The following is a 57,671-nucleotide window of genomic DNA, read 5'->3' on the forward strand; positions in this document are numbered from 1 at the left end:
TCGCTCATCGCCTTTCAACAATTAAGAGCGCTGATCAAATTATTGTGCTTGATAGAGGAACGATTTTGGAAAAAGGTTCCCATGATGAATTAATGAAAAAGCGCGGGCGTTATTACGATATGTACAAAACGCAAATGGAAGGAAACCAGAGCGCTTAATTTTTAGAAGAACTTGCGATTTTCGCAAGTTCTTTTTTGATCGTATTGTCCGCTCAGAAGTTAATATATTTCATCGGTAGAAAAACCTATAAATAAGTAAGTATTGTTTTACCTTTTTCTTTATAAATGCTATATTAAAAAATGTTACTTATTTTTTGTATGTAGCGGTATTTTTCCATTTTGTTTGATTATGAAGAAAAAGGATAAACTAAATAAGAACATTTTCATTGAAAAATTGTTCGAAATTGCATACAATCAATATAGTTTTTAAATTCCTATCAGAATACTTGGAGGACTACTATCATGAAAAAATTATTTTCAGTGCTTGCAGTAACTACATTAGCGATTGGGATTGTAGCGGGCTGCGGCAAAGAAGAGAAAAAAGATACAGCTAGTCAAGATGCATTACAAAAGATAAAACAAAGTGGTGAACTTGTAATTGGAACAGAAGGTACATACCCACCGTTCACATTTCACGATTCAAGCAATAAATTAACTGGATTTGATGTTGAGCTATCAGAAGAAGTTGCAAAACGTTTAGGTGTAAAGCCTGTATTTAAAGAAACACAATGGGATAGCTTACTTGCAGGAGTAGATGCAAAACGTTTCGACATGGTTGCTAACGAAGTTGGTATTCGTGAAGATCGTCAAAAGAAATATGACTTCTCTAAACCATACGTTTCATCTTCAGCAGCGTTAGTTATCGCAAAAGATAAAGATAAGCCTGCTACATTTGCTGATGTAAAAGGGTTAAAAGGAGCACAATCTTTAACGAGTAACTATGCAGATATCGCTAAGAAAAATGGTGCGGAAATCGTTGGTGTAGAAGGATTTAGCCAAGCGGCAGAATTATTAAGTTCTGGACGCGTTGATTTCACAATCAATGATAAATTATCAGTGTTAAACTATTTAGAAACGAAAAAAGATGCAAAAATTAAAATTGTAGATACAGAAAAAGAAGCATCACAAAGTGGATTCTTATTCCGTAAAGGTAGCGACAAACTTGTACAAGAAGTAAATAAAGCGTTAGAAGATATGAAAAAAGATGGTACGTACGATAAAATAACGAAAAAATGGTTCGGTGAAAATGTTTCTAAGTAGTATAGTGGTCTCAGATCGACTGTCTACTTGGATAGATATTATGCAGACTTCCTTCACGCCTATGCTGAAGGAAGCTGTCTTTACGACAATTCCGTTAACGCTTATTACATTTATTATCGGTATTATACTTGCGACGTTAACAGCGCTCGCGCGTATTTCAGGTAGTCGTATTTTACAATGGATTGCTCGTATCTATGTATCTATCATTCGCGGAACGCCACTTCTTGTACAGTTATTTATTATTTTCTATGGTCTTCCAACTCTTAATATTGAGGTTGAGCCATATACAGCAGCAATTGTTGGTTTTTCATTAAATGTCGGTGCATATGCATCTGAAATTATTCGTGCTTCTATTCTTTCTATTCCGAAAGGACAGTGGGAAGCAGCTTATACAATTGGGATGACATATCCGCAAGCATTAAAACGTGTTATTTTACCGCAAGCAACGCGTGTATCTATTCCGCCGCTTTCGAATACATTTATTAGTTTATTGAAGGATACGTCATTAGCGTCTTTAATTTTAGTAACAGAAATGTTCCGAAAAGCGCAGGAAATTGCGGCAATGAACTATGAGTTTTTAATTGTTTATTTTGAAGCAGGTCTAATTTATTGGGTAATTTGCTTCTTATTATCTATCGTGCAACAAATATTAGAAAAACGTTCAGAACGTTATACTCTAAAATAACCCTTTCATAAAAGGAGTTTTTGTTTTTATGATTTCAATTCAACATTTACAAAAAAGTTTCGGAGATAATACCGTACTAAAACATATAGACTTATCAGTTGAGAAGGGCGAAGTGGTTGTTATTATCGGGCCATCTGGATCTGGTAAAACGACATTCTTACGTTGCCTCAACGTGTTAGAAACGCCGAACGCTGGTAACATTCGCATCGGCAATAAAGAGCTTAATTTCTCTCAAAAAGTATCGAAGAAAGATATTGTAAATCTTCGTACGCAAACAGGTATGGTATTCCAGCACCATAATCTATTTCCTCATTTAACAGCACTTCAAAATGTAATGGAAGGGCTCGTTACAGTGAAAAAGATGGGGAAAGAAGAAGCCAAGAAAAAAGCAAACTATTTCCTTGAAAAAGTTGGCCTTGCGGATAAAGTAGACTTATATCCGTTCCAATTATCAGGCGGACAACAACAGCGCGTTGGAATTGCTCGCGCGCTTGCGATGGAGCCAGAAGTATTACTATTTGATGAACCGACGTCAGCACTTGATCCTGAGCTAGTTCAAGAAGTTTTAAAGGTTATGAAAGAACTTGCTAAAGAAGGAATGACGATGGTCATTGTAACGCATGAAATGCGCTTTGCTCATCAAATTGCGAACCGTGTTATTTTCATGGATGGCGGTGTCGTTGTCGAACAAGGTACACCGGAAGATGTATTTACAAATCCAAAAGAAGAACGAACGAAGAAGTTTTTACAAATGTTGCAATAAATTAAGGAAGGTCTCAAGGCATATGCCTTGAGACCTTTTTGCCATATATATTTATTTTTGGAATCCGCCAAGGCTTTGTTCAGCCATTGCAACTAAACGTTTTGTAATTTCTCCACCAACAGAACCGTTAGCACGAGCCGTAGAATCTGCTCCTAATTGTACACCAAATTCTTGAGCGATTTCGTACTTCATTTGATCGATTGCTGCTGTTGCACCTGGTACTACTAATTGATTGTAAGAACTTTGGTTTGCCATAGGAATATATCCTCCTTAGAGTTATAAAAGTTTTTTTGGTTGGACTAGCTGGAGTTGAACCAGATTGCCGCCCCGTTTGGCGCTAATCCATCGGTAATTAAGTTTGTACTCATAGTATGGATGTTACCTAGAAAGATATACAAAATAATAATTTGTAAATTTTGTAAAAAATATTTCATCATTTCGTAAATTATGAAATAAGAGTAATCGTTGTATTTTTAAGAAAGAAGGCTAAACTAAGAGCAATATCAAATGCGGTTTTCTCTTTGTATCCCGCTATTTGCGGGCAATAACTCCCACCTTAAAATACGGCGTAAGCAAAGAGGTTAGGTGGGGGCTAATAATCAGCTTCTCTTACTTATGATTTATTAAAGTGAGACAAATTACAGCTTAGTAAAATAAAAATTAAACGGCAACAACTGCATAGTTCTGTTTTAACCCGGGATGAGGCAGAAAAAGGAACTGACCGCGTCTATGCACGGCTAGATGCTCTCTTCCATCTAAAAAAGAGGCTTTTTAATTGTTTTTAAACGATAACGTATGGAGGAATCATGATGGGAATTTGTCCGCTTTGCAACGCACTAGAATCACAAACATATTCTTGTCAAAATTGCCAAGGTGTACTCCAAGATTATGGGAAAACTGTAGATTACATAGACGATTACAGTGCATATATGGATCAGGAATTATTAAGTGCAGTAGACGGTTTAACACATAATAATTCACAGGAGTATTGCAATCATGTTTTTTATTGCGGAGTATGTAATGTGGAAACAGAAGTTGTAGTGAAACTCGTTTAAATAGAAAACTTCCACCTTATGAGTGAGGTGGAAGTTTTTGTTTTTGTATTTGTGAGTTAATCATAGGGGAAGGGATGTTTTCGGTATTTGACGAAGGATCTGATTTTATTTGCGACATTTTTTCTTTCGTGTCGCGCAAAGAGTGTTCAGTTAAATAGATAGCATATTCATAAAATAATTGGCGCGTAAGTTCACTTTGTTCTTTTAACTTTTCATCTTGGAATACAGTTCGCCCCGGTTTAGAATTTGCTTCAAATAGCCACGGATTTTCCGCGGTATCTAAACCAATATCAAAACCAATTTCTCCAATGTTCCCAGTTACTTGTTGGTCGAGTGCATAACTGATTTGTAAGGCTGTTTGTTTTAGTTTATTTTCAATTTGAACTTGCTTTGTTGAATCAGGAAATAGTTCCTGAAGTAATTTCGTATCACCACCGCTATTTACATGAGTTGTTAAGCTACCTTTGCCGGCGATTTTTGCGACGATTGCACTGACGACCCAATTACCAAAATGGTTTTTATTTGTATGAATGCGAAAATCGACGGGTTGCCCTTCGAAGCGGAGTAGTGAGATACCTTGTTGTACGATAAACTTTTTTAAATCATGTCCTTTTAACACATGGTTAAGAAGTGCTTCTAATGATTGATACTTTCTTAGTTTATTTTGGTCATTTTCACGATAACGACAATAGTAGCGATTATCAGTTTGCGAATAGAGTATTTGATGAATGTTTCTTCCGAAGCTACCGTGTATTGGTTTCATATAAATATACTTATACGTACCGAGAAGTCGTTCTACTTGTTCAAAATGCTGAAATGCCTCTGTCTTTGGTAAGAATGGTTTAATCGAATCCTCTTTCATTAAAAGTTCATGAACTTCCCATTTGTTGAAAAATCCTGGATTAAACCACGGAATCGCATAGTCGCTTTCTAATCGTTTCTTTGCTCTTACGATAGGTTTGTAATTTTCTGATTGGCGATTTGGTAATCGGTCGTAAATGACATTTGGTAAAGGGACTTTGTTTTTTACCCATTTTCTTTCTTGAAAGAAGTACCCTTCAATTGTTTCCTCTGCCCAGTTTATATGTTGAAGGCCAAAGACAAATACAAATGGCTGCAATGTGAATGGTGGTGTTAGTAAATCAGCGAGAGAGATGGAACGATTTCCTAAAGGAGAATTAGAATCATCGTTAAAGCCAGTTGTGAAAATCCCGATTAATGGACCGAAAACAATGGTTTGATTTTGTATGAAGGCATGGATTGTTGCTGAATGTGGTAGTAAAAGTTTAGCTGCAATTTGTTCTCCAATAATGATTTCTCGAGTGAATGAATAATGAATTTTAATATTCTCACATGTAATATAACGTAAGCCAAAGGAAAGGGATGTAATTGGTGGTGTAATAGAAAAAACGTAAGGTAAAGTAATACTATTTGGATTCTCATCTGAAATACTTAATGTATATATGTGCTCTTTCAACGGGGATTTCCTCCTTTCGTTATGGTGTAAATCGGCTAAACTTTAATGGACCATGAAAAATTTGTTCAGCCAGTTCGTCGTTGTACCTAGTATAAACTTCGTAAGACGGCATCGTATTGACGTACATAAGCCAAATGGCACCTTTTTGATCCATAATGGTAGAAAGCTCTAATTCAAATAATGACGAATAGGACTGATCGAGTGTTTTAAACACTTCATTTACAACATCATGTAAAGCATCTTTCAATAATTGAACGCCAGTTGGAGAAAGTAAATATTTAATTTTGGAAAATGGATGTAACATGGACCGCTCTGTTACTGAAAGTAAAAATTGCGCTGGGAATGAAGACTTTTGTATGAATTGACCGAGTACCTCCCAATTCTGTTCTTTGTTTTTTTGCATAATGGTTCGAATATGAATTGGATATGATAGTTGATTTGGAGGTTGTAACATTGGATGGATCATATAATGGGATGAGTGCACGTTCGATTTGCACCATGATATAAATTCATCCGTTCGTTTGAATTGAGTAGAAGTATGCTGCTGTTCATTTACTGTATCGATATGAAATGTTTTATTTTTGTAAGTGGCCCGATATAAATTTTCATTGGAATGTATATTGATTGGTCTTATAATAATATCTCTTGTTTCTAGTAGTAATTTAAAAATTCCTTGTACTGTTCCTTTTTTTATTTTTGGTACGTAAGGGGAAAGACGTTTATTAGTAAGAAAAAGATTGTGCAAATCGCTTGGATTAATAAGCGTGTTGTTTAAAAAAGTAGTGGAAGAACGTTTGTGTAATGAATGAATAATCGCAGTTGCTTGTTGGAATTCCTCATCCTCTTTGAAATGACAACGATCATATATATATGAAGGAATGGGAAAGGTTTGATTTATCCAATTTCCTGTATCTGTATCGTAAATAAGACCGGAAACAAGATCTGTCTTTGAATCAATGCTAAACGGTGTGAATTGGGCGACGACGTTATGATAGAGACGAGCGCGCTTAGCGATTTCGGTGTAATACGTTTGCTCGTGATGGAGTTGAGAAGTTAAAAGACCAAGAACCAACGAAATCACTCCTTTAGTAATAAGATGTTTGCATAATAGGCGAAGCTATATATTGCAAATACGTTTTTATACCATTATACTTTTGTCCGTATGATGATATGCTATAGTTTTGGAGAAGTGAAAGGTTGATTGTGATGAATATATGGTTGAATATGTTAACAACGACAGGACTCGGGGCAATTATTGGAGGATACACAAATCATTTAGCAATAAAAATGTTATTCCGTCCACATCGTCCTATTTATATTGGGAAGTTTCAAGTTCCATTTACGCCAGGGTTAATTCCGAAGCGCCGCGATGAGCTTGCTGTTCAATTAGGTAAAATGGTTGTAGAACACTTGTTAACACCAGAAGGAATCGGAAAAAAATTAACAAATGAAGAGTTTCAAGCCAGTTTAATTCGCTGGGCACAAGTGGAAGTTGATAAAGTAATTACGAATGAACAGTCGTTACGGGATATGTTAGAAAAATGGAATTTAACACATGTAGAAGAAGAGGCGACTCAAAAAATCGAACATGTTATTACAGAAAAAATTCATGCATTTTTAGCAGAGTATTATACATATACATGGGAACAAGCTTTACCTCATTCTGTTCATGAAAAAGTAGAGAATGCGATTCCACATGTCTCGGCTTTTATTTTGAAAAGAGGAATTAGCTTTTTTGAAAGTGAAGAAGGAAAGGCACGCCTTTCAAAAATGATTGATGACTTTTTCGCTTCTCGCGGGACGATGCTTAATTTAGTCGGTATGTTTTTAGGGAATGTAAGTTTAGTGGATCGTGTGCAGCCGGAAGTAATTAAGTTTTTAGGACAAGACGAAACAGAGCGGCTGTTAACTGACGTACTGCAAAAAGAGTGGGAAAAGTTAAAAGTAAGAGACGTACAAGAATTAGAAACGTTTGTAGAGAAAGAAATGATTGTGAGCTCTATAATGTCAGCTGTTAAAGTAGAGGAAGCAGTGAGAAAATTTTTAAATCAGTCTGTTCAGCAAGTATGTGATCCAGTTCGAGAAACGGTTATTGAAAAAGTAGTTCCAAGCGCAGTAACGAAAGGCTTGAAGTGGGGAACAGAAAATGTAGAGAGCATATTGAAAAATCTACAGCTTGCGGAAATTGTGCAGCAAGAAGTATCTACATTTTCAACAGAGAGACTAGAAGATCTTGTATTGTCCATTACAAAAAATGAGTTGAAAATGATTACTTATTTAGGGGCGTTACTAGGAGGAACAATTGGATTTATTCAAGGATTGCTACTCTTGTTCCTTAAGTAATAGAGATGGGTACATAGAAATAAAAGCGAAAATTCTTCACATCTCTTGCATAGTTTGATATGGTAAGAAGAGGTGCGGATGTAAATGCACTTAAAAGGCAGTGCGCATGAAAAGCGCTAGCCTTCTAAAGGAGGAAAATAAAATGACAAAAAACATTCATGATGTTGCATATGAATTACAAAAAGCAATCGCTGAAAACGAAGATTTCCAAACACTAAAAGCAAGCTACGCAGCAGTACAAGGAGATGCAGAGTCAAAGAACTTATTCGAAGAGTTCCGCGCGATGCAACTTGGCTTACAACAAAAAATGATGCAAGGCCAAGAAATCACTGAAGAAGATAACCAAAAAGCACAAGAAGTTGTAGCTCGTATTCAACAAGATGCTAAAATCACAAAGTTAATGGAAACTGAGCAACGTTTAAACATCGTTATCACTGACGTTAACAAAATCATTATGCAGCCACTTGAAGAATTATATAGCGCGCAACAACAAGCGTAATGATAGAAGACGCTCCTACTATAGGGGCGTTTTTTGTGTAGGAAATTTGATAGTCCTTCCACAAAAAAAACCTTCAAAATAGCCATGTGTTAGTGAATATTTTGAAGGGAGTATATGATGTATCTTTCAATTTCTCTTTTACATATATCATTACTTGTTGAAATACTCAGTTCTAATATTTTTTTCTTTCAAAAACTTTTCAATTTCTTTTTGCTTTCTACCATTAACTTTCTCAAAGCGCTTTGTAAAAGAAAAATCGGCCTTGAACAAGTTACCATCTTGAGCGATTTTTTCTATTTCTTGATCTAGCTCTATTGAAAGTGCGGTAGACGATGAAATAAATTCATAGATTTCTTTCGAAGGCTTTTTGTAATCATCAGGTATAGTATTGTTACTAATAAAATCATGGAAATTTGCATCATTTTGTTTTGCTAAATCTATTAGTTTTTTTAATTTCTCTCGGTCGGATTCAGTGATATTCTCGTCAGACATGGCTGATGAAAGGGGAACGATGTTTTCAAATAACTCTCCGCTATAATCTAAATAATTTTTTATATTTTGTTTCATTTCGTCTTCATTAATATTTTCGTTCTTTTTTTGAGAGTTAAATATATTTTCTGGAATTTTAATAGTAACATCTTTAATAGATTGTACATCGTCTAATTTATCGGATTGTGTATTGTTCGTATCATTAGCTTGTGCACTGTGTGAACAAGCTGATATAAATAAAAGAGTAAGCAGTATGAGTGGATATAAAGTATATTTCTTCATTTTAATCTCCTTTTTCATTCATTAGTATCTTTGTAAAACGGCTAAATTCCATTTTAAATACTTTACTAAAAGTGAGTATACATGTTTTATCATTTGGTAAGATATTACGGATATTAGTAAGCCGATGCAAAAAGCTATGAATACATTATAGACATTGGAATAACTGATTTGATGAAACCCGTTAAAAAATCCTAACCCTATTAATAAAATAGGTGAAATGATTAATAATGGAGTGGCAATTATAAGTGCTAGAAGAATCGGTAATAAGAAGAGTAATAAGAAAAAGGCGATAATGATAAATATAAAGTTTAAAAAACTTAAGCTCATAACAGAAAATATTGCTGTTATGATATTTTTAAGGCTTCGCTTATGATCAGCGTTGCTTATTGCATATGTAACATTAAGTTCTTTAGCGATAGTTTTAGGGTTTCCTAGCTTTTTAGAAATTTCTTCTTCAGATTTTCCGTCCTGTTTACCACTAATAAAATGAGTTTCGTACTCCGAGATAATATCTTTCTTTTCTAAATTAGGCATATTTCGTAGGGAGGAACTAAGTTGTTCTAAAAATTCACTTTTGTTCATTACAATCACTTTCCTTTATAAAATGATTAATCACATCTGGGAATCTTATCTGTTTTTGAGTAAATAGCATAACCTTTCTGCACCTTTTGAAGTGTATATATTTACGGGATATATACTAATCTAAACTTACATTCCAATTATTGGGTATTCAATTATTTACAAATATACCACTTACTAGTATTCTTTGCGAGGTACTGTAATATTGTTAATACCATGAATAGGTGAAAGTCTTTTTATATATTTCTAGAGGAGGATATCAGAATGGTATTTTAAGATAAATAAAAGATTGTAAGCGTATTCTTTAATGATTGTCAAAATACTGTCAAATTCATATCATTGGAAAAATAATGCATTTGTAATATAATGATAAACAATACTTCACTACATTAATTAATATTGTGAAATTAAAAATCTTTATTACACACATTATGAAATAAAGGGATGATTAGTTTGAGTACAGGTGTAAAAGCAAACGACGTGAAGACAAAAACAAAAGGAGCAGATCTTGTTGTTGATTGTTTAATTAAACAAGGTGTTACACATGTTTTCGGTATTCCAGGAGCGAAGATTGACTCTGTATTTGATGTACTGCAAGAAAGAGGACCAGAGTTAATTGTTTGTCGTCATGAACAAAACGCAGCATTTATGGCAGCTGCTATTGGTAGATTAACAGGGAAACCAGGCGTATGCCTTGTAACTTCAGGACCAGGGACATCGAATTTAGCGACAGGTCTTGTTACTGCGAATGCGGAGAGTGATCCCGTTGTTGCTTTAGCTGGTGCAGTTCCGCGTACTGACCGCTTAAAACGTACGCATCAATCTATGGATAATGCTGCACTATTCGAACCAATCACAAAATATAGCGTAGAAGTAGAGCATCCAGATAATGTGCCAGAAGCATTAAGTAATGCATTTTGAAGTGCGACTTCCACAAATCCGGGAGCAACTTTAGTAAGTCTTCCGCAAGACGTTATGACTGCGGAAACGACTGTAGAGTCTATCGGAGCGCTTTCTAAGCCACAGCTTGGAATCGCTCCCACACATGAAATTACATATGTAGTAGAAAAAATAAAATCAGCGAAATTACCAGTTATTTTACTCGGTATGAGAGCGAGCACGAATGAAGTGACGAAAGCTGTTCGTGAATTAATTGCTGATACAGAACTTCCTGTCGTTGAAACATATCAAGCAGCTGGCGCGATTTCACGTGAGTTAGAAGATCATTTCTTCGGCCGCGTTGGATTATTCCGTAACCAACCAGGTGATATTTTACTAGAAGAAGCCGATCTTGTTATTTCAATCGGTTATGATCCGATTGAGTATGATCCGAAATTCTGGAATAAACTTGGAGACAGAACGATTATTCATCTTGATGATCATCAAGCGGATATCGATCATGATTACCAACCAGAGCGTGAATTAATTGGCGATATCGCTTTAACTGTAAATAGCATTGCAGAGAAATTACCGAAGCTTGTATTAAATGCGAAATCAGAAGCAGTTTTAGAACGATTACGTGCGAAATTATCAGAGCAAGCGGAAGTTCCAAATCGTGCTTCTGAAGGTGTTACGCATCCGCTTCAAGTCATTCGTACACTTCGTTCTTTAATTAGTGACGATACAACGGTTACGTGTGACATCGGTTCACATTCTATTTGGATGGCGAGATGTTTCCGTTCTTATGAACCACGTAGACTATTATTTAGTAACGGTATGCAAACGTTAGGTGTTGCACTACCTTGGGCAATTGCCGCTACTTTAGTTGAACCGGGAAAAAAAGTTGTTTCCGTGTCAGGTGATGGTGGTTTCTTATTCTCTTCGATGGAGTTAGAAACAGCGGTACGTTTAAATGCACCGGTTGTACATCTCGTTTGGAGAGACGGTACATATGATATGGTTGCGTTCCAACAAATGATGAAATACGGTAGAACATCAGCTACAGAGTTTGGCGATGTTGATCTTGTGAAATATGCAGAAAGTTTCGGAGCAATAGGTCTTCGTGTCAATACACCAGACGAATTAGAAGGTGTATTGAGAGAAGCGTTAGAAGCAGAAGGTCCTGTCATTATTGATATTCCAATTGACTACCGTGACAACATTAAATTAAGCGAAAAATTATTACCAAACCAATTAAACTAATGGAGGCATGGCTGAGATGACTGTTGCACAATTAATTGATATTGATGCAAAAAGAACGAAAACGAGTAATGAAGTATATCAAACTTCAACAATGCTTGCGTTATTAGATGGTATATATGATGGTGTTATTAACTTTGAGGAACTGAAAGAACGTGGTGATTTTGGCATCGGCACATTTGATCAATTAGATGGTGAAATGATTGCGTTTGATAATGAGTTTTATCATTTACGTTCAGACGGTTCAGCGGAAAAGGTAGAGCCGGAAGAAACAACACCGTTTGCGACTGTAACGTTTTTTGAAAAAGAAATGAGTTATACGGTAGAGCGTCCGATGCATCGTGAAGAAGTGGAAGCATTATTACATGAATTAATGCCAAGTAAAAACTTATTTTATGCGATTCGAATGGACGGTACGTTCCGTGAAGTTAGAACGAGAACTGTTCCAAGACAAGAAAAACCGTATACGCCGCTCGTTGAAGTGACGAAATCACAAACGATTTTTTCATTTAAAGATACGGATGGAACGATGGCTGGATTTTGGACACCGGATTACGCGCAAGGTATTGGTGTAGCTGGTTTCCACTTACATTACATTGATGATGAAATTCGCGGGGGCGGACATGTTTTCGACTATGTTGTAGAAAACTGTACGATCCAAATTTGTCAAAAAGCTCATATGCATTTAGCACTTCCTGAAACAGCTGATTTTATGGCGGCGGAATTATCAAGAGAAAACTTAGAGAATGATATTGAGACCGCGGAAGGTGCGGAGTAAAAAGGAATCGAAATTATGTATTCTCTATATAAAGAACCGAAGTCTTGTTCAGGCTTCGGTTTTTTTCATTGATTCACAATCTTCGAGTGAAATCCCCCTATCTAATTTCACTGCAGGCCTCATTATGTTTCATTTGTAAAATGAAAATTCAATTTTGAAGCAAAAGAAATATAAATTTCCCTCCAAACATATACATCAAAAGGATAGGGGGGATATGATGGAAAACTCAATTACTATTAGTCTATGCATGATTGTAAAAGATGAGGAACAAACTATATCAAAATGCTTAGAATCGGTCAAAAGTGTTGTGGATGAAATTATTATTGTAGATACAGGGTCAACAGATGCTACAAAAGAAATTGTGAAGAAGTACGACGCGAAAGTTTATGATTTTCAATGGATTGAAGATTTTTCAGCGGCACGAAATTTTGCATTTTCTAAAGCTACAAAAGAATATATTCTTTGGCTAGACGCAGATGACATAATAGATACGGAAGATAGAAAGAAATTGCTACAGTTAAAACATACGTTAGATCGTAGTACGGATGCAGTATCTATGAAATATTATTTAACTTTTGATATAGAAGGAAATCCAACACATTCTTTAAGGAGATATCGATTAGTCAACAGAAGTAAAAATTTTCAATGGTATGGATTTGTTCATGAATATTTAGAGGTGTATGGAAATCTTATAAATAGTGATGTAGGGGTAAGTCATAAAAAAGTAAAAGCATATACTAATCGTAATTTACAAATATACGAAAAACATCTTGAGAGTGGAAAAGAATTTAGTCCCCGCGATGTGTACTATTATGCAAATGAATGTAAGGATCACAGATTATATGATAAGGCTGTTAAGTGGTATTCCAGATTTTTAGATGAAGAAAAAGGTTGGGTTGAAGATAATATTCAAGCTTGTTTAAAAAGAGCCGAATGTTATTTTGAATTGGGGAACTTAAAACAATCTATTCGTTCTTGTTTACAATCATTTATGTATGACACACCTAGAGGAGAACTTTGTTGCCACTTAGGACGTGTATTTTTGCAACAAAGTGAATATGCAAAAGCAATATATTGGTACCATGCAGCAATTGACGGACCACGATCAAAAGATTCTCCATTTGTCCGGGAAGAGTGTCATACATGGTTGCCGCATATTCAACTATGTATTTGTTATGATCGAATAAAAGAATATGAAAAGGCAATTTATCACAACGAACAAGCTGCACAGTTCATACCTAATAATCCAAGTATTGAATATAATAGAAAATATTTTGATGGTTTATTCAAAAAATAGTATTGAACAATACTAGATAATCATTTCGGTTGCTGAGAGGAATTTGATTCATGCTCACAAGTATAATTATATTAACTCATAATCAATTACAATACACAAAAGAATGCCTCCAAAAGTATTAGAACTTATACAGTGGAACAAGAGTATGAGTTAATAGTTGTGGATAATGCATCAACAGCTGGTACTGTAGAATGGTTACAAAAACAATCGGATATTATACTAGTGTAAAATGCTGGGAATATGGGTTTTCCAAAGGGATGCAACCAGGGAATTAAAGAGGCAAAAGGTGATAATATTCTATTATTAAATAATGATGTGGTCGTAACTAAAAATTGGTTAAGAAACTTAATTCGGTGTTTGTATGAAAACGAAGATACTGGAGCTGTAGGACCCGTCACTAATAGTGCTGCTTACTATACTGCTATACCGACCTTTTATAAGGATATGCAAGGGATGCAGAATTTTGTAACTTTATTAGAAATGAAAAGGTGTTATTGGGCAGTTTCTTTATTCGGAGCAGAAATTAATGAAAAAGCGGCAGCTCTAGCAAATAGGGTAGCTCCTACAACTTCTGGTGAGTATGACAAGTTACATGAGGTATTTACAGATGAAAAATTCCAGTACATTCTACTATCACATCCTATTGAGCCAGCGAAATTACCTCATGTCATACAATCTATTTCTCAATTTTTAACTCCAACAGGAATTTTCATTATGTCGAAATTCAATTTAGATAATTATAATGCATTAAAAAATTCATGAAAAAAATTAATGTTTTTTTAGGATTTCCTCTTCGGAGGTGAACTGCATTTGGGGATTTTGGAGAGAAAATGGCTCTTTCTATATATACAAAACCGAAATCCAAGCCTGGATTTCGGCTTTTTGATTTGCGATGAATTACGAAATTGCCTTCGTATTTTTGTTAGTTTGATCACTTGTAAATATACAGGGTGAGGCGATTTTTTTATGCAAAAAAAGAGCTATCCTATAAGTCAGTGAAACCAACTTATAGGATAGTTTCTTTACTTTGAAACAAACGGGTGCTGTTCATAATAAAACCGCCATGGATAGTGAACGGCTTCTTCTGCATAATCAATGTTAATACGAGGACCAGCTAGTATGTTATGTGTGGATGATAAATGGCCTCCTTCAGGAACTAATTCAATATGTAACGTGTCACTTTGAAGTGATATGCCGCGTTCTTCTAAAGTGATTCCGAGTGCGCGGCATAGTTTTCCGGGGCCATTTGTTAAGTTTTTATACTGAGCTTTCGTAATGTCGGTTTTGTTGTAGCGCGCTAGTTTCATGTCTTCGATTCCATCTACAGGTTCAAGAGCACGAATGAGAACTCCTTGTGGGGTGCCGATTGGTGCTGTAATTACGTTAAAGCAATGATACATACCGTAAATTAAATATACGTAAGCATGTCCTGGTGCGCCGAACATTACTTCTGTTCGATCAGTCCGTCTGCCTCCGTAACTATGAGCGGCCTTATCATCTGGACCTTTGTATGCTTCTACTTCTACAATAATTCCGCTCCGCTTTATGCCGTCTACAATATGAACGAGTTTATGTCCGAGTAACTTCTTTGCGATCTCTAACGTATCGCCTTCATAAAAAGAAGGTGGTGCCTGCATTGTACTATCTCCTTTGCCGGTTGTATATGTATATAGTAAACCAAATTTCCAGTAGTAATTCTAACTCGTTCTATTTACTACATTTATTTCATAAATTATGGATAGAGTACAACAGCGAAGAGGGGGAGTGCGACATGATTTATCGCTTACTAGCTCTTAATATAGATGGGACACTACTATACAACAACGGAAAAATTGCAAAAGGGTTACGGGAAACAATTGAATTTGTGAAAAGAAAAGATGTATACGTTACATTGTTTACGAATCGTAATTTTCAATCCGCTCATAAAATAGCGAAGGCGTTAAAATTAGATTCTATATTAGTTACACACGGTGGTGCTTTCGTTTCAGCATCGTTAGATAAACCGTTCGCTCAAAGGAGATTGTCTGAAGAGAAAACCTTTAATATCGTGCAAGTGTTAGAGCATTTTGATTGTAATGTTCGCATTTCTCATGAACGATTTTCAATTGGGAATCGTGAGAGAAATACACCAAACTTAATTGCGCGTACTGTGTTATCAAGCGCAGATCCGTTATTTTATCCGGTTCAATTTGTAGATTCGCTAGGGGATGCCCTGCGTGATCATCCAGTAGCTGCACCAAAAATTGATATCGTTTTCCATACGAAAGGTGAAAAAGAAAGAGGGATGAATACGTTAAGAAAGGCATTTCAAGATGTAGAGTACGTCGAGTGTGATGAGAGACGTATAGAAATTCTCCCTCAAAATGTATCAAAACTACGTGGTTTACAATTACTTGGGGAGCATTTAAATATTAACCTTAGTGAAATGGTTGCGATTGGAGATAGCATAGAAGACTTAGAGGTAATTGAAAATGTTGGGCTCGGGGTAGCAATGGGGAACGCTCCTGTAGAATTAAAGCAGGCCGCAGACTGGATTACACGTTCTAATACTGAGAACGGCGTAGAGTATATGATTAAAGAGCATTTTCGTAAGCAATTCCCGCTTCCTTTTTTAAAGAATCATAAACATACACCGAAACGATGAAAGAAAAACGTAGCCTTTTGGCTACGTTTTTTTGTCGACCTGATTTAAAAAACTTAAATTCATATTCCAATGAAAAATGAAAGCGTTTCAGGTGGTGAATTGTGTCTGAAATACATACAATTAACTTGAATACTTTAGAAAACTGTTGTAAAGTGGATGATGTTGCCAAAACAGTTACACCACATGAAATATTCTTCAGGTTAATTTCATTGAGCTCCCATAAGCAAAAGTGCTCCCGCATGTTAGTTTAGTTCACGTATTATCTCAAAAATGAATTGTAGTAGTTTCGCCAATTAGTTGTAGAGCTTCTTTGTTTTATTTAAATGGATTATTTGTAAATTAGTTTGAATAGGTTTTAAGTACATCTGAAATGTACTTCTTGTTATAAGTTTTTGAAATTTGAAAAGGGGGAATGAATTTCTTGAGGAAATCATTAAGTCAAAAAGTAAAAAAGATATGCAGTAGTTTTATAATTATATTGTTAGTATGTATGAATTTTTTAATCCATTTACCGTATAAAGCAGAGGCAGCTACAACAGAATTAAAAGGTTTAGGCGATACATCTTATTATAACGCAATCATTTTTGGTGATCATAGTGCAACGAGTGCGGATATTGAGGGTGCGATGGCTGTTCAAAAGAACATGAACGCATCAAGTTATACAGTCGTAGCGGCTGCAACTGGAGCAAACAACTTAGCTGGAGCAACATGGAAAGATGAAGGATATCCATCATTATTACTGGGTGGTCAATTTACGAAAGCGGGAGCAGGGCAAGTAATCATCCAAGATGGAACAGTGGCGATGACAAAAGATGGTGACCCAGAAGGCGCAATGAAATCATCATATGACCGTATCTCTTATAAAGAGCAAGCGGAGATTGATGCTAAATTTAAAGAATTTAGAAAAGACGTTGATGGTGTAATTGGGGATGCGAGTCAATTACATACTGGTAAACCAAAACCTAATATGAGTTTTGGTATCGGAGAGGATGTAAACAATCCTAATATTTATGTTTCTTCAGGCTTAACAGGAAAGAAAACATTTGATGTAAGAGATGTTTATCTTCCGAATGTAAATAACAAAGACTTTATTGTTATTTATTCAGACGCAGAAGAAGTGAATTTTGGTAGTGGTGCAATTTTGTACGATACGAAAAATACTGGGATGGCAACAGACTTAATTAATACATCACAAGCATATGATCCTAATTCACCTTTTACTGAGTTAGCTAGTAAAGTAATTTGGGTGTTTCCGAATGCTACAAAGATATCAACAAAAGGATATGGCGTAGTAGGAAGTGTATTTGCTCCAAATGCTGTTGTAGAGACAAAGGGTGGTTCTATTAATGGACAAGCCTTTGTTGGTGGATTACACCAAAGAGGTGGGTTTGAGGTTCATAATTTTAAATTTAACTGGCCGAAATGGAATAATCCATCAGTTGAAAAAGGAAATTTACAAAGTAAAAAAGTTGATGCAAACGATGAAAACATTGTTTTAAAAGATGCAAAATTTGATGTTATAGACAAAGACAATAATGTTGTGGCTAGTGTTACAACGAATGAAAAGGGTATTGCTGAAGTCAAGGATTTACCACTTGGTGACTATTTTGTAAAAGAAATAAGTGCACCAGAAGGATATATAAAAGTTGATACACCAGTAAAAGTAACAATTGATAGTACAAACGTAATTGAAATTGTTATGAAGAATACGAAAAAAGTAGAGAATGGCCAATTTAAATTATTGAAAAAAGATAGTGAATCTGGTCAACTTCTACCAGGTGCAAAATTTGATGTTATAGATAAAGATGGAAATGTTGTTGGAACAATTATTACAGATGGTAAAGGTGAAGCTTTATCAAAACAACTTCCAGTTGGAACATATACATTAAAAGAAGTTGAAGCACCAAAAGGTTATGAACTATCATCTAGCTCAGTTCGTGTTGATGTAGCTGCTAATAAAACAGTGACTGTAGATGTGTTGAATAAAAAGATCGTTGAAAAAGCTACAGGCCAATTTGAAATCGTAAAAGTAGATGCGAAAGATAAAACGAAAGTATTATCAGATGCAGAGTTTGAAGTGTATAAAGATGGTAAAAAAATAGATACATTACGAACAGATAAAACAGGTAAAGTAATCTCTAAGAAATTAGAACCAGGAAAATACAAATTAAAAGAAACGAAAGCACCAAAAGGATATAAATTACTAAAAGAAGAAATTGAAGTCGTTGTGGAAGCAAACAAAGTAGTACAAGTACAAGTAGAAAATGCGAAAGAACTAGGAAGCTTACAAGTAATCAAAAAGGATGCAGAGAGTGGAAAAGTTCTAGAAGGCGCGGAATTCAGACTGAAAAACGAAACTGGTCAAGTAGTTGGAGAAGCGAAAACAACGAATAAAGATGGTGTTGTGACATTCGAAAACTTAGTGCCAGGTAAGTACACGTTAGAAGAAACGAAAGCGCCGGAAGGCTACAAAGCGGTAGAATTAAAAGTGGAAGTAAATGTTGTAGCGAATGAAGTAGTAAAACAAGAAGTTACGAACGAAAAAGTAACAGGTCAATTTGAAATCGTAAAAGTAGATGCAAACGATAAAACGAAGCTTTTATCAGACGCAGAATTTGAAGTGTATAAAGATGGTAAGAACGTAGAGACGTTACAAACAGATAAAACAGGTAAAGTAATCTCTAAGAAATTAGAACCAGGAAAATACACATTAAAAGAAACGAAAGCACCACAAGGATATACATTATTAAAAGAAGAAATTGAAATTGTTGTGGAAGCAAACAAAGTAGTACAAGTACAAGTAGAAAATGCAAAAGAACTAGGAAGCTTACAAGTAATAAAAAGGGATGCAGAGAGTGGAAAAGTTCTAGAAGGCGCGGAATTCAGACTGGAAAACGAAAATGGTCAAGTGGTTGGAGAGGCGAAGACAACAAATAAAGATGGTGTTGTGACATTCGAAAACTTAGTGCCAGGAAAGTACACATTAGAAGAAACGAAAGCGCCAGAAGGCTACAAAGCGATAGAAGTTATAGTAGAAGTAAATGTTGTAGCAAATGAAGTAGTGAAGCAAGAAGTATTGAATGAAAAAGTGAAAGAAAAAATCACAGGTCAAGTAGAAATTACAAAGATAGATGCTAATGATACAGATAAAAAATTAGAAGGTGCAGTGTTTGAAATTCTGAAAGATGGAATGAAGATAGACACATTAACATCAGATAAAAATGGTAAAGCAACTTCGAAGAAACTGGAACCAGGAGATTACGTTTTAAAAGAAGTCCAGGCTCCAGAAGGATATAATTTATCCGATAAGGGAATTGAATTTACGATTTCTAATGAGAAAGTAGAAGTTATAAAGCTTCAAATTACCAATGAAAAAGAAACAGGAAAAGGTCCGGAAAAACCAGGTGAAGGAACAGAAAAACCAGGTGAAGGAACAGAAAAGCCAGGTGAAGGAACAGAAAAACCAGGTGAAGGAACAGAAAAGCCAGGTGAAGGAACAGAAAAGCCAGGTGAAGGAACAGAAAAACCAGGTGAAGGAACAGAAAAGCCAGGTGAAGGAACAGAAAAACCAGGTGAAGGAACAGAAACTTCAAGTGAAGAAGCAGGAAAGCCTAACTTACCAGAAAAAGAACAAGGCGGTTCTAATAATCAAAAACTTCCAGCTACAGGGCATAATACGGATTACCTTCCATTTATAGGTGTAATTCTGGTGTTATTAGGAATACGTTTAAGATTTATGATTAAAAATAGCTAATAGGTTTATAAAAGGCATAAGAGAAATGTTATCTCTTATGCCTTTAAGTTTTTAATAGAAGAAATAAGGTAAAACCTTCTGTATTGACCTGCAAACGCCCTTCAAGTAAACTAAAGAGAGTTTGCAAATGAAAAGGTGATAATGTTGTTAATTTCAATTAAAACGTTACAAGATGATCGTTTTTTACGTCCGCTACAAAATATTGGCGGTTTATTTTTTGAAGAGAGCACGATAGGATTTGAGAAAGAAGAAGCAAATCTTATCGTTGATATACAGATAGAAGGTAATGTGACAGCATCGGCTCGTTTAACAGATGTTGCAACCGGAAATGTGTATGAAGAAACATTCGCGAAAGATTTATCTGCTTTCACAGAAGAAAAAGAACGTATGAAACAAGTGAAACATGTTGTTTCTTACGTATATCTTTCTGTACTTCAACAGCTAACTGGGCTTGAACAGAGCTGGGGAATATTAACTGGGGTACGCCCAACGAAGCTTCTTCACAAATTGCTTCAAAATGGTATGTCAAAAGAAGAAGCGCATAAAGAACTTCGTGAAAGTTATTTAATTCATGAAGAAAAAATTGAGCTTCTTCAGCGTATCGTTGATTGCCAATTAGCGGTTGTTCCAGATTTATACCGCTTGAAAGAAGAAGTAAGTATTTACATCGGTATTCCGTTTTGTCCTACAAAATGTGCGTACTGTACGTTCCCGGCTTATGCAATTAACGGACGCCAAGGATCAGTTGATTCGTTCTTAGGCGGGTTACATTATGAAGTTCGTGAAATTGGTAAGTTTTTAAAAGAAAAAGGTGTTACAGTTACGACGATTTATTACGGCGGTGGTACACCGACGAGTATTACAGCAGAAGAGATGGATATGCTTTATGAAGAAATGTACCAAGCGTTCCCTGATGTGAAAGATGTGCGTGAAGTAACAGTTGAGGCAGGTCGCCCAGATACGATCACACCAGCAAAGCTAGAAGTGTTGAATAAATGGAATATTGACCGTATTAGTATTAATCCGCAGTCATATCATCAAGAAACACTAAAGGCAATTGGACGTCATCACACTGTAGAAGAAACAATTGAGAAGTATCATTTAGCACGTGAAATGGGAATGAACAATATTAACATGGACTTAATTATTGGTCTTCCTGGTGAAGGATTAGACATCTTCAAGCACACGTTAGATGAAACAGAAAAGTTAATGCCAGAATCGTTAACAGTTCATACGTTATCATTTAAACGCGCTTCTGAAATGACGCAAAACAAACGTAAATATAAAGTAGCAGGTCGCGAAGAAATTACTGCGATGATGCATGAGGCGGAAGAGTGGACGAAGAACCATAATTACGTGCCATACTATTTATATCGTCAAAAAAATATTTTAGGTAACTTAGAAAACGTTGGGTATGCAATACCGACGCAAGAAAGTATCTACAATATTGTTATTATGGAAGAAGTACAATCGATTATCGGACTTGGTTGCGGTGCATCAAGTAAATTTGTTCACCCACAAACAGGAGCAATTACACACTTTGCGAATCCGAAAGATCCAAAATCATATAACGATGGCTTCGTGAAATATACAGAAGATAAACTGAAAATATTAGAAGAGCTATTCGTGTAAGAATAAGGAGACTGTTCCGATTTGGAACAGTCTCTTTTTCATATAGGGATTGATATTGTCAGTTTTTGTTGGTAAGTCGATATATCTTAAAAATCGTCTATATAATTTCATTTACCGTTGAGCGGTCCATTTGTAAAACTATGTCGATAATAATCAGAAAAATTAGTCATATTATTAGAGGACAATGTCTACTTATAGACGAAATGATAGATTTATGAAAGAGAAAAGGGGGAAATTGTTGGCATGTACATGACGATAGGGAGAATTTTTGATTTGGCAGTTGGCAAGTATCCGAATAAAGAGGCGTTAGTAGAACCAGAAAAAAATATTCGCTGGACATATAAACAGTGGGATGAACAAATCAATAAAACGGCGCAAGCTCTATTGAAAGAAGGAGTAAGAAAGGGAGATTGTGTATCTGTTTACTTATATAACTGTCGTGAATTTGTAAACGTTTACTTAGCGTGTGCGAAAATTGGCGCGATATTTAACCCAATTAATTTCCGCTTAAAAGCAAAAGAATTATCGTATATCCTCCAAGATGCAGCCTCGAAAGTAGTTGTATTTGAAAAAGCAGTCGAATCAACTGTTGCTATGATTGAACGAGATTTTCCAAATTCGTCTTTTTGGTATGTAGAAGACGATGCACCTTCCTATGCTAGTTCCTACCATGAAAAGGTAAATGAAGCATCAGCTGAAAAAGTAGATATTGTAGTCGATGAAATGGATTATTGCTCTATGCTTTATACGAGTGGTACGACTGGTCAGCCGAAAGGCGTACTACATCGCCATCGTGATATGGCTGAGCATAGTATGATTTGTACATATTTCATAAAATATAACAGGGATAGCGTCGGGCTTGTAGTAGCGCCTTTATATCATTGCGGCGAGTTAAACGCTGGAATCATACCGCGCATTCAAGTCGGCGGAAAGAATGTTATTTTACATCATTTTGATACGGATAGAGTATTACATACCATTCAAGAAGAGAAGATTACGACGTTTTTTGCTGCACCGACGATGTGGAATATGTTACTGCAAAAAGATTTAACTAAGTATGATTTAACTTCAATGAAGATTGGTGTATATGGCGGGGCTGCGATGGCTCCAGCTTTAGTGAAGGAATGTAAAGAACGTCTTTATATTGACCTTGTTCAAATTTACGGAATGACAGAAATGGGACCAGTAGTTGCGTTTCTAGTAGAAGAGGATCAGATCACGAAAGCTGGCTCAGCAGGAACACCATGCTTTAGCCATGAAATTCGAATTGTGAAACCGAACGAAGATGCACCGGCAGAGCCAGATGATATGTTGCCTCCTTATGAAGTAGGAGAAATTATTTTGCGCGGCCCAACTATGATGGCTGGATATCATAATCGAGAAGAAGCAAATGCAAAATCGATGTATAAAGGATGGTATCATTCTGGTGATTTAGGATACTTCGATAAAGACGGTTATTTATTCGTTGCAGACCGCGTTGATGATATGGTAATTAGCGGTGGTGTAAATATTTATCCTCGCGAAATTGAAGATTTCCTTCATAGTCACCCTGGTGTATTAGATGTTGCAGTACTTGGTGAGCCAGATGAACTATGGGGAGAGCGTGTCGTTGCGGTCGTTGTAAAGAAAGATGAAAATATTTCAGAAGCTGATTTAGAAACGTATTGTAAAGAAAGTGATGAATTAGCAGATTATAAACGTCCGCGTCATTACTTATTTGTGGATGAACTTCCGCGTAATGCGAGTGGGAAATTACAAAAATTTGTGCTAAGAGAGTCGCTGAAAGGTGCGAAAAACTAGATAGTAGAGCAGTCGTCTATACAAATAAGGCTACCTTTCTTAATAAGGAAAGGTAGCCTTATTATTGTGAAATTATTGAAAATGAGGAGATAGCATGCTTAAAAAAATGTATGTACCTTCTATTAATAATTACTTCTTATTATTATAGTGGAATATATTTTATTGCTTACCTTTTAATTTCAAAATCATATGATACGTGTTAAATGGATTGGGTTTTGAAGTGATGAGAAATATTAAAATAGTAAATATGGGAGTGTCATTTCAGAATATGTTCGTACTTCAGTAAAGTTATTAGGGGAGAATGGTACTGGATAATATTCGAAAGGGAAAAATGGTCAGTCGTCAGATGACCGTATGACGGAATTGATCATTTAGTATATTTTGGTAGCATGAATATAGTAACAAATTAATATATAAATGAACAGTCTTGTAATGCATCTTTATAAGTACTAATATTTATTGTTGGCTGCCAAAACAAGAGAACAATATGGTTAATGAATCGTGTTGTTTACTGCTTTGTTTTGCATGATTAAAGATAGTTTGATGCTGCAAATATTCTTTAGTTGTAACCTTTGGTACTTGTCAAGTGACGTCAACGAATGTGGTATGTACATTTAGCGATGTTGTTGAAAAACTTCAAAATATTAGAGGGTATTTTTATTTTGGAGTTCAAGCAACTAAGGATGTAGCAACGGGACAAACGCTTACAGTTGATACAAACTTAGGTACACAATTACAAACGCAAGGGATCACAATTAAGGGTCCAACTGAAGGTGGTGAAGGTACAGCACCATTTGTCTATAAAGCAGGTAGAATGGATGCGGATGCTCCAACTAAAGTGAAGTGGGAAATACCTCTAAATAATAACCAGCAACAATTGAGTTCTGATATAGTTTTGACTGATACTTTACAGTCGGGGCAAACGCTGGATCAGGATGGTTTTAGTATAACTGTTGGAAATCAAACTTTAACACCTCAACAATTTAATGATGGGGGTTATGGGAAGATTACCTTTAATGGTAATTCTTTCGAAGTTAGGTTTTATAAAGATCAGAGTAGCGGTAAGAAGATAAATTTAAGGTATACAGCTACTGTAGCTGAAAGTGGAATGACCCAAAAAGTTTTTTTCAATAATTATACAATTAATTATCAAATCTTAAATGAGCAGCCGGTAAAGTTTTCAGAGCAGGCCTGGGCTGATAATATAAACACAGGTGGGGGTGCTGACGGAGATTTACCTCCTAAAGGAACGTTAAGAATCGTGAAGCACATTGCCGGAGATGAAACAAAGCTCCTTCCAGGTGTTACGTTTAAGTTGTATAAGGAATCAGGTCAGCAAATTGGTGATTCTTATACAACAAATAGAGATGGAGTAGTTGAAGCACCAAACCTTACTCCAGGTAATTATTATGTGCAAGAAATTTCAGCACCGAACTATGTAGAGTTTGATCCAAACGCAAAAATTCCCGTTACGATTAAGAATGATGATGTAAATGGAATAAAACTTATGGTTCCAAATAAGTTGAAAACTACATCTGTTACAGGAATAAAAACGTGGAAAGGCGACAAAGTAAGCGATCGCCCAGAAAACATTAAAGTAGATTTACTGCAAAATGGTAAAGTCATTGCAACGAAAGAAGTTACCGCAGCAAATGATTGGAAATATGAGTTTGAAAAGTTACCAGCAGTTGATAATGAGGGAAAAGCTCATAAATATGAAGTGAAAGAACAAGCAGTATCAGGATATCAATCGAAAGTTAACGGATATGATATTACAAATATAAAGATCCAGGAAGCAACAGAAGTAGAAGAGCAAGGTAAAGAAGAAACAATAGAAGAACTGGAAGAGTCAGTAAAACCGGAAGAACCAAAGGTGACAGAAGAGCCGAATAAGCCAGAAAAACCAGAGGTAACAGACAAACCGGAAATTTGGGTGAAACCAGAAGAAGAAAAGGTTGAAGAAGAAACAACAGAAGAACTGGAAGAGTCAGTAAAACCGGAAGAACCAAAGGTGACAGAAGAGCCGAATAAGCCAGAAAAACCAGAGGTAACAGACAAACCGGAAATTTGGGTGAAACCAGAAGAAGAAAAGGTTGAAGAAGAAACAACAGAAGAACTGGAAGAGTCAGTAAAACCGGAAGAGCCAAAGGTGACAGAAGAACCGAATGTTCTTGAGAAACCAGAGGTAACAGAAAAACCGCAAGTAGAGGTAACACCGATCGAAGAAGAAAATAAAGAAGAAACAACAGAAGAACTGGAAGAGCCAGTAAAACCGGAAGAACCAAAGGTGACAGAAGAACCGAATGTTCTTGAGAAACCAGAGGTAACAGAAAAACCGCAAGTAGAGGTAACACCGATCGAAGAAGAAAATAAAGAAGAAACAACAGAAGAACTGGAAGAGCCAGTAAAACCGGAAGAACCAAAGGTGACAGAAGAACCGAATGTTCTTGAGAAACCAGAGGTAACAGAAAAACCGCAAGTAGAGGTAACACCGATCGAAGAAGAAAATAAAGAAGAAACAACAGAAGAGATGGAAGAGCCAGTAAAACCGGAAGAACCAAAGGTGACAGAAGAACCAAATGTTCTTGAGAAACCAGAGGTAACGGACAAACCGGAGATCTTGGTAACACCGATTGAAGAAGAAAATAAAGAAGAAACAACAGAAGAGATGGAAGAGCCAGTAAAACCGGAAGAACCAAAGGTGACAGAAGAACCAAATGTTCTTGAGAAACCAGAGGTAACAGAAAAACCGGAGATCTTGGTAACACCAGAGGAAGAGCATTCAGAAGTACCGAACAAACCAGAAGTAGAAGAGAAACCGGAAGTACCAAACAAGCCAGAGGTAGAAGAGAAACCGGAAGTACCAAACAAGCCAGAGGTAGAAGAGAAACCGGAAGTACCAAGCAAACCAGAAGTAAAAGAGAAACCGGAAGTACCAAACAAACAAGATGTACAAAGTAAATCTGAAGTACCATCTAGTAAAGAAAATAATAAGCAATCAAAATTACTTCCTCAAACAGGAGGAGCATCAACTGAATCTACTTCTATTATTGCAGGTATGTTCGCATTAATTTTGGGCGCGAGGTTGTTTAGACGCAAAAAAATTAATGGTGAGAGTTAGTTCGTAAACAAAATGTATGTGAAAAAGCGGAGACTAGGAGTCTCCGCTTTTTATTATTTTTGTACGAAGCTAAGTGGGATGCTACTTATTGATGAAAGATTTAAATGAAATGATTATTGTTTTAATTTATACGTTTTAAAATCACATGCTTTAATTTTTTGCGAAATCGGGTGATTAGCGTAATGATAATAATACCGAAGATAATTTTCCAAATGTGTTGTTCAAGTACCATGAATATATCTTCTAAGTTTTCCCCTAACCAGTAACCACCGATTAAGAAGGATGATACCCTACCTATTAATAAAAAGAGGGCCGTCCCAAAAAAATGGGACGGCCTCATTAGTAGTAAGGAACGTATTATTTACGTGAGAAACCTTCTTCATCAAGGTATTCCGCAGCTTCTGGATAAGAGTTGAATGTACCGTCTAAGTTTACGCCAGCGTAAACGTTCCACATGTCATCCTCTGAGATAAGAGTAAGAATATGACCATCTTCGTTACGCCATTCTTCTTCGGCAGCAGGTTCCATTGGTGCTACAATTTCCTCTTGCTCCTGTGATAGACGTTCAATTACTTTTTCAATTAATGAACGCAGTTCTTCTTCTGAAAACTCACGGATGTTAATCATGCCTTTATCATCTGTTTTATAACCTTTAATGAAGTTTGCATATACAAATCCGTTTCCATTGGGGTGTAAATGATATACAACGTTCTTTTTATCTAAACGACTTTCTTCAAAGTGAAAGTTTACACGTTTTAATGATACGTTCTTTCTTTCTAATTCCGGGAAAGATTCAATAATTGATAATTTTTCTTCAAAAGTTAGCATAGTGCCTCCAAGTATATAGTAAAAGATTTAATTTGTTCATTATAGCATAGTCAAGTTTGTTTCCAAAAGTAGAATCGTCATATTGCTGTTTTTTAGGTTGACCTGGGAAGGCTATTTATAAATGTAGGCGTTTACTTCACGAGACTGTAAAGAGTTTTTTATAAATACGCTAACGAATGATTTGTTTTAGATGTACAATGGAACGTGGACTTTATCCCGCATTAACGGGCAGTAAGACTCCCACCTCAAAATTTAGGTGGAGCAAAGAAGTTAGGTGGGAGATCAACTGCCCGTAAACGCCCGATTGGTGCGGGCTAATAATCAGTGGGGGATGAACAAAACCCCCACTGATTAAAGTTTCACTTTATACGAAGGTGGTTATTTATATGTTTCAAAAAATAGCAAAGGAATGTTTAGCAGGGTTTACTGTTGCGATTGTTGCTTTGCCGCTAGCAATTGCATTTGGTATTGCCGCAACGGGAACGTCTGAGGGAGCGCTAGTCGGATTGTATGGTGCGATTTTTGCAGGTTTGTTTGCGGCGTTATTTGGTGGTACACCGGGGCAAGTAACGGGTCCTACTGGGCCGATTACAGTTATTGCAACAGGCGTTATTGCAACTCACGGATTAGAAGCAAGTTTTATTGCATTTATGATGGCAGGGTTATTTCAAATTTTATTCGGTGTATGTAAGCTTGGTTCTTACGTTCGTTACATTCCGTATCCTGTCGTTTCAGGGTTTATGAATGGGATTGCACTGATTATTATTTTAGGTGAAATGAAGCACGTACAAAATAGCTTTCTGCTTGTGTTATTAACGATCATCGTAATGATTGTTTCTGGAAAATGGATTAAGGCCATTCCATCAAGTTTAGTAGCATTAGTAGGTGTTACAGTAACGTTGCCGTTATTTTCCTCTATGCTACAAGGAATTACGGTAAACTTACCAGTTGTCGGAACTCTTTCTTTAAATAAGATGATTGAAAAGATAGGTGCAATTCCAGAGGCGATGCCATCTCTTCACGTACCGAATTTAGACGCAAATGGTATGTTAGCACTTGTATTACCAGCGCTTAGTATTGCTTTACTAGGATCAATTGACTCATTATTAACGTCTGTCGTAATGGATAATGTGACGGGGACACGTCATAAAAGTAATAAAGAGTTAATCGGACAAGGGATTGGTAATATTGCGAGCGGTTTGTTCGGCGGATTAGCAGGAGCAGGTGCAACTGTTAGATCCATCGTCAATATAAGAAGTGGGGGGAAGACGGCACTTTCAGCTTGTATGCATAGCGTCATCTTATTCATTTTCATTATGGGACTTGGTTCAGTGGTACAATATATTCCGCTTGCGGTATTATCGGGCATTTTAATTTTAACTGGCATAGGTATGTTTGATTGGGAAAGTATGAGGAAAGCGCATGTAGCTCCAAAGGGTGATGTGATTGTTATGTTCGTGACGATGTTTGTGACAGTGAAATTCGATTTAATGGTTGCTGTTGCGTTTGGCATTATTCTTTCTTTCATTATATACATGGTGAAGTGTAAAGAACGTAAAGCTTCTATTATAAAAGAAAAAGAAGCGACGTATACGATTCAGGGACCACTTTCATTTCTATCAGTAGATCGTATTTTTGCTTCTTTACAAGATGTGAAGTCTCCAGTTAGTTTGCGTATGAAAGATGTACGCTATATGGATGTATCAGGAGCTATGGCGCTATTAAACTTTGTTGAGCAATCGGATAAAGTAGGAGCGAGTGTGACACTTGAACATGTACATCCGCATGTTGAAAAGACGATAGTGATGATGGCGAATGATGAGCAAAAAGAGAAATTACAGTTTTTAAAAGTTAAGGCAATATAACAATAAGAACCTTCACATGAATTGCGTTATAGAGTGTGAAGGTTCTTATTGTTTGTATATGTGTTGTTTATGTGAGAAACCCTTATATCTGGATGTTGTAAATCCGTTGAGCATCAATTACATCATCTAACTTCAAATTATATTCACGCATTGAGAAATGGCTACCTTCACAAATTAATTGTGTACGGTTAACGAAATCATAAACTTAAGATGGTTGAATAAGCCCTATTTCGTCTGATTTTTCGACTTTCTCAACTTCTTCGTATGCAAAGCGCTTTAGTATCTCGTTTTCTAAAGAAAGGGAAATTCGAGAATTTTTTACTGAATTTAGCATGTTGTAAATACTCCTCTTACTGACAAGAGCTACATTATATTACAGGTTTATCTTGAATAAGTAAAAGTAGTAAATTTAAGGGAAAACAGGATGGAAATAATCTTGTTTTGTACATATTATATTTGGAACGAGAGTATTCAATATATAAGAAATTTGGTATGATAACTAAATGAAATAGAGTGAAGTTTCTCTAGATTAAGCAAGAATACTGACTTGATATTTATTTAGATCATATTTGAAAGAAAAGAGATAGAAGATGAATAAAAAGTTTGTAAAAGGCGCTGCAATTTTAACCATTACAACGTTCCTATCGAAAGTGGTGGGGAGTTTTTTTCAAATTCCATTGCAAAATATAGCGGGAGATGAAGTACTTGGGATTTTTCGTCTCGTTTTTCCTGTATATATGATAGCCTTAACTTTATCAGTAGCGGGGGTTCCGCTAGCAATATCCCAGCTAATTGCTGAACTTCATGAAAAAAATGATCGGGACGGAATTGCTAAATTGTTTACGTCAGCATCTATTATCGGTGTTATATGTGGGATATTCGGATTTTTAATTATTATCATTGGATCGAGTAGCATTGCAAATATGCTTGGTGGGCAAGAGACGAGGCTAGCATTAATTGTTACTTCGTTTGCTTTATTAATCGCACCATATATGGCAGTGTACCGTGGATATTTCCAAGGGTTCGGAGATATGATACCTACTGGTGTATCACAAGTAATTGAACAGTTGATACGCGTGTTCTTTATGCTAACAATTGCTTTTATATTTGTATATTTGAATAAAGGTAGTGATATCATAACAGGCGGAGCGATGATTGGTTCTTGTTTTGGTGTTATTACGTCACTCATATATTTGCGAATGAAATATGTAAAAAGCACGTATCGCTATAAGAGCGAAACATATTCATTACAAGATTTTAAGACAAACGCAAAAAACATACTCCGTGTTTCAATTCCAATTGCAATTGGAGCGTTATCGATGCCTGTTTTAAATTTAGTTGATTCTGTAACAATTCCACATGTATTACATGAATCTTCTACAACGATTCAGGAACAATTTGGTATATATAGCCGTGGTTTTGCATTTACGCAATTAATTGTTGTATTTGCAAGTGCGATAGTATTTCCGTTAATTCCATTATTAACAGCTGCTTTAACAAAAAAAGATATAGCTTTAGCTAAACTGACAGTAAAACGTACAAATGAATTTGCGCACGTTTTAACAATGCCGATAACGATATGGCTTATGGCGCTTGCAGTACCGCTTAATGTTGCATTATTTACAGATACAAAAGGAAGTGGCATGTTAGCTATTTTAATTGGTAGCTCGTATTTCACATCACTTATGGTATTATCAATAGGAATCTTGCAAGGGATTAATCGTTCGATGCGAGCAGCATGGATTGTCATCGGTGCAAGTTTTGTAAAAATTATATTAAATATAGCGCTAGTAAACCAATTCGGTATAAATGGAGCAGCGTATAGTACTCTAATTATTTATATAATGATTTGTATCGCAAATCATATTTATATTAGAAAAGATCTTTCCTATCCAATAGCTATAGGGAAATTTTTGGCTGTGATTGGAGTATCTAGTATTTTAGGTATAGCATTATACTTTGTGTCCACATTAATCAATGTGACAGATTCCAGGATTTTAGCAATGATATATAGTGCTGTAGCGCTAAGTATAGCTTCAGTGTTATATGGCATATGTGCACTGAAACTAAACTGGATATCGAAAGAACAAATTCCATTTTTACGTAAATAAAATCGTTTATTATAGAAAATGAACAATATTATAAATGGGTATGACTTGTTAGATGTTTGTGAAAGAAATCAATTTGAAGTTATCAAGCCTTTCTCGGCAAGGAATGGATAACAATTTGTTTAATTACAAAAAGAGTTGATTGCGAAATGTTGGAGGAGATTAAGAGTGCGGTTAGTTTTATCAGGATATTATGGTTTTTATAATGTTGGGGACGAAGCAATTTTGCAATCAATTATTAAAGCGCTACATGAAGAGGATCCTACTCTTGAGCTTGTTGTACTTTCGAATGACCCCAACTATACAAGGAAAATGTACGGTGTAGAAGCAGTAAACCGCTGGGATATAAGAGCGATTTACCGAGAAATAAAGAGAAGTAATGGTTTAATTAGCGGAGGCGGAAGTCTCTTACAAGATAAGACGAGTATTAAGAGCATTCTATATTATACAGGTATTATGCGGCTTGCTCGTTTTTTGAAAAAGCCGTATTATATTTACGCCCAAGGAATCGGACCTATTATGAAGAAGCAAAATCGTTTATTAGTGAAATGGCATGTATCAAAGGCTGAATATATATCAGTGCGTGATGAAGACTCTTTTTTGTACTTAAAAGAAATTGGTATTAAGAAAGACATCGAACTTGTTCCAGATCCAGTATTAGCTTGTCAGCCAGAAGAAAAGAAATCCGATTGGCTTCAAAAACATTCGCTGCAAGGAAAAGTCGTTGCGGTTAGTGTAAGGTACTGGGATGCAAAAGAAGATTATATGAAGAAGTTAGCAGATACGCTTAAAAAGCTTAAGCAAGAGGGATACCATATTTTATTTGTACCGATGCATGGACCATTTGATCAAAATGCATCAAGGGATATCATTAGTTTGATGGGAGAAGAAGCGCACATGCTCCCTTATAAAATGGATATTCATGAGAAAATCTCTATTTTATCAGAATGCTCTCTTTTAATAGGGATGAGACTGCATGCTCTTATATTATCGGCAGTTGCAAACACGCCTATGATTGGAATTTCATATGATCCGAAGATTGATTCGTTTTTACAACAAGTAAATCAGCCGATTATTGGGAATGTGGATGGAGGCTGGACGACAGAAACATTACATAGTATGGCGATTAAACAATTAGAGCAGACAGAATATGTACAGGAAACGTTAGGACAAAGGGTAGAGGAATTGCGAGAGCAAATTTCCATAGCGTCCAAATATATTATTAATGACTTACATGCAAAAGAGTCTATAAAAAGAGGAATGGAATCTTAGTTTTAGAGGACATCCTCTTTTTATTTAGTGCGTTGTCATTAAATAAAAAGAGATAGAGGGAAATTTCCTATCTCTTTCTCCTTTTTGTATTTGAAGGTAGTGATTAAAAAAGAGAAGGTACAAGTGAAATAATAACAATGTCGAAATCTATAATGGTTTAAGTTGTTACTGCCGGCAAATAGCGGAAATAATATAAAGAAGCCTCTTGTAAAAAATTACAAGAGGCTTCTTTTATTGTTTAAACTTAAACATCTCACCGCTCAAGTTCGAATCACTATACACAAACAATACCATGTTAATATTGTTGTCTTTAATGTATTGATATACATCCTTTTCGTGATAGTGACGAAGGTCGAGGATGGATGTGTGTTTGAAGCTTTGTGCTAAGTGAGGCACGATTGCGTTTGCGAATGAGTCTTTTAGGACTAAAGCTCGTACATCATTTGGTGCATTGTTATTTTCGATGACGATTTCTGGATAGTCATTTGTGTAATAGTCGGCGTATGATGTTGTGTCTTTTTGTTTTTCTACGCCATATAGTTCATCTAATGTGCGATATACTGTGCCATTTACATCTTTTGCAGCTACGCTCGTAAAGTTGAAACCGTCTTTCGGTGTGTAGTAGCATAGTTTTTCTCCAGTTGCATCGATTAGTTGGTATAGCTGATTGTTAAAGCTTCCGACTAGATGTTTATTTGGAGCGCACGTACGAGTATAATCTTCTTTTTTTATTTCTTTTCCCTTATATATAGAAGATTGTTGCGCGATTGTGTTCATTATATATTGATAGCCTAAGAAGGCACCATCCATATTCCAGTGATGGTCTGTTTTGAAGTACATACTTTGTATTTCTTCATTTGTATAGTTTTTCTTAAAGTGTTCCATGAGTTTAATTGGTTTTACGTCTGCTGGAAGTTTATTTAGAAAATAATTTAAATTTTCCTGTGCATATGTGTGAATATGAGAAGGTAATTTAAATGATAATGCATTCGTTTTGGACGATGGTAAGGCAAAGTAAAACTCAATATTTTGTTCTTTTAAAAACTGAGATAAGTCGTTTACAGCTGGCATAGATTGGTCGATTTCATTATATTTTGTGGTCCAAGCTGGGTTTTTTAGAAGCCATTTATCATCAGTTAGAATAATATCGTTAATGAGAGATTTGTCCATTTTAATTTGGGCAAGTGTATAGATTTTAATGAGCTCATCTCTGCCGATTAATTGATCGTTTGTATATGTCTCAAAGTCTTTAAAGAAGCTACCATTTAAGACAGCTTCTTTTGTAAGAGCTGGTTTTTGAGCGAGCGGACGATTTTCAACGGGCGAAACTGCTCGGTCAGTTTTGAGAAGCGATAATATGCCAAATGAAAAGATAATGGTGAGAAAACCGATAAATAGGACGATGTTCCCCAATTTTTTCATAATAACTTTTCCTTCCTACATAAAGTGAAACTTTAATCAGTGGGGGTTTTGTTCATCCCCCACTGATTATCAGCCTTAACCAATCGGGCTTTTACGGGCAGCAGGGCTTCCACCTAACTTCTTTGCTTTCGCTGAATTTTGAGGTGGGGGTCTTACTGCCTGGCAAATAGCGGGATAAGTTAAAACCTGAAGTAAATAAATGGATTATATGTCGAATTGATTAAATACATAATCGAAACCGTAAATAATGTTAGTAATAATATAGGACGTAGAACTTGCATCCCGAACGTATACGTTTTTGGCGCAAGTTCTAATATGTTTTTAATACGTTTTAAAATTGGTGTCGCTGCGATAAAGGCAATGATAAATACGATAATGTATTCATGTATATATAGCATTGTGTTGTCGTCGATGAAAGATTGTCCCCCTATGCCAAACATCGCTTTTAAATATTGGAACGAGTAGGCGAAGTTATCAGCTCGGAAGAAGACCCAACCGATCATAATGATGATTAGTACATATGCATGTTGCAGCGGCTTCCATAGCTTATTTAATATTTTCTCAAATCCAGCTTTTTCAATCGAGATGATAAGGCCGTAATATAATCCCCAGGCGATAAATGTCCAACTTGCTCCGTGCCATAAACCGGTTAATCCCCATACGATGAAGAGATTACGGTAATTTGCTAGTTTGGATACACGGTTTCCGCCGAGCGGAATGTATATATAGTCGCGGAACCAAGAGCCTAGTGTAATATGCCATCTTCTCCAAAATTCTGAAATGGATTTCGAGATGTATGGATAATTGAAGTTTTTCGGGAAATCAAATCCGAACATTTTTCCAAGTCCAATTGCCATATCAGAGTATCCTGAGAAATCGAAATAAATTTGAAGTGTATAGGCGATAATACCGATCCAAGCTGTTCCAACACTCATTTCAGACGGCGGTAAGGCAAAGATTTTATCTGCGACAAGTCCGACTTGATTGGCGATTAATATTTTTTTCGCTAATCCTAAAACGAAAATTTGGATACCTTCTGTAAATCGTTCAAAAGAATGGATGCGCGTTTTAATTTGCTCAGCAACGATATTGTAACGAACGATTGGTCCGGCAATAAGCTGCGGGAAAATTGATATATATAACGCTAAGTTAAGTGGATTCTTTTGAACTGCGCCATCTCTACGGTATATATCGATGACGTATGACATCGCTTGGAACGTATAGAATGAAATTCCAATTGGTAGTGGAATAGGTTCCACATGAATAGATAAATGCAAAGTTTGATTTAAAATGTCTGTGAAAAAGGAAATGTATTTAAAATAAGAAAGTAATAAAATATTTCCGACCACAGCCATAATTAAAAATGTGACTTTCATATTTTTTCGTTTATCATAATGATGCACGAGTAGGCCGAAGCAGTAGTTTAAAAGAATAGAAAAGAGCATTAAGAGGACGAATCGAGGTTCTCCCCATGCATAGAAAATTAAACTAAATGCAAGTAATACGAAATTACGTAGCTCGGCACGCACTATAAAATAGAAAAATAATACGAGAGGTAAAAAGATAAATAAGAAAACAGAACTACTAAATACCAAAGGACTCTCCTCACTTTTTTCAAAAATACATTTCGTGCAAAAAAAACGACATTTCTATTATATATTCTTTTATATAAAAGTGCCTTTAATATTTTATCATGTTAATAATTCGATTAAAATGATTAATATATATAATAGAAGAAACGGGGAGCAGAACCCTTTTGACACTCACTATTTGGATAAGATAAGATGAATAAGGTGTGATTTGTTTGGAAGGGAAGAGATGGTGTGTTATTTAACTCATTTGAGTTTATTTTTTTATTTTTACCGATAGCATTTCTTTTATATTTTCTATTAAATAAATTTGGACATGCTACATTAGCGAAAGCTTGGCTCGTTGCGGCCTCTTTATTTTTCTATAGTTATTGGAATGTGAAATATTTACCGCTTATGTTAGTGTCGCTCATTGTGAACTACTTTATTGGAATGAGGCTCGTAAAACATAAGAGTAAACTTCTTTTAACGATAGGATTAATATTTAATATAGGAATGCTTAGTTATTTCAAGTATTATGATTTCTTCTTACAAAATGTGAATTCATTATTTGGAACTCAGTTTACATTATTATCTTTAACGTTACCACTTGCGATTAGCTTCTATACGTTTCAAAAGATCGCATTTTTAGTAGATACGTATCGTGGTGAAACGAAGGCATGTCATTTTCTTGATTACGCATTGTTTGTAACGTTTTTTCCGCAGCTTATTGCAGGGCCGATTGTACATCATGCGCAAATTATGCCGCAGTTTACTGACGATAGTAAAAAGCGCTGGCAATCGAAGTATATCGTTCTTGGTATATTCGTATTTGCAGTTGGTATTTTCAAAAAGGTAGGTATTGCAGATGTATTATCTCCCCTTGTACATGAAGGGTTTGATGTGCAGCAATCATTAACATTTGTTGAAGCGTGGCTTTCGTCGTTAGCGTTTACGTTCCAATTGTATTTTGATTTTAGTGGATATAGTGATATGGCAATTGGAATCGCTTTAATGTTTAATATTAAATTACCGCAAAACTTTAATTCACCGTATAAAGCAGTGAATATACAAGATTTTTGGCATCGTTGGCATATGACGCTTAGCCAGTTTTTAACGAAGTACGTATACATTTCTCTAGGAGGAAATCGAAAAGGAATTACGCGTACATACGTAAATATTATGATTGTATTTTTAATAAGTGGACTTTGGCATGGAGCTGGTTGGACATTTGTTTTTTGGGGATTCTTGCACGGCGCAGCTTCGGTTATTCATCGCTTATGGAGTAAAGCGGGAGGGCGCATGCCAGCCTTTGCTGGTTGGTTCGTTACGTTTTTCTTCATTAATATAACGTGGGTATTCTTTAGGGCAACATCTATGCATGATGCGGTGAAAGTGTTAAAAGGAATGTTCGGACTAAATGGAATCGAATTAGCAAATAGTGTATTCCCAGCATTCATAATAGAGAAGCTGCAATTTTTAAAAGAGTACGGTGTTTCATTTACAGAAGGGTACCATGTCTCTTTATTAGATCCGAAAATGGTAGTGTATATTTTCGGAGCGTTATGTATTAGTTTCTTCTTAAAAAATTCAATTCAGTTAAAAGATTCATTCCGTCCGAATGTATGGACTGCTTTATTTACTGCAGTATTACTCGTATATAGCGTGTTACATTTAACGAGTATTAGTGAGTTTTTATACTTTAATTTCTAGGTGGAGAATATGAAAAACAAACATTGGCTTATTGTCGTTTTTGTATGTGTTTTTGTTCCTCTGGCAGGTGTCGGGATATTTAATAGCTATATAGATTCACTTTGGTTATTCCCGCATAAAAATAAGTGGAATGATGTTCAGTACGGGTTTAACGAGAGACAACAGAAAACGAATTATATTACATACCGTCCGTTTACATATGATGGAGTTATACTTGGAAGTAGTAGAACGACTTTTATTAACGAGAATGACTTCACCGGGTTAAACGCATTTAATTATGCGGTAAGTAGTACAGACCCGCGTGAATATGATGCATATATTGAATATGCAAAAGAACAAAAAGGTAGTGAACTCACGTCTATTGTACTTGGTTTAGATTTCCTTGGAACGAACAAAAATAGGGAAATTGGTTTTGATAAACCAGAAGTGTATATTAATCAGGCGCAAAGTTTATTGTATCCGGTCAAATCGTATGTAAGTATGGACGGGATTACTTATTCAAAGAATACAATCGCAAATTCCACTCATCATAGTACGAATCTTGACCGGTACAATCGAGAAAATATAAAATCGATGCGCGATTATACGAAAGAAGAACGTGATGCGCAAATAGCGGCGCAAGTAGATAAGTTTAGTAAAGAGATTTACGGCGGGAATTATGAGTATCAAAATATGAAAGAAATATTAGGAACAGTAAAGGCTCATAATCCGAATACGAAGTTTTATATTTTTACAACGCCTGTTTCAGAGCCTCTGTTCCGTACGATGATTCAATCAGGGCGATGGGAAGATTATAAAAAATGGCTTCATGACGCTGTAGATGTATTTGGAGAAGTTCACCATTTCATGTATCTTAATTCCGTTACAACGAATTTAGATAACTATATGGATGGGCATCATTTTAGACCGGAAACCGGAAAGTTGATTGCGCATAAAGTTGTGAATGAAGAAGATGGCAACGTCCCGAAAGATTTCGGTATTGTCATTACGAAGGATAATATTGATGAGGTGTTGGAGGAGATTCGGGCGTCTTTTCAATAAAAAATAGGTCATAAATGTGGTCTAGTCTTTGCCGAGTAGACTGTATAAAAAAGATGAAGCAGCCACCGAGATCTAATGGCTGCTTCTTTTATTCTGCCTCTAAATCAACAATTAAGTAAGCGAGTATAACAACGAAGAAAATACTAACGGACGGCGCTGTTAATACGTGTCCGGACATAAAACCGATTCCAAGTGATAGGACAACGGTGCTAGCTAATAGCATATATTTCACGGTTAATATTTTCTTAAAGTTTGTTATGACGCGAATGAATAATTTAATACCGAAGTATAGAAGTGGTAGTAAGTAAATAAGGAAACCGACGATTCCGAATGCAAAGAATAGATCGTGGAAGTCCATTTCGATTAATTTAATTTTAACCGTATAGTTACCAGCATAGCCCATTCCGAATAATTTTTGTGATAGTGGTGCGTCTTTATAGTATTGTTTGTATACTTTTAAAAACTTATCGCGATCACTGTAAATTAAACTTTTGACCTCAGAGTCTGTTAGCTCACCTTTTGCATGTTTTTTCTCTTCGTCTGGATCTTCTTTAATTACTTTTCCTTCTTTTCTATCTTTTTCTTCTTGTACTGATTTTTTGTATTCGTATATTTGCATATGAATGCCCATGTTTTTTGCGATAGGAGTATGCGGTGTAAGGGCAATTAAACCTCCTAGTACAATAGCGGCAACAACTGTATTTACGAGATATGTGAACCCTTTTCCTTCTTTTTTGCGATGAATCATATATTCAATGAATGAGAATAAAAGTGCCACGCCAAGCGTTAGAACAATTGCACCATATCCTACTTTTGTTCCGATCATAATACTTGCATACATCGCAAGTATTGTTGGAATCCAGTAATAGATTTTCGAGAAAGAAGTTGTTTTATGAATCGAATAGAGCACTACGATTGGGAACATAATTGCAAAAATAGAACTTAAATCATTTCCAGCAAAGAACCAACCTCTTGAACCGATCTTTGAGTGAGGGTAGCTTGGGAAATCTGTACCAGTTTGCATTGCAACAATCAGTGTGATGCTCAAAATTAAAGTTGCATATAAGAAATATGTAATGATTTTATGAAATGCATATTCTTTATTTTTTAATTCTTTAAAGACGATAATATATCCAAACAGTAGCACAATTGGATATATGCTCTTTAAAATAAATTTCACTTCATCGCCAAATGAAACTGGAGATTTAATCATCATATTATTTGCAAGACCAATTGCTAGTACGATACTGAGTAGGCATAAATAGAGAATGTACTTTTTCGCTCCATGTTGATTTCTATGAAGAAGTAGATAACCTAATGCAAGAAGCATAAAGGCGAAACGGACTATGATTCCAACTGTTGCGCTCATGTGTAATACATAGATTGAAAAAGACGTTAATAAATCTAAAATTGGTTGAAACACAATGAATAGCAATAGGAAATGCGGGAAGTAGTTATCCGTTTGTTTCAACTTATTAACCATATATTCCTCCATTTCTTCATTCCTTTAGTTCAATACCCAAGAGATGGGGATAAAAGCCTTATTTACATAATAAGGCGAATGAATTTCAATATTTATTTTTTTGCATCAAACTTAAGAATACACCATTTCAGTGTAATGGTAAATAGATGAAAAGCATTGATAAACCGACTTTAATTTCTATATTTTTTAACGAAATTGTATGTTTTATACGGAGATATATACAAATTGTGAGAATATTAGACAGAAAATTGAGAAAAAAGAAGGATTTTTAACATGCTTTCTATAATTATATAAGTATAATCTTTATGTGGAAAAGAGGGGTATATATAATGGAAGTAACAAGTAAAACAGAATCTGTTGTTGTGAAATATGAAGGGCGCGTAGCAACGGTTATGGTCAATCGTCCAGAGGTTTTAAATGCACTAGATGAACCGACGTTAAAAGAGTTATTACAAAAGTTGAAAGAAGTGGCGGAAAGTTCTGTTCACGTTGTTGTGTTATGCGGAAGTGGCCGTGGTTTTTCTGCGGGTGGAGATATTAAATCGATGCTTTCAAGTAATGATGAAAGTAAGTTTGAAGGCATCATGAATACAATTTCTGAAATCGTTGTGACGTTATATACGATGCCGAAGCTTGTTATTAGTGCAATTCATGGACCAACTGCTGGACTTGGATTAAGTATTGCATTAACAGCTGATTATGTCATGGCAGATATATCATCAGTTATTGCGATGAACTTTATTGGAATCGCTTTAATTCCAGATGGTGGTGGTCATTTCTTCCTTCAAAAGCGTGTGGGTGAAAATATGACGAAGAAAATCATTTGGGAAGGGAAGAAGTTATCGGCAACAGAAGCATTAGACATCGGTTTAATTGATGAAGTAATCGGTGAGGATTTCCAAATGACTGTGAAGCAAAAAATTAATGAGTGGTTACAAAAACCAATCAAGGCAATGATTCAAACGAAACAAATTTTATGTGAAGTAAATCGTTCTAATTTAGAACAAACGCTTCAGCTCGAAAAGCGTGGTCAATATGCGATGAGACAAACAGCGGATCATAAAGAAGGTATTGCTGCTTTTCTAGAAAAACGTTTACCAGCATTTAAAGGGGAATAAAGTGAAACTTTAATCCGTGGGGGGTTTGTTTATCCCCCGCGGATTATTAGTCTGACTGCCCGTTAATTCGAGATAAAGGGAAGAAAGTGCTAACACATTTTAGTATAATTGTGTTAGCACTTTTTTTAGGAGTAATAAATGAAGAAAATTATCGGTGTTATCGTTATGATTTTACTTACATATTATGCTTTGCATAGTACACCATCTCTTGCGGTACGGACTGCATTATTCTTTGAGGGACATCCAACTGTTGCTTTCTCTGGTGAAGTGAAGAAAGAACGGGATGTGAAAAAAGAGGCGATTCCTGATGAGTACCAAACCTTATACGGCGATAAGAAAGAAGAACCAGAGCATTACTTCTTTCCGGTAGTAAGAGCGCACGGATCAGGAATTGATATGTTAAGTGCTTGTGTGAAAAAAGAGTGGTTTTTCTATAAAGCAGAGCTTGGGTGTTATTAAAAGTGGGAGGAAAAGTGATGTCAACTTATAACAGATTAGTAAGAGATCGTGTCCCAGAGAAAATTTTGATGTCTGGAAAAACATATACAGCACAAAAATTAACAGGACAAGCTTACATACAAGCGTTAGCGAAAATTGGTACAGAAGAAATTCGTGAATTTGCTTCGATGAAAGAGCGTGAACATGCGCTAGATTCACTTGCAGATGCACTTGAAGTTATTGTTTCATTAGCGCGCGCAGAAGGTGCAACAATTGAAGATATAGAGCGTATTCGTAAGCAAAAAGAAGAAGAGCGCGGCGGATTTACAAGAGGGATTTATTTGATGGACGTTTCGGAAGAGTAGTTTTATAGAAAAAGCACAGCTTACTCGGTAGCGCTGTGCTTTTTTCCTGCAATTAGGCTAATGATTAAGAAGATAATAGTTAATGCCCAGCCAATTGTAATTGAGGTAGTAGTGTGAACGACATAAGAGACTTGTAAACATAGTAATGATGATAAAAACCAAATAAGTGCAATATGTACATGTTTTTTCGTTACATTCATTTTTGTTATCTCCTTTTCACTTACTAAACTAAATTTTACTATAATTTAGAAAATTAGACTATATGAGTAGAGGTTTTATTGTAATTTCGCTATACTAAATAGTAGAAAAAAAGAGGAGGAAAACGACAATGGCACATCATGCAAAAGAAACGATGGAATTAATTAAAGAGCTTGTCTCTATTCCAAGTCCATCTGGAAACACGGCGAAAATTATTAATTTTATTGAAAACTATGTAAGTGAGTGGAATGTAGAGACGAAGCGTAATAATAAAGGCGCTCTTATTTTAACGGTTAAAGGGAAGAATGATGAGCAGCATCGTTTATTAACTGCTCATGTTGATACGTTAGGTGCGATGGTTAAAGAAATTAAGCCTGACGGTCGTCTTCGTCTATCTATGATTGGTGGATTTCGCTGGAACTCTGTAGAAGGGGAATATTGCGAAATTGAAACGTCAAGCGGTAAGAAGTATACAGGTACAATTTTAATGCATCAAACTTCTGTCCATGTGTACAAAGATGCAGGGGAAGCGAAGCGCGATGAGAAAAATATTGAAGTGCGTATTGATGAGCGTGTCTTTTCAGCAAATGAAGTACGTGAGTTAGGAATTGAAGTAGGAGACTTCGTTTCATTTGATCCACGCGTTCAAATTACAGAGAGTGGATACATAAAATCACGTCATTTAGACGATAAGGTAAGTGTAGCAATTCTATTAAAATTAATTAAAAGATTGCAAGATGAAAAGGTAACATTGCCATATACAACACATTTCTTAATTTCTAATAATGAAGAAATTGGGTATGGTGGAAACTCAAATATTCCAGAAGAAACGGTAGAATATTTAGCAGTTGATATGGGAGCATTAGGTGATGGACAAGCATCTGATGAATATACAGTATCCATTTGTGCGAAAGACTCTAGCGGTCCATACCATTATGCTTTACGTAAACATTTAGTTGAACTGGCGAAAGCGAATGCTATTGAATATAAAGTGGATATTTATCCATACTACGGATCAGATGCATCAGCTGCGATTCGCGCCGGATTTGATGTGAAACATGCGTTAATTGGAGCTGGTATTGATTCTTCTCACGCATTTGAGCGTACGCACGAAAGCTCGATTGCACATACAGAAGCACTTGTTTATGCATATGTGTTATCAGAAATGATAGTAGAATAGTGAGAGGGTGGTTGATTCTATGAATCAACCACTTTTTTGTGTATAAAAAATACTTTAAGTGTATTTTATTTTACAATAATAAGAAAGTAGGTTTACTACAGAATTCTAGTATTATAGAATGATAGAGGCGCACTAATTTTTTTTGTTCGTCGTTTGATGTAATTTATATATTAAGATTACGCGTTTTAAACGTTGGTTTTCGAGAGGAGTATTATTATTTATGAAGTATCGTGCAGTCGCGGCAGGTATTTTAGCCGCAAGTTTATTATCGTCTCCAATTAGTAGTTTCGCAGCAGGGAAAAAGTTTTCAGATGTTCCTACATGGGCACAGGAATCGGTTGACTATTTAGTAGGGAAAAAAGCACTTGATGGAAAACCAGATGGAACGTTTTCTCCATCTGAAGCAGTAGATAAAGGATCAGCTGCAAAAATATTAGCGGTAGTTCTTGGCTTACCAATTGATCCAAAAGCGAAACCATCTTTTAAAGATTCGCAAACTCATTGGGCAGCACCATATATTGCTGCGGTAGAAAAAGCTGGTGTAATTAGTGGAGATGGTACTGGGAAATTCAATCCATCAAGCCAAATTAACCGTGCATCTATGGCATCTATGTTAGTACAAGCGTACTCATTGGATAAGAAAATTATTGGAGAACTTCCAACACAGTTTAAAGATTTGGAACCTCATTGGGGCAAGAAACAAGCTAATATTTTAGTAGCTTTAGAGATTTCAAAGGGTACAGGAAATGGCTGGAATCCTGACGGTACTGTAAGTCGTGCTGAAGCAGCTCAGTTCATCGCGATGGCAGATAAAAATAAAACAAATACATCGAAAAGAATGTATATGAATAGAAACTTTATTACATATCATCAAGCATCGTTATCATCTGGTATTACTGACACTCAACATAAGCCACAAATGCTTGAAGTGAAAGAGCAAAGAGCGAATGGTTGGTTAAAGGTTGTAACAAGTAAAGGTGAGAAGTGGACACCATCACAAGAAAAAACAGAGTCTATTAATCAAGAATTCACTACATATCAAGAAGCTTCACATACGTCTACAGTGGCAGGCACACATAAAGCACAACAAGTAACTGTTATTGAAGAAAAAGATAGCTGGATTCGTATCCGTATGGGAACTGGTTTCCAATGGGTGGATAAAAATCAATTAAACCCAGTGAAGCAAGGTAACTTCCTAGAAGGTAAAGCGATTATTATTGATCCAGGTCATGGTGGAATTGACTCGGGGAACCCTGGTTATTATGAGAAAGAAAGTAAAACCGTATTAGATGTATCATTACGATTACAGAAAATATTTGAGAAAAAGACACCGTTTACTGTGTTGTTAACTCGTGAGAATGATACACGTCCAGGAAACACTGCAGCTGAGTCTTTACAAAAACGTGTAGAATTTGCTCAGGCAAATAAAGGTGATATTTTTGTAAGTATTCATGGTAATGGTACGGATAGTAAACAAGGACAAGGTACAGAAACATTCTACTATGAATCAGCGACAGCAAGAGGGACAAACCCGAATGTATCAGAAAGTCGTTTATTAGCAGAGAAAATTCAAGAGCGTCTTGTAGATGCACTTGGAACAAAAGATCGCGGTGTGAAGAAAGGCGATTTATATGTAATTAGAGAAAACACGATGCCAGCTGTATTAGCAGAATTAGCATTTGTAGATAATAAAAGCGATGCTGATAAAATTGCTACACCAGAACAGAGACAAAGTGCAGCAGAAGCTATTTATCAAGGTATTTTAGATTACTACGAAGCAATGGGTAATAACGTATCTTCTTACCGTTAATAAATATAGAGAATGATAGAAGAGATTGCCAAGAGGCAGTCTCTTTTATTTGTTAAATGAATTATAAAGGTTTCTCTTTATTTCGGGCATATGATATCATTTAATTTTATCCCGCTATTTGTGGGCAGTAAGATTCCCACCTAGAAATTAGACGAACACGAGGAAGCTAGGTCTAGGTAGGAGTCGGGCTGCCCGTAAACGCCCGATTGGTGCGGGCTTTTATCAGTGGGAGATAAGGCTTCCCACTGATAAAAGTTTCACTTTATGTGAAAAAAGTATTTGAGTAATTTTGATCATAACAATTTTAAACGATAAAGGATGATAATAGATTGAGTAATCATAGTAAAACACCTGCATGTATATATACGTATGCGTTTCGCGAAGAGGAGCGTGCTTTATGTTACTTGGAAATGCGCTCGTTCTTTGGGATGGAGTCTCACGTTAATATTTTGAAAAGTGAAGTCAAGATTGCTCCGAGTAGAAGTCCGTTTATTAAAGAGCGCGTTGAGGTTATGTATGAAGGGGACGACTTAGAAAGCATTTTAGAACAAGTGGAACAAATTGATTTAGCGGGAGCGACATTCAAAGTTATCTTCGTTAAAATCAATGATCTTGGTAAAGAAAATAAAATTGAATATGGGGAAAGACGCCTTATTGAACGAGACCTCGGCATGCATATTGAAGGAGAAGCGGATGTTCGTAATCCAGAGCGTGTATTCGGGATTGTTCCTCTTGGAGGACGCTGGTACTTCGGACACTATGTAGAAAGTGATCCGGTTTGGTATCATCATATAAAAAAACCGCATAGCTATTCGACATCACTGAGCACACGTGTTGCTAGAGCTGTCGCAAATATCGCTGTGCCAAACCCAGATGGAGTGCGAGCAATTGACCCGTGCTGCGGTATTGGAACAGTAGTAGTAGAAGCACTTTCTATGGGGATTAACATCGTTGGTAGAGATATAAATCCGCTTGTGGTTCTTGGAACGAGAAAAAACATCGCACATTTCGGGTTTGAAGGAACAGTAACAAAAGGTCCAATTGAAGAAATTACTGAGAACTACGACGTCGCAATTATCGATATGCCGTACGACCTATTTACGCACGCAACACCAGAAGATCAACTCTCAATTCTTTCAAGTGCGCGCCGCATTGCAAAAAAAGTAGTCGTTGTCACGATGGAAACAATGGACGACATGATTCATGAAGCGGGATTTGAAATTACAGACCGCTGTATCACAAGAAAAGGATCATTTTCTAGACAAATTCTTGTTTGTGAATAGGAAAGAAAGGTCACCCGTTTGGGTGACCTTTTTTGGTTTGTATAATCTTAGCAGGATGTGTGATTGGTTGGTGGAATAGAGGGGGGATTTGGTGATAAGTCGATATTCCATGTCGAATCGCCGATATATTCCGAGAATCAATCGATAGCAGATTACTCTTCTTTCGTCTTCTCTTGTTGTGCAATTAGTAAATTGCGTAATACGTGTCCGCGGTAACTTTCTAGTTTTCGTCCTTCATGATAGCGAACACCTAATTTTTTTAGCTCAGCTACGTACCAGCCTTTCGTTCCGTAATACATGAGACCACTTCCTTTTTTCTTTTGAACAGTATATGTGCCTGGGCGAGAGAATTTTCTTTTTTTATTTATGAAATTTGCGAAAGTAAACATTGAATATTCAGTTTATTTGTAATATGATTAACTTATTATCGGATGACAGTGATTAGCCTCCCTGTAAGCCCGAATGCCTTTTTGAAAATGAATAGAGGAACAACTTCTTTCCACTTGAACTTCCTTAGCAGGAGGACGAGCCATAAGGATAGGGGCAGTAAAATTCAATGCAGTTGTATGCGTTGTTTTTCTGGCTCTTTTTATTTTTTAGTTAAAGTAGGAGGGGATTTTTAGAAAGCGTTGTCAATGGAGTATGGTGTACGTCCACGCTAATGGAGGGGCTGGTGAATTGTTTGGCTAAAGAGAAAAAGGAGTTACAGAAGGATTTAAAAACTCGGCATATAACAATGATTTCGATCGGCGGGGTTATCGGAGGCGGTTTGTTTGTAGGAAGTGGGACGATTATTCAATCGACGGGTCCAGCAGCGATTTTGTCCTATATTATCGGTGCTTTAATGGTTGTGCTCGTGATGCGGATGTTAGGAGAGATGGCAGCGGAAAATCCTGATAGCGGTTCTTTCGCAACGTATGCGAACAAAGCAATTGGGCCGTGGGCAGGGTATACGATTGGGTGGTTATATTGGTTTAATTGGGTCATTATTATCGCAATTGAAGCGGTGCTTTTAGGCGTGATGATTAACAATTGGTTCCCGTCGGTTCCAGCATGGCTGGCGAGTTTATGTATGGTCCTTTTAATGACGATGACGAATGTATATTCAGTAAAATTGTACGGTGAGTTTGAATATTGGTTAGCGTTTATTAAAGTTGTGGCGATTGTTGCGTTTTTAATTTTAGGAGTTTCGATGTTTTTTGGACTTGTTCCTGTCTTACTGAGCGTTGTATTTATTTCTTTCTCTTTATCGGGAAGCGAAGTCGCCGCGATTGCAGCCGGGGAATCGGAAAATCCAGAGAAGAATGTTATACGAGCTATTAATAGTGTAGTATGGCGTCTTATGCTTTTCTTCGTAGGTTCAGTAACAATTTTAGTTATGTTTATTCCGTGGACGGATAAGGAGTTATTAAAACTTCCGTATGCAAGTTTATTTAATATGGCAGGAGTACCTGCAGCCGCAGAAATTATGAATGGTGTTGTATTTTTATCACTACTTTCCGTTATGAACTCAGGTATATATACGAGTTCGCGTATGTTATTTTCACTTGCTAAAAAAGGCGATGCTCCGGCTAGTTTCTCACGGTTAAATAGTAGAGGGACACCGGTTGTAGCGATCTATGCAAGTATCGTATTTGCATTTATTTGCGCGATGTTGAAATTTATATCTCCTGATAAACTGTTTGCGTTTTTAGCGAATAGTTCAGGCGGGGTAACGATGCTTATGTATATGTTCGTTGCTGTATCACATGTCATATTAAGACGAGAGAGGGAAAGAGAAGGGGCTGGAAAGCTAAAAGTGAAAATGTGGTTATTCCCTTATCTCACATATGCAACGCTTTTAATGATTATTACGATATTTGTTTCACAAGCATTTATAGCAGATATGCGTATGCAGTTTTACATGACATTATTAGCTACGATCCTAGTAATAATAAGTTATTTTTTAAGAGTTAGAAAGTTCGATAAGCAAAAGTTGAATGATTTTACGATTATAAAAGATTCGGAAGTTAGCATAGAAAAAGAATAAGAAAAGGGGTTATGTTCGATGTTGAAAGAGAAGAAAGATATTACAACTACAAAATCTAGTATATTGCATGAAAGAAGAAAAAATGCGGTGCCAGAAGGCCCTTACAATATTACAGAGTTGTATGTGCAATCAGCAAAAGGCGCGATTATTACGGATGTAGATGGTAATGAACTAATCGATTTTGCGGGCGGAATTGGTATGCAAAACGTCGGACATTGTCACCCGAAAGTAGTAAAGGCGATTCAAGATCAAGTGGAATCTTCTATCCATAGTTGTTTTCATGTAGCGCCGTATGAAAGTTATATTACACTGGCGGAAAGACTGAATGAGTTAACGCCAGGTGATTTCAAGAAAAAAACGATGTTTGCGAACAGCGGTGCTGAAGCAGTAGAAAATGCGGTGAAGATTGCTAGAAAAGCAACTGGAAGAAGCGCAATCGTTTCGTTTGAGCGTGCATATCACGGGCGTACACTTTTGACGATGTCACTTACAAGTAAGGTGAAACCGTACAAACATGGATTTGGACCGTTTGCATCAGAAGTATACAAATTACCATATCCGTATTATTACCGCGCTGACGAAGGGCTAACACAAGAAGAAGTAGACGCGCAAATTTTAGCGTATTTCGAACGCTTTATGTTAGAGGAAGTAGCAAGTGATAATATCGCTGCGATTATTTTGGAACCGCTTCAAGGAGAAGGCGGATTTATCGTTCCGACGACTACGTTCATGCAAGGTGTTCGAAATATTTGCGATAAGTACGGAATCATTATGATTGCGGATGAAATTCAAACTGGTTTCGCTCGTACGGGCAGCCTATTTGCAATGGATCATTTCGGCGTAGCTCCTGATTTAATGACATTTTCAAAATCAATTGCTGCTGGAATGCCGCTGAGCGCGATAACAGGAAGAGCGGATTTGATGGATGCACCTGGACCAGGTCAATTAGGTGGTACTTTCTCAGGAAGTCCAGCTGCTTGCGCGGCTGCATTAGCTGTTTTAGATGTAATCGAAGAAGAGAATTTAGTAAATCGCGCTGTAGAAATTGGCGAGCGCATGATGGAAGTGTTTAATAGCTGGAAAGAGAAATACGAACTAGTTGGCGATGTCAGGGGTCTTGGTGCTATGACTGCAATCGAGCTTGTGAAGGATAAAGAGACGAAAGAGCCAGCAGCAGAAGAAGTTAAAGCGATTATGAAGGAAACGCATAGTAAAGGGGTCATTACGATAAGCGCTGGTATTTATAGTAACGTACTTCGCTTCTTGCCGCCTCTTGTTATAACTGATGAACAGCTTGAAGAAGGGCTTACTATTTTAGAAGCTGCTATTGCGAAACTATCAAAATAAAAAAATGGTGGGGGCAGGGGAATGAAGTTTTTCAATTATATAAACGGTGAGTGGAGAGAGCCTTCCACGAATGCATACATTAAAAATTATAATCCGCATAACGGGGAAGTACTAGGTGAATTCCCGTTTAGTTCGGTAGAAGATACACGAGTAGCAATCGCATCAGCGAAAGAGGCTTTTCATAAATGGCAAAAGTTATCGTTTCAAGAAAGAGCAAATTATTTATGGAAAGCGGCAGCTATTTTAAAAGAAAAGGTAAATGAAGTTGGCCGGGATGTAACGAATGAAGAAGGAAAGACGATTGCAGAAGGAATAGGAGAGACGAAGCGGGCGATTAGCATTCTTGAATATTATGCCGGGGAAGCAAATCAGCCGATCGGAGAGATCATCCCGTCTGCTAATGAAAGTACAATGCTTTACAGTAAACGTGTAGCAGTAGGACCAGTTGGATTAATTACGCCATGAAACTTTCCGATTGCGATTCCAGCGTGGAAAATGGCGCCGGCACTAATTTACGGAAATACGATTGTCATTAAGCCGGCTGAAGTTACGCCAAAATCTGTGTACCATCTTGTAAATGCTTTTCATGAGGCAGGCATTCCGGCGGGCGTTATAAATTGTGTGTTCGGTAAAGGCTCTGAAGTTGGGGCAGAATTGACAGGAAATCCGGATATAAAAGCGGTGTCCTTTACTGGTTCTAATCACGTTGGAAACATCATTCAAAAGGCAGCCGTTGAAACTAGGAAAAAAGTACAGTTAGAAATGGGCGGGAAAAATCCGTTAGTTGTATTAAAAGATGCCGATATTGAAAAGGCAGTAAATATTGCGATAAAAGGTGCGTTTATGTCAACGGGGCAAAAATGTACCGCAACAAGTAGAGTGATCGTAGAAGGGGAAATTTATGAAGCATTCAAGGGTCGACTGTTGCAACGAACGGAAGCTCTTACAGTTGGGAACCCGTTAGAACCGGATACATTTATGGGCCCATGTGTTTCCAAAGGACAGCAGCAATCTATTTTATCGATGATTGAAGTAGGAAAAGGAGAGGCTTCTTTACTGTATGGAGGCAGCGTGCCAGACGAAGCTGAACTGCAGCGAGGGTGTTATGTTTTACCGACTATTTTTGAAAATGTCGATAAAGATGCACGCATTGCAAGAGAAGAAATTTTCGGCCCAGTTATATGTTTATTTAAAGTGAATAGTTATGAAGAAGCAGTTTCTTTAGCGAATGATACAGAATACGGACTAAGTGCATCGATTTGTACGAATAATTTAAGTTTGTCGCAAAAGTTTATTGATGATATGGAAGTTGGAATGGTACACGTGAATTCAGAAACTGCAGGAGCAGAACCACAAGTTCCGTTTGGCGGAATGAAAAACTCTAGTGCTGGACCGCGTGAACAAGGAAAAGCGGCTAAAGAATTTTACACGAGAATAAAGACAGTATACGTAGATCAAGTATAAGCGACAAAAAATATAGTAACGGAGGATGAAATATGCGTAAAGGGACATTTTTTATGGCGGGACATTCGAGACTTCCGAAAGGGATGGCTGTTCGCAGTATGTACGAGACACTAACAATTACAATTGAGGCAGATCATAAATATCATGTCATTATTGAAGCGTCATGTACGCTTGCGACAGAGCATGGTAGAGACTTCGTCGCTCAAATGTTGAGAGGACATAGTTTGCAAGATGGTATTGAAGAAATCGTACAAGATATTATGGACCATTATCAAGGAAAAGCGCAAAATGCCATCGTTAGTGCGGTAAAAGATTTACATCGCCAATACGTAAGTTATTTAAATGATGAACAGCCCAGGGGAGAGTACGAGGAAACAACACCATAAAAACTGTCTAGTTTACAACCATAAACGAGAGCCAGTTGTATTTCCGTTAACGGGATACGACTGGCTTTTTATATTGAGGAGGCAAAAACTATGAAAAAATTAAGTGAAGTTCAAGTTGTAAAACAAGAGACGAAAAAAGGAGGATGTGCGGAAAGTAAGGGGATTTGTAAAATGTGTAAAGTATGTCGAGAAAATAATAAAAAACGAATTGACAGTTAGAATATTTTGAATTATTATTTAATTAATAAGATCCATACGAGAAATTAGCCTTCTCTATATCCGATCTTGCTTTCCTGTTTTACAAATATTTTCATAAAAACTGTCTATTATTATTGTACTTTAAGAGATTAAAGAACACTCGTAATTATGAGCCAGTTGTACGTTTCTACGATTTTATGTCGTGGATGCGTATGACTGGCTTTTTCGATGTTAGGGCAGTAAGACCGAATCTCAGCATAAGAAGATAAGGATAACTGTCTGTAAAAAGCGTCCATAAGTTCTTCATATTTAAATTAGGGAGGAATTGAAATGTCGATTATTACAGAACAAAGTATGAAGATGAAATTTGCAAAGAAATATGAGGGATATGAAATTGTTCCTCATCCAGAGCATAAGCGTTTATATCATATTGTGTTAAATCAGCAATTGCTTAAGCAGTTTTTTGAAGAGGTAAAAGAGCATTCAGAGCAGTCATTACAATACATTCCTTATTCTCGATTTAATCTTGCTGATGGAATGAGAAAGATTTTTGGGCAATCATTTATGGATAACATTCGCGGCATTGTTCATGACCGTGAAACGGGCGGATTTACAATTGGGGTACAAGGTGAAACGTCAGATCCAGCAGACTACGTGAAATTTGCAACAGCATTAACACATTTAATCGGAGAGCCAAACTTTGATGCAATGACAGGAACGTATTATGCTAGATTTAATGTGAAAGATACAGATAGTAGTGACTCTTACCTTCGTCAAGCGTACCGATTGTTTACACTTCATACAGACGGTACATTCGTTGATGAACCGACAGATTGGCTTCTTATGATGAAAATTGAAGAGCAAAATGCAGTAGGAGGGGAATCCCGTTTACTACATTTAGACGATTGGGAAGACCTTCAAAAGTTTAGAAATCATTCACTCGCATCTGTTAAAGTTACGTATAAAGCACCACCAAGTAAAAATGCGCAAGAAATCGTCTATCGTGAAACATTTTTTGATGTAAATAACGCACCATGTATTTGTTTTATTGATCAGTTCGCTTATCCAGATAATATTGAACAAGCAAACTATCTGAAAGACTTATCATATTCTGTTGAAAACTCACCAGCAACACATGCATTGAAATTACCAATTGGTGACTTAGTTCTTTTAAACAACTTATTTTGGATGCATGGAAGAGCTGCGTTTGAAAAAAATAAAGATTTATATAGAGAACTAATGCGTCAGCGTGGTTGTTTTTCTAAATAATATGTACGGCGGGTCTTTCAAGGAGACCTGCCTTTTATACTATTAAGGGGGAAGTAGGATGTATGACTTTATAATTATTGGCGGAGGAATTGTTGGTCTATCAACTGGGATGGCTTTAACGAAAAAATTCCCTCGTGCGAAAATCGCGATCATTGAAAAAGAAAAGGAACTTGCACATCATCAAACTGGACATAATAGCGGAGTAATTCATTCTGGAATTTATTATAAACCAGGGAGTTATAAAGCGAAGTTTGCCAAAGAAGGAAACGCAGCTATGGTTCAATTTTGTAAAGAAAATGACATCGCTTATGACATGTGCGGAAAAGTAATTGTCGCTACAGAAAAGGAAGAGCTTCCTCTTTTACATAACTTATATGAGAGAGGCTTACAAAATGATTTACACATTTCCAAAATAGATAAGGAAGAATTAGCTGAAATTGAACCGCATGTAAAGGGACTTGGCGCAATCCGTGTTCCATCTTGCGGGATTGCTGATTATAAAGGAGTAAGTTATGCATTTGCTCGCTTAATTCAGGAAAGCGGGGGAGAAGTACATTTAGGAACAGCGGCAGAGCGTATTACGGAGAAAAAAGACGCCGTAACAATTGAGACGAATCAAGGTGTATTTAAAACGAAATTTCTCATTAACTGCGCCGGCTTACATAGTGATCGCATTGCGAAAAAGACAGGGATATTAACGGATATGAAAATTGTTCCGTTTCGTGGTGAATATTACGAACTTGTCCCAGAAAAACGCTATCTTGTAAAACATTTAATCTATCCAGTTCCAAATCCGGAATTCCCGTTTTTAGGTGTTCATTTTACAAGAATGATAAACGGAGACGTACATGCAGGACCAAACGCAGTATTAAGCTTCAAACGAGAAGGCTATACGAAAACAGACTTCAACATAAAAGACTTCATGGAAACAATGACATATACAGGCTTTTGGAAAATGGCGATGCCCAATATGAAAGAAGGCATAAAAGAAATGGTGCGCTCATTTAGTAAACAATCATTTTTAAAAAGCTTGCAGCGCCTAATACCAGAACTTACAGAAAAAGATATCGTGCCAACCCATGCAGGTGTACGGGCACAAGCCATTTTATCAAACGGAAATATGGTTGATGACTTCTGCATTATTCCCGGCATCAATTCTCTGCATATTTGCAACGCACCGTCTCCGGCTGCAACAGCAAGTATAAAGATTGGTGAGGAAATTGCTAAGCAAGTGCCGGATGTGGTGGCGGTTAGGGTTTGATGGGTCCTCCATAATTGGAAATATTATTTTTTCCAATAAGTAATTAATCGAATTATAAATTATCCATAAATGTCCGTTTGTGGAACTACGTTTATTGAACTCAGCGCCGATAATGAAGAGAACTTTTTTGTTAAGCATTAGGGCTACAAAATTGAAAAAACATTTAAAGAAAATGCGATATCACTTCTATTTTTAGCTTATTAAAATAGGCTTTATAGTAAGAATTTCTAAAAATATAAAGGAGGGATATGCTTTGTTTCCAGGTACTTTATATGAAACACATGTTAAAACAAAAAATTTAGAAGTAGCAAAAGAGTTTTATACTAAACTTGGATTATTTCATGCTCACACTATTGAAGAACGCCGTGTAGCATTCTTTTGGTTTGATAAAGAAAATAAGAAGGAACAGATGCTGGGCGTTTGGGAGGTATCAGAAGAAGCATTCCATACAAGTCACTTTGCATTCAAGGTTAACTATGAAGAAATCATTCATGCAAGAGAATGGCTTCTTAATAAAGGAATAAACCCAAGGGCCGCTTCTGGTCTTGAACCTTTCGAGCCCATGGTTCAAACCTGGACACCTACTGCAAATCTTTATTTTTATGATCCTGATGGCAATTCTTTAGAATTTTTGTGTTTACTTCCTGAAAAGAAAAAAGTAAAACAAGATGTCATGTATTTAAGTGAGTGGGAAAGCTTGGAGAGTGAAGAATAAATTTGATTTTTAACTTAAATCCCGCCAAACTATTTTCAAAGGAGCTATAACCTTGCCAAAGTGGAAAAGCTATGGTTTAAATCACCCCTGAGTTTTCGGGGGATTTTTTTGTTTTGAGGTTTAGTGCGTGTGGGGCTGATTGGAGATTAATGATCACCAACTGTCTACTGTATAAAAAAGTAGACAGTGGTGTCCGTTTTTTTGAAAAATATATACAGATTTATCCCGCATTAACGGGCAGTAAGACCCCCACCTCAAAATTCAGCGAAAGCAAAGAAGTTAGGTGGGGGATCAACTGCCCGTAAAAGCCCGATTGGTTCAACTAATAATCAGTGGGGGATGAACAAAACCCCCACTGATTAAAGTTTCACTTTATACCCTATGCGTTGGCATGATACTTGCAATAAAAATAGTATCAACATATAGGGGAGAGATAGAAATGAAGGTTAGTAAAATATACACAACAATTGATGCTCACGTAGCTGGGGAACCGCTTCGAATCATTACAGGCGGAGTGCCGGAAATCAAGGGAGAAACGCAGCTAGAAAGACGCGCATACTGTATGGAACATTTGGATCATCTTCGCGAAATTCTTATGTACGAACCGAGAGGCCATCACGGAATGTATGGCTGTATCATTACTCCGCCTGCAAGTGCTCACGCTGATTTTGGTGTGTTATTTATGCACAATGAAGGCTGGAGTACGATGTGCGGTCACGGCATTATTGCTGTTATTACAGTAGGAATTGAAACTGGTATGTTTGAAGTGACAGGTAAAAAACAAAAATTCATTATTGATAGCCCTGCGGGGGAAGTTATTGCGTACGCAAAATTTAACGGGGGCGAAGTAGAGTCAGTATCATTCGAAAACGTTCCTTCGTTCGTATATAAGAAAGACGTTCCTATTAAAATAGATAACTATGAATTTCAAGTAGATATCGCGTTTGGCGGAGCATTTTATGCTGTAGTGGATAGTAAAGAATTTGGTTTGAAAGTTGATTTCAAAGACTTACCTGCTATTCAAACGTGGGGCGGTAAAATTAAACACTACATTGAAAGCCAAATGGAAGTAAAACATCCACTTGAAGAAGATTTAAAAGGAATATACGGCGTTATTTTCTCAGACGAACCGAAAGGGAAAGACGCTACTTTACGAAATGTAACGATCTTCGCTGACGGGCAAGTAGACCGTTCCCCTTGCGGCACAGGAACTTCCGCAAGAATCGCAACTCTTTTTGAAAAAGATGCCTTACAAAAAGGAGAGATTTTCGTCCATGAATGCATTACTGACGGCCAATTTGAGGGAGAAGTATTGTCGGTAACAGAGATAGATAAATACGAAGCAGTCGTTCCGAAAGTGACGGGGAATGCGTTTATTACAGGATTCCACCAGTTTGTTGTAGATCCGAGAGATGTTTTGAATCGGGGGTTTTTGTTAGGATAAAAGGAGGAGGTGAAAAAATATGCTAGTCATAAGCGCGAACGAACAAAGAAACTTAGTAAATATGAACGAAGTCATTGAATACGCGGCGCTTGCTTTAAAAGAATTTTCAGCAGAAAGAACGATCACACCAATTCGCGGCTCATTACCATTTGCGAACGAGCAAAATACCGCATTAATTATGCCTTCAGTAGCGGAAGGACTGGAAGCACTCGGCTTAAAAGTAGTAACGGTAGCTCCTCATAATAAGAAGCTAGGAAAGAAAACGATAAACGGAATAGTTATGCTATCAGACTTTCAAACGGGAGAACCACTCGCGCTTTTAGAAGGATCGTACTTAACGATGATTCGAACAGGCGCCTTATCAGGAGTAGCGACAAAACATTTAGCTCGTCATAATGCAAAAACTTTATGTATCATCGGCACCGGTGAACAGGCAAAAGGAATTGCAGAAGCTGTATTCACGGTTAGAGATATCGAAAAAGTCATACTGTATAACCGAACGGAAGAAAAAGCTTATGCATTTGCGCAATATATGCAAGAGAAATTCAACAAACCAGCTTATGTTTACGCAAGTCCAGATGAAGCAATAAGCGAAGCGGACATCATCGTCACAACAACGAATGCATCCACACCAGTCTTCTCAGAAAAACTACAAAAAGGCGTCCACATAAACGCCGTCGGTTCATTTAGACCGAGCATGCAAGAACTACCATCTCACGCCATCGCTAACGCAAACAAAGTAGTAGTCGAATCAAAAGAAGCAGCACTAGAAGAAACAGGTGACCTTCAAGTTCCTATAAAAGAAGGCTTATTTGAAGCGAGCGACATCCACGCCGAACTTGGTCAAATTATAAGTGGAGAAAAAGCTGGTAGAGAGAACGATGAAGAGATTACTATTTTCAAATCAGTTGGTTTAGCGGTAGTAGATATTATAGTTGCGAAGTATTTGTATGAGAAAGCGGTGGAGCGTGGAGTGGGTACTGCGATTCAGTTGTGAGGCTGCCTTTTGGTGGTCTTTTTATTTTATCCTCCGCATAAATATATTTTATCTCAAAAATTCATTGCTAGATTTCAAACTTTCTACCTTTGCGAAAAAGTTTGACAATACATACGGGTAGTGGTAATTTAAAACCTATAAGAAAACTCGGTATTAATCCCGAGTTTTCTTATAGGTGTAAATAGTCGAGAGGGGTCGAAATATGAAGAAGAAGTTGTTTGCATTACCATTTGTCCTACTATTACTTATTGCATTAGCGGCTTGTTCCGGGGG

Annotated in this window: 47 protein-coding genes and 5 pseudogenes (2 of these 52 cut by a window edge); 38 read left to right on the forward strand and 14 right to left on the reverse strand. The window is 36.6% G+C overall.

The annotated features are described in order from the left end of the window. The 4 genes from BWGOE10_RS04110 to BWGOE10_RS04125 form a co-directional block, all read left to right on the forward strand. Window positions 1-158: the final stretch of an ABC transporter ATP-binding protein gene (locus BWGOE10_RS04110; RefSeq protein WP_070141034.1), read on the forward strand. It extends 1,843 nt beyond the left edge of the window; only the last 158 of its 2,001 coding nucleotides appear in the window; the start codon falls outside the window, past its left edge; it ends in the stop codon at window positions 156-158. 303 nt (window positions 159-461) lie between these two features. Next, complete coding sequence (locus BWGOE10_RS04115) at window positions 462-1,259, forward strand: amino acid ABC transporter substrate-binding protein (protein WP_070141035.1); 798 nt, start codon at window positions 462-464, stop codon at window positions 1,257-1,259. After that, on the forward strand, window positions 1,246-1,944 hold the full coding sequence (locus tag BWGOE10_RS04120; protein WP_070141036.1) for an amino acid ABC transporter permease: 699 nt from the start codon (window positions 1,246-1,248) through the stop codon (window positions 1,942-1,944). The genes BWGOE10_RS04115 and BWGOE10_RS04120 overlap by 14 nt, the downstream gene beginning before the upstream one ends. Window positions 1,945-1,972: 28 nt before the next feature. Continuing rightward, window positions 1,973-2,707, forward strand: a complete 735-nt coding sequence (locus BWGOE10_RS04125; protein ID WP_029441704.1) for an amino acid ABC transporter ATP-binding protein — start codon at window positions 1,973-1,975, stop codon at window positions 2,705-2,707. 51 nt (window positions 2,708-2,758) lie between these two features. On the opposite strand, the gene sasP is transcribed toward BWGOE10_RS04125, so the two are convergent. Further along, a complete protein-coding gene (gene sasP / locus BWGOE10_RS04130) occupies window positions 2,759-2,962 on the reverse strand; it encodes a small acid-soluble spore protein, SasP family (RefSeq protein WP_000013349.1) in 204 nt (67 codons plus the stop codon). A gap of 554 nt (window positions 2,963-3,516) precedes the next feature. Here sasP and BWGOE10_RS04135 point away from each other — a divergent pair. Continuing rightward, complete coding sequence (locus BWGOE10_RS04135) at window positions 3,517-3,762, forward strand: hypothetical protein (protein WP_070141037.1); 246 nt, start codon at window positions 3,517-3,519, stop codon at window positions 3,760-3,762. 16 nt (window positions 3,763-3,778) lie between these two features. On the opposite strand, the gene BWGOE10_RS04140 is transcribed toward BWGOE10_RS04135, so the two are convergent. Together BWGOE10_RS04140 and BWGOE10_RS04145 are read right to left on the reverse strand one after the other, a co-directional pair. Further along, window positions 3,779-5,239, reverse strand: coding sequence for a YheC/YheD family protein (locus tag BWGOE10_RS04140; protein WP_070141038.1), 1,461 nt, complete (start codon window positions 5,237-5,239; stop codon window positions 3,779-3,781). A 19-nt stretch (window positions 5,240-5,258) separates the two neighbouring features. Then, window positions 5,259-6,311, reverse strand: coding sequence for a YheC/YheD family protein (locus BWGOE10_RS04145; protein WP_070141039.1), 1,053 nt, complete (start codon window positions 6,309-6,311; stop codon window positions 5,259-5,261). A gap of 125 nt (window positions 6,312-6,436) precedes the next feature. Here BWGOE10_RS04145 and BWGOE10_RS04150 point away from each other — a divergent pair, with 125 nt between their 5' ends. Next, complete coding sequence (locus BWGOE10_RS04150; protein WP_070141040.1) at window positions 6,437-7,582, forward strand: DUF445 domain-containing protein; 1,146 nt, start codon at window positions 6,437-6,439, stop codon at window positions 7,580-7,582. A 142-nt stretch (window positions 7,583-7,724) separates the two neighbouring features. After that, complete coding sequence (locus BWGOE10_RS04155; protein ID WP_070141041.1) at window positions 7,725-8,081, forward strand: YlbF/YmcA family competence regulator; 357 nt, start codon at window positions 7,725-7,727, stop codon at window positions 8,079-8,081. Between the two features lie 150 nt (window positions 8,082-8,231). Here BWGOE10_RS04155 and BWGOE10_RS04160 read toward each other — a convergent pair whose 3' ends face one another. Then, the gene (locus BWGOE10_RS04160) at window positions 8,232-8,852 is read right to left on the reverse strand and encodes an NDxxF motif lipoprotein (RefSeq protein ID WP_070141042.1); all 621 of its coding nucleotides are present in this window, start codon (window positions 8,850-8,852) and stop codon (window positions 8,232-8,234) included. Window positions 8,853-8,873: 21 nt separating this feature from the next. Next, window positions 8,874-9,434 carry an HAAS signaling domain-containing protein gene (locus tag BWGOE10_RS04165; protein WP_070141043.1) on the reverse strand — a complete coding sequence of 187 codons (561 nt, stop codon included), beginning with the start codon at window positions 9,432-9,434 and terminating at the stop codon, window positions 8,874-8,876. 450 nt (window positions 9,435-9,884) lie between these two features. On the opposite strand from BWGOE10_RS04165, the pseudogene alsS reads away from it, so the two are divergent. The 4 genes and pseudogenes from alsS (at window position 9,885) to BWGOE10_RS04185 (ending at window position 14,407) form a co-directional block, all read left to right on the forward strand. Continuing rightward, a pseudogene (alsS, locus tag BWGOE10_RS04170) lies at window positions 9,885-11,573 on the forward strand (acetolactate synthase AlsS). 16 nt (window positions 11,574-11,589) lie between these two features. Next, the gene (gene alsD / locus BWGOE10_RS04175) at window positions 11,590-12,348 is read left to right on the forward strand and encodes an alpha-acetolactate decarboxylase (protein ID WP_070141044.1); all 759 of its coding nucleotides are present in this window, start codon (window positions 11,590-11,592) and stop codon (window positions 12,346-12,348) included. A gap of 217 nt (window positions 12,349-12,565) precedes the next feature. Beyond that, a complete protein-coding gene (locus BWGOE10_RS04180) occupies window positions 12,566-13,645 on the forward strand; it encodes a glycosyltransferase (RefSeq protein WP_070141045.1) in 1,080 nt (359 codons plus the stop codon). Between the two features lie 50 nt (window positions 13,646-13,695). Beyond that, window positions 13,696-14,407 (forward strand): annotated as a pseudogene (locus BWGOE10_RS04185) (glycosyltransferase family 2 protein). Window positions 14,408-14,667: 260 nt separating this feature from the next. Here BWGOE10_RS04185 and BWGOE10_RS04190 read toward each other — a convergent pair. Then, window positions 14,668-15,282 carry a DNA-3-methyladenine glycosylase gene (locus tag BWGOE10_RS04190; RefSeq protein WP_070141046.1) on the reverse strand — a complete coding sequence of 205 codons (615 nt, stop codon included), beginning with the start codon at window positions 15,280-15,282 and terminating at the stop codon, window positions 14,668-14,670. Window positions 15,283-15,416: 134 nt separating this feature from the next. Between BWGOE10_RS04190 and BWGOE10_RS04195 the strand changes: the two genes are divergently transcribed. From BWGOE10_RS04195 to BWGOE10_RS04215, 5 genes are all read left to right on the forward strand, one after another. Further along, window positions 15,417-16,289 carry a Cof-type HAD-IIB family hydrolase gene (locus BWGOE10_RS04195; protein WP_070141047.1) on the forward strand — a complete coding sequence of 291 codons (873 nt, stop codon included), beginning with the start codon at window positions 15,417-15,419 and terminating at the stop codon, window positions 16,287-16,289. A gap of 412 nt (window positions 16,290-16,701) precedes the next feature. Then, window positions 16,702-20,043 carry a SpaA isopeptide-forming pilin-related protein gene (locus BWGOE10_RS04200; protein ID WP_070141048.1) on the forward strand — a complete coding sequence of 1,114 codons (3,342 nt, stop codon included), beginning with the start codon at window positions 16,702-16,704 and terminating at the stop codon, window positions 20,041-20,043. Window positions 20,044-20,184: 141 nt separating this feature from the next. Beyond that, window positions 20,185-21,675 (forward strand): coproporphyrinogen III oxidase, encoded by a 1,491-nt coding sequence (locus BWGOE10_RS04205; protein ID WP_002010930.1) that lies wholly within the window; start codon window positions 20,185-20,187, stop codon window positions 21,673-21,675. Between the two features lie 243 nt (window positions 21,676-21,918). After that, window positions 21,919-23,475 (forward strand): fatty acid--CoA ligase, encoded by a 1,557-nt coding sequence (locus tag BWGOE10_RS04210; RefSeq protein ID WP_070141049.1) that lies wholly within the window; start codon window positions 21,919-21,921, stop codon window positions 23,473-23,475. 586 nt (window positions 23,476-24,061) lie between these two features. After that, window positions 24,062-26,596 carry a Cna B-type domain-containing protein gene (locus BWGOE10_RS04215; RefSeq protein ID WP_081340015.1) on the forward strand — a complete coding sequence of 845 codons (2,535 nt, stop codon included), beginning with the start codon at window positions 24,062-24,064 and terminating at the stop codon, window positions 26,594-26,596. Window positions 26,597-26,717: 121 nt separating this feature from the next. Here BWGOE10_RS04215 and BWGOE10_RS33220 read toward each other — a convergent pair. Together BWGOE10_RS33220 and BWGOE10_RS04220 are read right to left on the reverse strand one after the other, a co-directional pair. Beyond that, window positions 26,718-26,885 (reverse strand): annotated as a pseudogene (locus BWGOE10_RS33220) (DedA family protein); the annotation flags it as partial. 68 nt (window positions 26,886-26,953) lie between these two features. Then, entirely contained in the window at window positions 26,954-27,424 is a 471-nt protein-coding gene (locus BWGOE10_RS04220; RefSeq protein ID WP_016103847.1) for a hypothetical protein, read from the reverse strand. Window positions 27,425-27,810: 386 nt separating this feature from the next. Between BWGOE10_RS04220 and BWGOE10_RS04225 the strand changes: the two genes are divergently transcribed. Further along, a complete protein-coding gene (locus BWGOE10_RS04225) occupies window positions 27,811-29,289 on the forward strand; it encodes a SulP family inorganic anion transporter (RefSeq protein WP_070141050.1) in 1,479 nt (492 codons plus the stop codon). Window positions 29,290-29,377: 88 nt separating this feature from the next. Here the strand turns inward: BWGOE10_RS04225 and BWGOE10_RS33225 are convergent. Then, window positions 29,378-29,605 (reverse strand): annotated as a pseudogene (locus BWGOE10_RS33225) (hypothetical protein); the annotation flags it as partial. A gap of 274 nt (window positions 29,606-29,879) precedes the next feature. Here BWGOE10_RS33225 and BWGOE10_RS04235 point away from each other — a divergent pair. Both BWGOE10_RS04235 and csaB read left to right on the forward strand, forming a co-directional pair. Continuing rightward, complete coding sequence (locus BWGOE10_RS04235; RefSeq protein ID WP_070141052.1) at window positions 29,880-31,400, forward strand: polysaccharide biosynthesis protein; 1,521 nt, start codon at window positions 29,880-29,882, stop codon at window positions 31,398-31,400. 165 nt (window positions 31,401-31,565) lie between these two features. Continuing rightward, window positions 31,566-32,669 carry a polysaccharide pyruvyl transferase CsaB gene (csaB, locus tag BWGOE10_RS04240; RefSeq protein ID WP_070141053.1) on the forward strand — a complete coding sequence of 368 codons (1,104 nt, stop codon included), beginning with the start codon at window positions 31,566-31,568 and terminating at the stop codon, window positions 32,667-32,669. Between the two features lie 231 nt (window positions 32,670-32,900). Here csaB and patB1 read toward each other — a convergent pair whose 3' ends face one another. Together patB1 and BWGOE10_RS04250 are read right to left on the reverse strand one after the other, a co-directional pair. Next, window positions 32,901-34,091 (reverse strand): secondary cell wall polysaccharide O-acetyltransferase PatB1, encoded by a 1,191-nt coding sequence (patB1, locus tag BWGOE10_RS04245; RefSeq protein WP_070141054.1) that lies wholly within the window; start codon window positions 34,089-34,091, stop codon window positions 32,901-32,903. A gap of 179 nt (window positions 34,092-34,270) precedes the next feature. Further along, window positions 34,271-35,686 (reverse strand): MBOAT family O-acyltransferase, encoded by a 1,416-nt coding sequence (locus BWGOE10_RS04250; protein WP_070141055.1) that lies wholly within the window; start codon window positions 35,684-35,686, stop codon window positions 34,271-34,273. Between the two features lie 228 nt (window positions 35,687-35,914). On the opposite strand from BWGOE10_RS04250, the gene BWGOE10_RS04255 reads away from it, so the two are divergent. Together BWGOE10_RS04255 and BWGOE10_RS04260 are read left to right on the forward strand one after the other, a co-directional pair. Further along, a complete protein-coding gene (locus BWGOE10_RS04255; protein ID WP_070141056.1) occupies window positions 35,915-37,372 on the forward strand; it encodes an MBOAT family O-acyltransferase in 1,458 nt (485 codons plus the stop codon). A 9-nt stretch (window positions 37,373-37,381) separates the two neighbouring features. Next, window positions 37,382-38,413 (forward strand): hypothetical protein, encoded by a 1,032-nt coding sequence (locus BWGOE10_RS04260; protein ID WP_070141057.1) that lies wholly within the window; start codon window positions 37,382-37,384, stop codon window positions 38,411-38,413. An 88-nt stretch (window positions 38,414-38,501) separates the two neighbouring features. On the opposite strand, the gene BWGOE10_RS04265 is transcribed toward BWGOE10_RS04260, so the two are convergent. Further along, on the reverse strand, window positions 38,502-39,896 hold the full coding sequence (locus tag BWGOE10_RS04265) for an O-antigen ligase family protein (RefSeq protein WP_070141058.1): 1,395 nt from the start codon (window positions 39,894-39,896) through the stop codon (window positions 38,502-38,504). Between the two features lie 329 nt (window positions 39,897-40,225). On the opposite strand from BWGOE10_RS04265, the gene BWGOE10_RS04270 reads away from it, so the two are divergent. The 3 genes from BWGOE10_RS04270 to BWGOE10_RS04280 all read left to right on the forward strand — a co-directional run bounded on the left by BWGOE10_RS04270 (window position 40,226) and on the right by BWGOE10_RS04280 (window position 41,817). Next, the gene (locus tag BWGOE10_RS04270) at window positions 40,226-41,014 is read left to right on the forward strand and encodes an enoyl-CoA hydratase (RefSeq protein ID WP_070141059.1); all 789 of its coding nucleotides are present in this window, start codon (window positions 40,226-40,228) and stop codon (window positions 41,012-41,014) included. Window positions 41,015-41,152: 138 nt separating this feature from the next. Further along, window positions 41,153-41,473 carry a hypothetical protein gene (locus tag BWGOE10_RS04275; RefSeq protein WP_070141060.1) on the forward strand — a complete coding sequence of 107 codons (321 nt, stop codon included), beginning with the start codon at window positions 41,153-41,155 and terminating at the stop codon, window positions 41,471-41,473. 17 nt (window positions 41,474-41,490) lie between these two features. Continuing rightward, on the forward strand, window positions 41,491-41,817 hold the full coding sequence (locus BWGOE10_RS04280) for a nucleoside triphosphate pyrophosphohydrolase (protein WP_002159106.1): 327 nt from the start codon (window positions 41,491-41,493) through the stop codon (window positions 41,815-41,817). Window positions 41,818-41,837: 20 nt separating this feature from the next. Here BWGOE10_RS04280 and BWGOE10_RS04285 read toward each other — a convergent pair whose 3' ends face one another. Then, on the reverse strand, window positions 41,838-42,017 hold the full coding sequence (locus BWGOE10_RS04285) for a hypothetical protein (protein ID WP_070141061.1): 180 nt from the start codon (window positions 42,015-42,017) through the stop codon (window positions 41,838-41,840). Between the two features lie 128 nt (window positions 42,018-42,145). Here BWGOE10_RS04285 and BWGOE10_RS04290 point away from each other — a divergent pair, with 128 nt between their 5' ends. From BWGOE10_RS04290 to BWGOE10_RS04300, 3 genes are all read left to right on the forward strand, one after another. Then, window positions 42,146-43,195 (forward strand): M42 family metallopeptidase, encoded by a 1,050-nt coding sequence (locus BWGOE10_RS04290; RefSeq protein WP_070141062.1) that lies wholly within the window; start codon window positions 42,146-42,148, stop codon window positions 43,193-43,195. A 220-nt stretch (window positions 43,196-43,415) separates the two neighbouring features. After that, complete coding sequence (locus BWGOE10_RS04295) at window positions 43,416-45,005, forward strand: N-acetylmuramoyl-L-alanine amidase (RefSeq protein ID WP_070141063.1); 1,590 nt, start codon at window positions 43,416-43,418, stop codon at window positions 45,003-45,005. Window positions 45,006-45,334: 329 nt separating this feature from the next. Beyond that, on the forward strand, window positions 45,335-46,288 hold the full coding sequence (locus BWGOE10_RS04300) for a TRM11 family SAM-dependent methyltransferase (RefSeq protein WP_000064982.1): 954 nt from the start codon (window positions 45,335-45,337) through the stop codon (window positions 46,286-46,288). A 152-nt stretch (window positions 46,289-46,440) separates the two neighbouring features. Here the strand turns inward: BWGOE10_RS04300 and BWGOE10_RS04305 are convergent, their stop codons facing one another. Continuing rightward, the gene (locus tag BWGOE10_RS04305) at window positions 46,441-46,677 is read right to left on the reverse strand and encodes a YflJ family protein (RefSeq protein ID WP_171903090.1); all 237 of its coding nucleotides are present in this window, start codon (window positions 46,675-46,677) and stop codon (window positions 46,441-46,443) included. Window positions 46,678-46,961: 284 nt separating this feature from the next. Here BWGOE10_RS04305 and BWGOE10_RS04310 point away from each other — a divergent pair, with 284 nt between their 5' ends. The 11 genes and pseudogenes from BWGOE10_RS04310 to BWGOE10_RS04355 all read left to right on the forward strand — a co-directional run. Further along, window positions 46,962-48,317 (forward strand): amino acid permease, encoded by a 1,356-nt coding sequence (locus BWGOE10_RS04310; RefSeq protein ID WP_070141064.1) that lies wholly within the window; start codon window positions 46,962-46,964, stop codon window positions 48,315-48,317. A gap of 18 nt (window positions 48,318-48,335) precedes the next feature. Next, window positions 48,336-49,664, forward strand: coding sequence for a 4-aminobutyrate--2-oxoglutarate transaminase (gene gabT, locus BWGOE10_RS04315; protein WP_070141065.1), 1,329 nt, complete (start codon window positions 48,336-48,338; stop codon window positions 49,662-49,664). Window positions 49,665-49,685: 21 nt separating this feature from the next. Continuing rightward, window positions 49,686-51,128: pseudogene (locus tag BWGOE10_RS04320) on the forward strand (aldehyde dehydrogenase family protein). 32 nt (window positions 51,129-51,160) lie between these two features. Beyond that, window positions 51,161-51,514, forward strand: a complete 354-nt coding sequence (locus BWGOE10_RS04325; RefSeq protein ID WP_002134650.1) for a DUF3870 domain-containing protein — start codon at window positions 51,161-51,163, stop codon at window positions 51,512-51,514. Between the two features lie 90 nt (window positions 51,515-51,604). After that, entirely contained in the window at window positions 51,605-51,733 is a 129-nt protein-coding gene (locus BWGOE10_RS33680) for a hypothetical protein (protein ID WP_257209049.1), read from the forward strand. A 309-nt stretch (window positions 51,734-52,042) separates the two neighbouring features. Continuing rightward, window positions 52,043-52,981 carry a glutarate dioxygenase GlaH gene (glaH, locus tag BWGOE10_RS04330; protein ID WP_070141066.1) on the forward strand — a complete coding sequence of 313 codons (939 nt, stop codon included), beginning with the start codon at window positions 52,043-52,045 and terminating at the stop codon, window positions 52,979-52,981. A gap of 58 nt (window positions 52,982-53,039) precedes the next feature. Continuing rightward, the gene (gene lhgO, locus BWGOE10_RS04335) at window positions 53,040-54,242 is read left to right on the forward strand and encodes an L-2-hydroxyglutarate oxidase (RefSeq protein WP_070141067.1); all 1,203 of its coding nucleotides are present in this window, start codon (window positions 53,040-53,042) and stop codon (window positions 54,240-54,242) included. 253 nt (window positions 54,243-54,495) lie between these two features. After that, window positions 54,496-54,957 carry a VOC family protein gene (locus tag BWGOE10_RS04340; protein ID WP_070141068.1) on the forward strand — a complete coding sequence of 154 codons (462 nt, stop codon included), beginning with the start codon at window positions 54,496-54,498 and terminating at the stop codon, window positions 54,955-54,957. 391 nt (window positions 54,958-55,348) lie between these two features. After that, complete coding sequence (locus BWGOE10_RS04345; protein ID WP_081338077.1) at window positions 55,349-56,401, forward strand: proline racemase family protein; 1,053 nt, start codon at window positions 55,349-55,351, stop codon at window positions 56,399-56,401. A 19-nt stretch (window positions 56,402-56,420) separates the two neighbouring features. Next, window positions 56,421-57,398, forward strand: coding sequence for an ornithine cyclodeaminase family protein (locus tag BWGOE10_RS04350; RefSeq protein WP_070141070.1), 978 nt, complete (start codon window positions 56,421-56,423; stop codon window positions 57,396-57,398). Window positions 57,399-57,600: 202 nt separating this feature from the next. Continuing rightward, window positions 57,601-57,671, forward strand: the start of a protein-coding gene (locus BWGOE10_RS04355) for an ABC transporter substrate-binding protein (RefSeq protein WP_070141071.1). 1,519 nt of this gene lie beyond the right edge of the window; 71 of the gene's 1,590 nt are visible here — the first part of the coding sequence; it begins with the start codon at window positions 57,601-57,603; its stop codon lies off the right edge, out of view.

This window comes from Bacillus mycoides, from assembly GCF_001757995.1.
Lineage (GTDB): Bacteria > Bacillota > Bacilli > Bacillales > Bacillaceae_G > Bacillus_A > Bacillus_A mycoides_B.

Coding starts and splice junctions, on each gene's coding strand:
- BWGOE10_RS04210 (WP_070141049.1), top strand. CDS start 21,919: ATGTACATGACGATAGGGAGAATTTTTGATTTGGCAGTTGGCAAGTAT.
- BWGOE10_RS04220 (WP_016103847.1), bottom strand. CDS start 27,424: ATGCTAACTTTTGAAGAAAAATTATCAATTATTGAATCTTTCCCGGAA.
- BWGOE10_RS04200 (WP_070141048.1), top strand. CDS start 16,702: ATGAATTTCTTGAGGAAATCATTAAGTCAAAAAGTAAAAAAGATATGC.
- BWGOE10_RS04345 (WP_081338077.1), top strand. CDS start 55,349: ATGATACTTGCAATAAAAATAGTATCAACATATAGGGGAGAGATAGAA.
- BWGOE10_RS04275 (WP_070141060.1), top strand. CDS start 41,153: ATGAAGAAAATTATCGGTGTTATCGTTATGATTTTACTTACATATTAT.
- gabT (WP_070141065.1), top strand. CDS start 48,336: ATGTTGAAAGAGAAGAAAGATATTACAACTACAAAATCTAGTATATTG.
- BWGOE10_RS04265 (WP_070141058.1), bottom strand. CDS start 39,896: ATGGTTAATAAGTTGAAACAAACGGATAACTACTTCCCGCATTTCCTA.
- BWGOE10_RS04305 (WP_171903090.1), bottom strand. CDS start 46,677: ATGTTTACTTTCGCAAATTTCATAAATAAAAAAAGAAAATTCTCTCGC.
- BWGOE10_RS04115 (WP_070141035.1), top strand. CDS start 462: ATGAAAAAATTATTTTCAGTGCTTGCAGTAACTACATTAGCGATTGGG.
- BWGOE10_RS04225 (WP_070141050.1), top strand. CDS start 27,811: ATGTTTCAAAAAATAGCAAAGGAATGTTTAGCAGGGTTTACTGTTGCG.
- BWGOE10_RS04270 (WP_070141059.1), top strand. CDS start 40,226: ATGGAAGTAACAAGTAAAACAGAATCTGTTGTTGTGAAATATGAAGGG.
- BWGOE10_RS04205 (WP_002010930.1), top strand. CDS start 20,185: ATGTTGTTAATTTCAATTAAAACGTTACAAGATGATCGTTTTTTACGT.
- BWGOE10_RS04295 (WP_070141063.1), top strand. CDS start 43,416: ATGAAGTATCGTGCAGTCGCGGCAGGTATTTTAGCCGCAAGTTTATTA.
- BWGOE10_RS04180 (WP_070141045.1), top strand. CDS start 12,566: ATGGAAAACTCAATTACTATTAGTCTATGCATGATTGTAAAAGATGAG.
- lhgO (WP_070141067.1), top strand. CDS start 53,040: ATGTATGACTTTATAATTATTGGCGGAGGAATTGTTGGTCTATCAACT.
- sasP (WP_000013349.1), bottom strand. CDS start 2,962: ATGGCAAACCAAAGTTCTTACAATCAATTAGTAGTACCAGGTGCAACA.
- BWGOE10_RS04125 (WP_029441704.1), top strand. CDS start 1,973: ATGATTTCAATTCAACATTTACAAAAAAGTTTCGGAGATAATACCGTA.
- BWGOE10_RS33680 (WP_257209049.1), top strand. CDS start 51,605: ATGAAAAAATTAAGTGAAGTTCAAGTTGTAAAACAAGAGACGAAAAAA.
- BWGOE10_RS04195 (WP_070141047.1), top strand. CDS start 15,417: ATGATTTATCGCTTACTAGCTCTTAATATAGATGGGACACTACTATAC.
- BWGOE10_RS04290 (WP_070141062.1), top strand. CDS start 42,146: ATGGCACATCATGCAAAAGAAACGATGGAATTAATTAAAGAGCTTGTC.
- BWGOE10_RS04260 (WP_070141057.1), top strand. CDS start 37,382: ATGAAAAACAAACATTGGCTTATTGTCGTTTTTGTATGTGTTTTTGTT.
- BWGOE10_RS04350 (WP_070141070.1), top strand. CDS start 56,421: ATGCTAGTCATAAGCGCGAACGAACAAAGAAACTTAGTAAATATGAAC.
- patB1 (WP_070141054.1), bottom strand. CDS start 34,091: ATGAAAAAATTGGGGAACATCGTCCTATTTATCGGTTTTCTCACCATT.
- BWGOE10_RS04160 (WP_070141042.1), bottom strand. CDS start 8,852: ATGAAGAAATATACTTTATATCCACTCATACTGCTTACTCTTTTATTT.
- BWGOE10_RS04120 (WP_070141036.1), top strand. CDS start 1,246: ATGTTTCTAAGTAGTATAGTGGTCTCAGATCGACTGTCTACTTGGATA.
- BWGOE10_RS04325 (WP_002134650.1), top strand. CDS start 51,161: ATGCGTAAAGGGACATTTTTTATGGCGGGACATTCGAGACTTCCGAAA.
- BWGOE10_RS04135 (WP_070141037.1), top strand. CDS start 3,517: ATGGGAATTTGTCCGCTTTGCAACGCACTAGAATCACAAACATATTCT.
- BWGOE10_RS04190 (WP_070141046.1), bottom strand. CDS start 15,282: ATGCAGGCACCACCTTCTTTTTATGAAGGCGATACGTTAGAGATCGCA.
- BWGOE10_RS04280 (WP_002159106.1), top strand. CDS start 41,491: ATGTCAACTTATAACAGATTAGTAAGAGATCGTGTCCCAGAGAAAATT.
- BWGOE10_RS04285 (WP_070141061.1), bottom strand. CDS start 42,017: ATGAATGTAACGAAAAAACATGTACATATTGCACTTATTTGGTTTTTA.
- BWGOE10_RS04235 (WP_070141052.1), top strand. CDS start 29,880: ATGAATAAAAAGTTTGTAAAAGGCGCTGCAATTTTAACCATTACAACG.
- glaH (WP_070141066.1), top strand. CDS start 52,043: ATGTCGATTATTACAGAACAAAGTATGAAGATGAAATTTGCAAAGAAA.
- BWGOE10_RS04155 (WP_070141041.1), top strand. CDS start 7,725: ATGACAAAAAACATTCATGATGTTGCATATGAATTACAAAAAGCAATC.
- alsD (WP_070141044.1), top strand. CDS start 11,590: ATGACTGTTGCACAATTAATTGATATTGATGCAAAAAGAACGAAAACG.
- BWGOE10_RS04165 (WP_070141043.1), bottom strand. CDS start 9,434: ATGAACAAAAGTGAATTTTTAGAACAACTTAGTTCCTCCCTACGAAAT.